The following is a 57,671-nucleotide window of genomic DNA, read 5'->3' as shown; positions in this document are numbered from 1 at the left end:
ACGCCTTGTCGTGCATATGCTTGTCTTGCGCCCATTGCAGCAGCACCGAATTGATATGCACCGCCCATGCCGCTGGTCAACGCAGGCATGACAATGTTGCCTGAAATTGCCCGAACGATGAAAGGCGTGGCTATGATGAAGCCTTTAGCCATCAAAATCATCATAAAGAACGGAATCAATGCGCCAATGTTCGATGCACCAGCGGGATCGCCAAGTTCAGTGATCAATGCACCAGCGACGCCCGTGATCGTTGCGAAAACACCGGCTACAACAATCGGGTACATCGCAAAAGAAACGAGTGCGGATAGCCAACGAGCAAAGTAATCCTTGGTCACTTCAAACAGTGTGAGGAAGATCATTATAGGTGCCATGCCAATCAGCAGAGCAATCATTAGACGTGACGCAACGAGAATGAATGCCGCTAAACCACCGAGGATCGACAACATGAGAACGCCAAGAATGTCTAACATCGCGCCAGCCATCCAGTTAAGTTCCGAACCTGCGGCATTGAGATAAGAACCGAGTTCAGCGATCAGAACATCAAATTCCTCTGCAAAGGTCCCCGAAGGGCCAGGCGCACCCCCTCCTACCGAGGCGATTAGGGAACCTGCAATGCTATCAATGCCGTTCAGAATCCCAGACGAGAAGGCGTTGAATTGTATCCAGTTGGTCGCAAATAACCCGACTAGGGTTATCTTAACGGCCAACCAAAAGGCCGTCCGACCATCCATCGACCTAACCTGATAGACCATATTGATAAAGACGAAAGCTACCAGCAGCGTTGCGGCCAGCACAATCAAGGTTCCGACCGTGGCTGCAACCGACCCAAATTGTGTCTCAGCAGCAGAGTTGAGATACCCTTCGGACGTTTCTACAAAATATGTGACGACACTCATTTAGCTCACCTCACCAGTTGTTTTCGAGTTCACAAATCGGTTGAGCGATTTTTCGAGCATCGTTTGCTGCACGTCTGTATTCAGACGTTCGTTGCTGCACTTCAAAGCGTTCGAGTGCGGAATAATGTTCGAAGTAGTATTCTTGCGCTTTGTCCCATGACGGAAACCTCGTTTCGCATGAACATGAACCCGCTTCAGCTACCGCCTGTAAGCCTTGAGCGCGGTACATCATCTGAACCAAATGACCAGTATGTGCCTCGCGGGGTTCAATGTTTTCAATCCACTCGGGCTGCGCAGGTTGATCTGGACAAACACGGGGCGTGTCCGAACCCAAAGTGGGAATGAATTGCGCCGCCGCTCCACTGGCGACGGCGCTAACAAGTGTTGCGATGATCAAAGTTGGTCTAATCATGCGGCTTTTCCCTCGTCTTTGTTGTCAACTAAGACTTCACGCTTGAGAAAAGCCGTTACATGACTGCCGTTCATAGACGTAGATACAACGCTGACGACTTCATAACCGGCAGCGCCCCATTCAGTGAGCGTATCGGCCATCTTCTTCATTTCTTTTGCGTTGCTTGTCCCGAAGGTCAAAACTTCATGTTCAAAATAGATCATTTTCCGTCTCCTTCCTGATCTGTTTCGCCCGGTAGATAGAATTGAGTAATGCCCCGGTTACCTTCATGGCGACCGGCTTGAATAATAACATCAATCGAGCTTTCGATGTATCTTATCATATCTTGGTAAGTCATCGGCACATCTGTTTTCAGTGCCGCGATAGCAAGGCGTTGAACCGCCAACTGGGGCGTTTCAGCGTGGAGCGTTGTCATCGAGCCACCATGCCCCGTGTTGATCGCTTCAAGGAAGGTTAAAGCTTCTTTCCCACGCACCTCGCCAAGAATGATCCGGTCAGGCCGCATTCGAAGGGTGGAGGTCAAAAGAACGTCAGCCATTTGAACCGGCACGTCTCTGTTCGAGATAAGCGTGACCGTGTTTGGCTGCGTTGGGACCAGTTCCGCCGCTTCTTCAATCGTGATCAGCCGTTCGGCCTCGTCAATGTAATTGATGATCTTGCGGCAAGCGACGGTTTTACCAGTCGATGTGCCACCCGAGACAATGACGTTCAGCCGCTTATCGACACAGAATTTAATCGCAGCATCAATGTCACCGGCGAGAACAATCTTGCGAAGTTCAAGATTCCGTTCCTTGCGGTTATTTTCCAGACTGATCTCCTCACCAAAGAGGAATTTCAGCTTAATGTCATCGAGCGACATGGTTGAGAAGAACCGCAAGGCGATGGAATACCCGCCGCGCACGACAGGATCTTGGATCACTTGCGCACGGACAGCCCGCCCATGGTAATCGACGCTGCACGACACAATAGGCTTATCACGGCTGATCTTGGTTTCCGCCGCTGCCGCAATCTGCGTTGCCAGATCACCGATTTGCCGAGTGTCCCAGACGGTCTCGAGACGGCTCATAAAGTGATCGCCCTGAAACTCGCCCCAGATCGAGCCATCGGGGTTGATGCAAATTTCGATAGCATCAGCCCTTTTTGCTTCTGGCAGCTTGTCCAGCGTGACTTGGAAATAGTTGCCTGCCACTTAGAAAATCTCCACGTCACGGTCGACCATGACCGTGATGCGCGACCCTTGATCGACATAGATCACAGGACCAATCGCAAGGTAGTCGCTGAGAACAGAGTCTGTGCTATCCGCCAGATCATCCCCAACATCTTCTAGGACTTCTGCGGAAGTATCATTTTCGACCTGCGCTGCGGCTGCACCGGGCAAGGCCGTGATCAAGGAAATCAACGCCGCCGACCCGAAGCGTTCATCGAAGCGGGTATCGACAACGCCGGTCACACCGGAACGGCCGAGTTCATCCCCACCGAAAGAGCTGATGACAACCGTTTGGTTATTAGGAAGGATAATCCGGTCCCAAGCCACAGTTACACGTTGCTGCGCTATTTCCACACCGGACTGATACCGGCCAATGAGACGTGATCCACGCGGGATCAGCACACGCGACCCGTCAAAGGAATGCACGTCCTCAGAGATAATGGCACGGATCGGGCCGGGCAGGGTGCTGTCTAGCGCCGTTTCGGTGACGGCTTGGATCATTGTGCCTTGAACGACCGTGTTTGCGGGGTTTGCAATCACTTCTGCCTGCGTAACCTGCGTAGGCAGCGCACCATTGGCAACGAAATCCTGAACAGCGCCCAATGTCCGTTCGCTCAATTCGGTATCACCAGCCCCCGAACCACCACCGAAAGCGATAGTCGGGGAAAGAATGCGAGCCTCTTGAAATGCCAGTTCTGCTGCACGACGTTGTTCGAGTTCCGCCATCCGCCGCGCTTCTTCTTCGCGGGCGAGACGTTGGCGTTCAGCTTCCAAGAGTTCGTCTTGAGACGGGCCAAGCGGAGCGGGTGTAGGCGATTGAAGCTGTGCCAATTCGAGGTCCATGCGCAGCCGTTCAAGATCGCGGTCGCGGGCTTCCAGTTCATCTTGGAATTGCTGTTGTGCTGCCTCAGACGATGCTTGCAAAGCTGAGATTTGCTCTGTCAAAGCGTTGATAGCGTCAGCCGCCGCCGTGTCTTCTTCAACAACGGGTTCGGGCGCATTTTGTATGGCCTCGATTTGGGCCTGCAAAGCTGCGAGTTGCGCGAGAAGTTCCGCGTTCGGTTCGGCCTGTGTTTCCACAATTTGAACCTCTGGCTCTGGTGGGGCAGGGGGGACGAACGGCGCAATCTCACCAAAGCCGTCGCCCTGGGACTGAAATTCCTCGGGCTGTGCGACGGGCATTGGCGCTTCGGTTTCGGGCTGCAAGGCAACATAAGCAAGCCCGCCAAGGGCTGCGATGCCGCCGATGCCAGCAATTGCGACTATGGGTGACGGTTTTTTTCTACCGCCAGTGCCGCCGCCCGAACTTTCTAATGCAGCAAGCCGCGCTTTGAGGTCATCTGCTTCACTCATAATTATGTCCCTCCATTGGTGACTTGGATGCAGACAACTTCATCGCCGAGGCGAAGAACCCATTGACCGCTGACACCTGACACGCGCAGGACGCCATCTTCGATTTGCTGAGAATTGACCGTCCGTTCACGTCCGTTGGTAGACCGGAAAATCGCGGGGATTGGTGCGTTTCGTGCGAAACGGAAGTAGGTAAACGTGCCATCGTCCCATACCGATGTTGGGGTGAAAGCTGTCTGACTGCTTGCAGCGTAGTTGTAGTTCGGGGCTTGCTGCGCGACCGCGTTGACACGTTGCACGTTATCTTCAGGGTAACGGAATTGAACGACATAGTATGTCGGTGACGATGCTTCTGTGACGTTGAAGTAATAGCTGCGACGGTTGGTGTAGACCGTGATGTTCGTATGGACACCACGCGCATTGGGTTTCACTGCGAACGCCCGTCCACCAGGAACACCGTCAAGCTGGAAACCTTCCGTATCACCAGCGATGATCGACCGGATTGTCTCACCTTCGCCAAATTCTACCGTGGTAACGTGCGTCAGGCTTACACTGAGACGGTAAACTTGGCCTTCCTGATAGGTGGCCAGCCGAACCCGGCTATCGTTCGGGCCGGATCGTGGTGTGTATTCCGCAAGTGCCGGACCGGCTACAAGAGCCAGCGCCAGCGACAGAATGGTTGGCTTCAATACATTCATCCTAGTTCTCCAATCTGTCTGAGCGGATAGAATATTCTGTGACCGTGAACCCGAATGGGTTGCTCCAAACGTCATCAATGGATCGACGTTCTTCGGGTCTAAATTCGAAGAGCATTGTGGCGGTGAACAAACCGGCTTGGACGCCTTGATTTGAAGTCAGGCGTTTGCGAAGCCGGACCTGCGCACGGTTGACGCCAATGCGGTTGATGCTCAAAACCTCAACTTCGAGACGCGCATTGTCTCCGTAAAGTTCGGGCGGATAGTTCGGGTTGGCGCTGTCCCAAAGCGCCCGCATAGAAGCGAGCGCCGCGCCGTCTGACCTTTCAAGGATGCTCCGAACCCGCACGTCATTGTCGAGCTGGTTGTATGTTTCGCGGTCAGTCACATAACGGAAGGCGACACTTTCGATAATCGCCTGATTTTCCGTTATGCGCTGAGTCTGCACCTGAGCATTGGGCAAAGCCATGCCGGTTTCTGGGTTGAAGGGGACGACAACTGGCTCAGGGTCTACATCGAGAACAGCAACCGCCGCCGCTGACAAGCACCCAATAATTCCAAACGCCATGCCGCCCAGACCGAGCTTTTGCCACAACTGTTCACGACGCCGAGCGCCGTAAATCAGTTCTTCTTCGATGTGTTCCTGTTCAGTAGCCAATGTCTTTTTTCCTTAATCTGCGCTCAAAGTTGGCAGCGTGAAGTCCATGAATTGCTGTTCTTCGGCCAAGGTCGCGGCATCCAGTACGCCAGTCGAACCAGCGCCGACGGTTTGCACGGCTTCCAACTGCCATTGGGCAACCAGAGCGATTGCAAGTTCAGCCGTGACCCGTGTGTTGAGGTCTACGCTGTCCTTGAGTTCTTCCATGTCACCAATCATGCCGACGAGCCGATCCACGCGCTCAAGCGATTGTCCGGCGTCCTCATAGCTATTCTGCGCCGCCGCGGACATGACCGCGCCAGTCGTCGCCTGTTGGGCCGCACGTTCAGCACCGGCAACGCCGCTGTTTGCCATTTCTGACAATGTGTCTTCATCGAAACCGGCATCGGCCAACACGCGCGTCATTTGCGTCTGAATTTCACCGGATCCACTTCCGGCAAGCTGGGACCAGTCGCCGTTCTGGATCGCGTCGATGGTGCCCATAATGTCACCAAATTCTTGATCGAGCAGGCCGTTCAGTTCGTCTTCGAACTGCGTCGTGATGATTTCAGGAAGATCCATCAGGCCTGTCAGCGCGGCATAGGTATCCTGTAGTTGGGCGTATTGCTCGCGCAACGTCTCCAACTGTGCCACAGCTTGCCGCAACTGTTCGTTTTGCAGAACTTCGTCTTCAATCATCTGGCGAAGCTGTTGAATTTCTTGTGCGATGTTCTGTGTATCAACCGTTGGGACGCCCTGCGCATAGGCCGCGCCGCCCCCCATAAGGCTGGGCGCGGCAACGAATGCGGCTGTGCCGATCATGCTTGCAATGATTGTTTGACGCAGAAACGCACGGGGTTGGGTGAATTTTTCCATTAGTCGAGTTCCTCCAATGTGAAGTCCATAAATTGTTGCTCTCTGAGTTGAGCCGCAGCCATAGCCATTTCAGCATCACTCAGAGGACGTGTGCGGGCAGCTTTGAGACGGGTCAGCACGGACACCAACCTGACCAGTTCGGCCCGCGCATAGGTATTCAGAGCCATCGACTCTTGAATGTCCTCGGTCTGGCCGATCCGCTGCACGATGTTGCGAATGCGAAGGGCCGCAGCTTCTACGTTCTGCATCGAGCTATTAGCGTAGAAACTCGCACCACTGCCCGAAATGGACAGGTTGGAGTTCGCCAACAACGCAGGGTCGATGGTTCCCAAAGCATCAATCCCACCAACGCGGGTCAGATATTCGTTATATTTCTGGGGGATCACCTGCACATAATGCTGGGTTTCTTGGAAAGGCGGAACACCACCGTAGTTTTGGACGTTGCCCGGTCCAGCGTTATAGGCAGCAAGCGCGTGGATGATGTTGCCATCAAACATACGAAGCATCTGCGCGAGATACCGTGCGCCGCCTTCAACCTGCAAATACGGGCTGTCATAGTAAGCGGGGTAGATACCCAGATCACCCGCCGTAGGTGGCATAATCTGGGTTAGGCCGAACGCGCCCACTGGCGACCGCGCGCCGATGGTAAAGCGGCTTTCCTGCCAGATCAGAGCTTGCAAAAGACAACGCCATTGTACGACCGAAAGACCTGCCTGATTGACGCCGTTCAATCCGTGCGTTTCCTGTGCCACACGGATGATAAGCTGTTCGATGTTCAGGTTTGCGTCCCCAAACATTTGATTCCCAGCAGGGTTGGTGTCGGTCGGTGAGTAAAGGGCGTCAGCAGATTGTTCTGGTAATGCGCCGTCTTCGAGACCTTGAACCATTGCAGGAATATTCTGCCCACCAAAACTGGATTGTGCGTCGAGGATGTTCTGCAGCACTTCAAGCTGTTCGGCTTCAATTTCCGCGATGGCCTCGGCGGTCGAAAGACGTTCGGCCTGTGTCGCAAGATCAGCCTCACGCCGCAGGTTGGCGGCTTCGTTGCGAATGATCAGGCCCCCATCAACCGTTGGCACACCTTGAGCGAACGATGATGTTGCCCAGATTAGGCAAAGAGCCGTTGTTGATAGGGTAGGGCGCATCACTGGCCCCCCGGTCCACCCAGAGGGGTGAAGTTGCAATCGTCAACGGGTGCAGTCGAAGTAGACAAGCGCCCACCGGATTGCGGCAAAAAGCTCATTGAATTGGCCGAACGTGTGACCACATCAGAAGTGTTGTCGAAGCAATTTGCCGTTAAGCCTTGATACTCACCACACGCTGACAGCGATGCGAGGCCGAGAAGCAATAATACAGTTCTTGTCATTTGACTCTCCAAAAGTCTGGACGTTGGCGGTAATCGGCACCCACCAACTGTTCTCCTTTTTTCATCCCGCCGAGGATTGTTAGCAGCGGCCCAAGGGCGCTCAGATCAGCATTGACAACAACTGACCCTTGATCGTCTCTCACAAGCCCCAAGCGCGACGCGCTTGGAGTTGTGAGCATCACATCAAGTTCCTTGTCTTCGAGGCTCAGGAGGTCATAGTCAGCCGCCTTCGCTTTAGAATTGGGAAGCAAGATTTGCGTCGGCACCGCTTGCAAAATGGTCTCTGCAACGCCGGTCTTTTTGAGTTGGCTTGGGAATTGGGTCATCATCACAACGACCGCATTCTGTTTCCGCACGGAAAAGAGCCAGCTTTCCAGTTTTTCGCGAAAGTAATGGTTGTCGAGCGACTTCCATGTTTCATCCACGATGATCAGGGTTGGCTTGAGGTCTTTCATGGTCCGTTCCACACGGCGGAACAGATACGAAAGCACAGCCATGCGTTCGCGTTCACTGGAATCGTCCAAAATGCCTGTTAGGTCGAAGCCAACAAAATCGCCATCCAGCGAAAAGCTGTCTTCAAGGTTCTGGCCGAAAATCCAACCGTACCGTCCGTCAGCAGCCCATTCACGCGCCCGCTGTTGCAAGTCGCCATCATCATCGGTTGCCGCGAACAGAGACGCCAGATCATCCCAATTCCGCAAGGACGGATCGGCGGCTTCGGCGTTCTGGCGGATCACCTCTTGGATTTTGGTGCGCTGCAGGGGCGTGTATGACTTATCATCGCGGCTAAACAGCGACATAAGCCATTCGTTCATCCACGCCTGACCTTCAACATCTGTCTCGGTCCAGAGCGGGTTCAAACCTGTTGGTTCGCCCGCTTTGATCGAAGAATATGTGCCGCCGTTTGCGCGGACGGCCATTTCCATACCGAGGCGGTAGTCAAAGACGAAGACCCGTGCACCGGCCCGCCGCGCAAGCGTGGCAAGGAAAGCCGACAAGACCGACTTACCGGCACCCTGCCGCCCAAAGATCAGCGTGTGACCGCCCGTAGGTTCCGCGTCAGGTGAGCCCTTTTCGTGATAGTTGAACCAAAAGCCGGAGCGTTCGGGCGTGGGGAGCATTGTGATCGGGACGCCCCAAGGCACGTTATCGCCGGTTTTCCCCAACGGGGTGCGGTGAAACGCGGCAAAGGACGCGAAATTCTTACTCGTCACGATTGCCTTGCGGCTGCGCTTGACCGAGTTGCCGGGGTGCTGGGCAAAGTAGTGGGTCCGCAACGCGAAGCCTTCTTTGATGATTTTCATACCCTGCGTTAGCGCACTACTGCGTATCTCCGCCGTGAAGTCATCCAGTTCAGGAACAGAATTGGCAAAGAGCGTCACCGACATATGGTGATCGCCAAAGCTGAGACGGCCACTGAGAAGTTCATCACGCGCGGCGGCGAGTTGTTCATATTGCGTCACGGCGCCATCATCGGTGGTTTGCATCAAGCGCATCTGACGCTTGATACGATCATCCATCGTATTGCTGTTTACTGGCGTGAAAGAATGCGTGATCACCATGTCGATAGGCAGATTGAGTTCGTCGAACATCGTGCAAGGCGTTCTCTCGGAATAATCCTTGATCGCTAATGTTGTGCCGATTTTCTTACCGACCGAACCGCCAGTCAGTTCAAAGCTATCGCCCTTGAATGTGACCCGAGTATTGGCGACAGCATCCGCAACCACACCGTATTTTGTGCCGGGGTAGAGCGGGGTTTCTTCGCCGGTGTTGAGACTGCCAAGGAAGCCCAACAGTTCGCCGCTTTCCGCGTTCAGCAGACGCGGTTGCATGTCTACGAATGTGGTGCTGATAAAGCCAACAGCCTCGCGCAGCGCGCGCATACGTTTCGCAGTTTCTTCGCGCAAAACCTCAATGGATTTCTTTGGCGAGAACGGCACCTTTTTCGCAGTCGTGGGCCGGTGCATGATTGTCAGCGTGAGGGTCTTATCCCTCATGCCGGCATTTTCCAGAAAGTCACGCCACTGTTCATCGACCGCCGCCGCAAAGCTATCACCCTCGATAGGCTTCATTGTGGGATCAATGGGCTTGGAAACCTTGTGAACATAGTAGGCAAACTGGTGGCCGCTATCGGAAACGATTTGCGCAAACAGATCACGCACCTTGTCCAGTTCGTCGTCGTCTTTGGTGTAGCTGTTGATGCCATCGAGACGGATGCACTGAAACAGTTCATTGCCGCGTGTGCGAACCGTTTGATCGTCTACCAGACTGACATAGGGAAGCATCTGTGCGAGGTGTTTTTCCTTCGCAACCCAATGGGGCAACAGCGATGCAGCGTCAAAGCCATCTTCAAGGCGCATAGCTATCTCCATCGTGGATTTTGCGGTTGGTCGTGGGTGGCGTTTCCTGCAAGGTCGTCACAACCACGTCCAAGAAATTCGGGTCCCAATCTGCGGCTTTGCGCAGAGCGGGGTAGGCGGCCACGGCAAGAACCGCGACCACCCAATGTTGTGTCCACAGAAACACCAGAACGCCGCCGAACAACCACACCATCGCATACATAACGGGCAAGCCGAGTAGTTTCGGCTGTCTGAGCAGTCCTTTGAAAAGTGGCACTTGTGCAGCCATTTCTAGTGTTCCTTATGTGGTCCAGATTGCAGCGACGATTGTTGGTGCGGCTGCGATGCCTGCGATCCCGATGATCACCCAAAGGGCTTGACGGAAATCGAGGATGCCAAAGAGCCACGACAGGAACACACCGATCAGAGCCAGTGTGCCGATCACGATACCGAGCGGGCCGGTAATCGCATCTACGATGCCTTGCAGAACACTTTGGACAGGTGAGAGGTCGATGGATTGCGCTAATGCCGGTTGTGCCAGCATCAGGAATACACCGATCAGTGTCACCACGTTGGTCGTATTTGGCCTCATGAGTTTTCTCCTTCTAGCCGGTTAAACACAGCCAGCACCCTGCTGACGTGATTTTGGGTTTCCCGATAAGGCGGGATACCGTTGTTGCGCGTCACGGCATCGGGGCCAGCGTTGTATGCAGCCAATGCCAATCGCGCATCCCCGAATTGGACCAGCATCATGAGAAGATACCGGGCCGACCCGTCGAGATTCTGTTGCCAATTGTGGGGATCGACGTTCAGGTCACGCGCTGTCTCAGGCATGAGTTGCCCAAGGCCTATTGCGCCGACCTGACTCCGAGCGCCGACGTTGTAGGCACTCTCGATTTCAATGTTTGCTCGGAACAATAAACGCCATTCAGTCACCGAAAGCCCTGCACGACGCAGGGCAGGGTGGCTTGCGTAGCGCATAGCTGTTGCGTCGATTGCTTGAAGAATTTCAGGGCCTGGCACAGCGGTCGTTGGTGCAACAGAGGCAACGCGGAAGTCGCCATCTGCTGTCTCACTATCAACAGCGATGTCTTGACCGAAAAGTTGCAGCCCTTCGGCAGCTGAACCTTGGCCCACACCATCATTGTAATTTCGTGCAAAATTGTCTTGCGCAGTAGACTCACTCAGTGAGCCGTCGCCGTTCATTACAAGCACCATGCCCTGCGCAAGAGCAGGGGTGCTGGCGAGTGTTAAAGCAGCAAGACTAGCTGTCGCTACTCTCGATAGGCGTTTCTGGCAGGGCGTGCAGCGTGCGACCACCTTCAAGCATCGGAATGTTGACTTGTGTGAAGCCCATGCTTTCGAGGAACGAGATAAGGCCGTTGGCTGTCTTGAAGGTACGGACTGCAATTTCGTCGTCGTCGCCGAGCTTTTTGCGGGCTGGGACGAGCAGCTTTTCGTAAGTGCGTTCCTTGTTGACGACGCGGATAATCCAGATGCCGTACCAAACCGCAGCTTTCTTTGTAGCTTTGGTTTTGCACACAACCTCTGCTTGATAACCGCTGTCAACAAGGGTCTTGAAATGTGTTTCTGTGACCACATTAGGGGCTTCTTTGTTTATGTTTGTCGCCACGATCTGCGTCACCTCCATGGTCAGCAGCAGTGGCACCCTTCTCAGGTACCACCGCAATACAATCTTATAAGATCCTCATCAAGTTATAATATTGTCACTCGATGAAAGTCTCTCTATAAACTACCTTTAAGCAGCAGGATGAATTTTTCCAAGTATCTTAGGGGCACAAGCATCATGTCTAAGTCGAAGAAAAAGACATACACTGTTATAATGTGGTTTGTTTTTATGGCCCATTCGGCCCAAGCCGAGACGTGTTTGGCACCGTCCAGACCATTTGTACCGAGCGATCCGGCCTCCGCGCGTGAATATGAAGACCTTATCCGACAAGATTTCGAGCACTACATCACAAATATTCAAGACTACTTTCGATGCATGGAGGGTGAACGGGCGAGGGCATTCACGGAAGCGCAGGAGGTCAGTCAGGAATATGGGCGCTTCATTCAGCAAGTGGCGAATTGAAGCGATACCTACCAGTTGACTTGATTTGCACCTGCATTGCGGTACGTTAGTAAATGACCGGGCGTCTTGTGACAGTCGTATGTCATCAAGAAATGCCGCAAAAATCTCTTCAATGTCGGAGTGCTTTAATGGTGAGTTTCGGCTTCCAATCAGGTCAAAGGTTTAGCGATTACTAATCCTGGGACTCTGAAATGCGACGATTTCCAGTTAACGGAAGGCAGATATCGGACGTTGGATCACGATGCGGCGAATGCCTCGAAAGAGCCCCTCAGGCAGTCTCGAAGAAGCTGACATTCAACTAGACAAACTTGCTTGGAAGACGGTTGGCAATCGTTGTTTTGAGTTTCTGAGACATTCGGGGCTGTGCATCACTCACATAGGAAGCTAGCTTTGATGTCAGATCAGCGTTTTAAGGTTTGCACTTGAAAATTATTGACAATATTTCTGTCCTCTTGGGAGATGAACTGAAAGCAGGGGCTGAAGCCGGTGCAAAAATCCGGGTTGCGGCCAGTTGCTTCTCAATCTTTGCTTATGAAGCGCTGCGAGATGAATTGGAAAGCGTCAAAGAACTCGAGTTCATCCTGACTGATCCAACGTTCATTCCGAACGAGGCTCTTGGGCGTTCGAAGAAAGAGAAACGCGAGTTTTTTATCCCGAAACAGCTCAGAGAAACCGCGCTCTACGGCACAGAGTTCGAGATTCATCTTCGCAATAAGTTGACCCAAAAAGCCATTGCACGACAATGCGCAGATTGGATCCGGAAAAAAGCCACCTTCAAATCTAACGCAACAGATGCGCCTATGCAGCAGTTTGCGCATATCGAAGCACGAAAAGGTAACCGAGTTTTTTCGCCAATCAGCGGGTTTTCAGCGGTCGACTTGGGCTACCAGCCAGGCAACGCTGTGTCGAACTTCACCCATGCTTTCGAAGACGACCTGTCTGCAAAGACATATCTTTCCCTGTTTGATCAGGTTTGGGCCAATCCTGCTAACGTCCAAGATGTGACAGAACAGGTGCTTCAACACATTGAGGCCGTGTACCAAGAGAATTCACCGCAGAGAATTTACTTCCTGATCCTGTACAACCTCTTCAAGGAATTCCTGGAAGAGGTTGATGACGATGTGCTGCCCAATGACCAAACGGGATATCTGGATAGCCTCGTTTGGAACAAGTTGTTCAACTACCAAAGAGACGCAGCTACGGGGGTCATCAATAAGCTGGAGACGTACAATGGCTGCATCCTCGCAGACAGTGTCGGCTTGGGAAAAACTTTCACCGCGCTCGCGGTAGTCAAGTATTATGAACTGCGGAACAAATCTGTTCTGGTTCTTTGCCCCAAAAAGCTCGCCGACAATTGGCGCAACTACAACACGAATCTAAAAACGAACCTGTTCGCGGCTGATCGCTTCAACTACGACGTGCTTTGTCACACTGACCTGTCGAGAACGTCGGGTGAGTCCTTGGGCATACCGCTGGATAGGGTGAATTGGGGCAACTATGATCTCATTGTAATTGATGAATCACATAATTTTCGGAATAACGACGTCTACAAAGACCGGGAAACACGATATCAAAAGCTGATGAATAAGGTCATCAGGGCCGGTGTGAAGACGAAAGTCCTGATGCTTTCCGCGACCCCGGTGAACAACAGGTTCACTGACCTTCGCAACCAGCTTGCACTGGCATATGAAGGCCACTCGGACACGTTGAGCCGCAACCTCAAAACCAAATCCAGTGTTGAAGAGATTTTCCGTAAGGCCCAGACGGCCTTCAACACTTGGGCTGAGCTTCCTCCAGCGGAACGCACAGCACAATCCATTCTCAGAGCGCTGGATCTAGATTTCTTTGAGCTGCTGGACTCAGTGACGATTGCGCGTTCTCGGAAGCACATCGAACAGTTCTACGATACTGCCGACATTGGCCCGTTTCCAGAACGTAAGAAGCCGATTTCCCATCACCTGCCGATCACGTTCCGCGAAGACGTTGTGGGGTTTGACGAGATTTATAGCGATTTGTCACTGCTCAAAATGGCCGTCTACGCACCGGTGAACTACATCCAACCTAGCCGCCTCACAAAATACGAAGAGCTCTACGACACCAAGACGGAGGGCTCCAAAGGAACGTTGCGCCAGGCCGACCGAGAGCGAAGCCTACAAGCGCTGATGACGACGAACCTCCTGAAACGCCTTGAAAGCTCAGTCGAGGCATTCCGACTTACACTGGGTGCGCTCGACCGAAACATCGCCACTATGCTGCATGCCATCGATCGCTTCGAGGCGAGTGGTGGCAACGGCAGGATTGAAGACGTTTTCAATGATATGGACAACTTGGAAACGGACGATGATGATCTGTCGGGACTTGGCGAATTCACCATCGGCAAGAAGATCCAGATCGACCTTGCTGATATGGACATTCCTACATGGAAGGCCGACTTGGGCGGCGACCGCGAGATCATCCAAGGCTTATTGACCGAGATGGAAAAGGTTGGCGTCGAAGAGGACGCCAAACTTCAGCACCTGATTGACGTCATCAAGCAGAAGATGGCCGTCCCTTTGAACCCTGGCAATCGCAAGGTTCTGATCTTCACAGCCTACGCAGATACGGCGGAATACCTTTATCGACATGTCGCGCCAGCCCTGAAGGCTGCGATGGATTCTGAAACGGGTATCGTCACGGGCTCGGGCAACCCTAAAACGACCTTGAAGCCTCACTACGACTTCCAGTCTGTTCTGACGCTCTTCGCCCCCAAGGCGAAAGAGAAGGCGCTGATAATGCCGGAAGTGCCAGAACAGCTGGACATTCTGATTGGCACCGATTGCATCTCCGAAGGACAAAACCTGCAGGATTGCGACTACCTGATCAATTACGACATCCACTGGAACCCAGTTCGCATCGTCCAGAGGTTTGGCCGGGTCGACCGGATTGGTTCACCCAACTCAGCCATTCAGCTGGTGAACTACTGGCCGGACATCTCGCTCGACGAGTACATCAACCTCAAGGAACGTGTCGAAAATCGGATGCACATTGTTGACCTCGCAGGCACCGGCGAAGACAACGTATTGACGGCCAAAAGCAGCGATACCGCCTATCGCAAGGACCAGCTACAACGCCTTCAGGACGAGGTGATCGAGCTGGAAGATGTCAAGACGGGTGTCTCAATCACGGATCTTGGCCTGAACGACTTCCGCATGGACCTGCTCAACTACACCAAGGAACATGGCGACCTATCCGGCCAGCCCAAAGGCCTGCACGCCATCGTCCCATCCAACCCCGCCAAGGGGCTGCAGCCCGGTGTGATCTTTGCCCTGCGCAACATCCACCCCGATGTGAACGTCAACCAACAGAACCGGCTGCACCCCTACTATCTGGTCTATCTCGACAACGACGCAAACGTCATTGCCGACCATACCGAGGTAAAACGCCTGCTCGACCTGATCCGCGCAAGCTGCAAGGGGCTGGATAAACCGCTCAAGACCCTTTGTGACGCCTTTAACACTGAAACCCGCGACGGGCGCGAGATGGGCAAGTATTCCGAACTACTCAGAGACGCGATCAAATCAATGATCGAGGTGAAGGAAGAACGCGACCTCGATAGCCTGTTTTCGGGCGGGCACACCACGGCTCTGACCCACACCATCGCAGGGCTAGATGATTTTGAGCTTCTGGCCTTCATCGTCGTGCGAGATCCCGCATGACGGCGCTCTTCGACTATCCCAAAGCCACGCTTCTGAAACGCGTTGTGCCCAAGACGCGGATATATGACCGCGTGCGGGCCAGCACCGCGCTCAAGGACAAATTCGTCGCGCAAGTCGACCAAATCACATGGCGGGCCAAACTGGCCCCCGAGACGATCAATCTGCCTGCCACCAAATCTGTGCCAGAAATTCAGGTGTTCCGCGTCACGCTCAAATCGGGCGCGGTGCACGACGACGTGCTGAAGGCCATCGACCGCGCCATCCCCTTCCCGATCCTGTTCGAGCTGGAACAGGACGGCCAAATCCAAATCGCGGCGGCCCACAAACGCCCGTCAGCGGCGGAAGCGGATAAGTGGGTGCTTTCCGACCACCTTCGATCAGACTGGTTGTCAGCGGACACGCCGCGCAGCGCATTGCCAGTGGCGCTAAACCTGAGCGTGCTTTATGAACAGATCCTGACGGCGCTCATGCCGATTGTGCCACAAACGGCGGAATCCTTGAGCGCGCGGATGGACCGAACGCACGCCCTCAAGACCAAAGAGCGTGAGATCAGCCAGCTAAAATCCAAGTTGAAACGCGAGACGCAATTCAACATCAGAATGACACTGCACGGTCAGCTGCGTGAGGCGCAGGCGGACTTAGAGCATCTGAAAAAGCCGGAATAGGCAGAGGGAAGACCATGAGTGACGAGATTGACAAGCTGAAGATGCATAGCCCTGACCTGACGCAGGACAATATCGCCAAGATCCGTGCGCTCTTCCCCGGCTGCGTGACCGAGGCGGCGGATGAGAATGGCAAGCTGCGATTGGCGGTGGATTTTGACCAGCTGCGTCAGGAACTATCGGACAGCATCGTCAAGGGGCCGCAGGAACGCTATCACCTGAACTGGCCAGGCAAGCGCGAGGCGCTGATCACCGCCAACGCCCCCATCGCCAAAACCCTGCGCCCCGCGCGGGAGGAAAGCGTGGATTTCGACACCACCCAGAACCTGTTCATCGAAGGCGACAACCTTGAGGCGCTGAAGCTGCTGCAAGAGACCTATCTGGGCAAGGTCAAGATGATCTACATCGACCCACCGTATAACACGGGGCATGACTTTGTTTACGACGATGATTTCGCGGAGAGTTCGGCAGAATTTCTGGAGCGGTCGAATCAAAGGGATGACGAAGGCAATCGAATGGTTGCGAATACAATCGCAAACGGACGTTTCCACTCAGATTGGATATCGTTCATTTTTTCTCGACTAGTTCGGGCTCGTGATCTCCTGAGTGGAGACGGGGCAGTCTTCATCAGCATCAACGATGTTGAGATGGTAAACCTTCGCAAAGTTTGTGACGAGGTGTTTGGCGCTGATAACTTCGTCACGTCTCTAATTTGGAAGTCCCGCCAGATTATCGACAGTCGAAACAAAACGAACTCCTCTAGCGACCATGAGTACATCGTTGTTTATGCCCGCAGCATTTCAGAGTTTTCCCTGCGAGGAAAAGCGATCGACGCAGCAAAATACACCAACCCCGACGAAGACGAGCGTGGGCCTTGGATGAGCAACAGTATCCTCGGCCTTGCAAATGCTCAGCAACGTCCAAATTTGCACTACGCCATCACAGATCCTGAGACCGGCAGAGATTTTATGTGCCCTCCTGACAGTGGTTGGCGATACTCTAAAGAGACTATGAAGCAGAAAATTGAGGAAGAACGAATTGTTTTTCCAAAGAAGGACGACGGCCGTCCAAGAGAGAAGAAATTCAAATCGGAGCTCAACAATGAGTTCACTGGGTTTTCGTCTGTCCTCTCAACTGAGGTCGGTTTCACTCTCAATGGGTCCCGAGAAGTCCGGGATCTATTTGGCAACAAGTTCTTTGATTTTCCAAAACCTGTTAGCTTAATTCAGGCACTCTTGGAGCAAGGAGCGCCCAACCCTGATGATATAGTTGTCGACTTCTTTGCTGGCTCCGGCACAACGGCTCATGCTGTCGCAAAGCTGAACTCCGAAGATGGCGGCAACAGGCCATTTGTTACCGTTCAAATCCCTGAGGAAATCGCGGACGGTTCCGAAGCTCATGCGCAGGGGTTTCATTCAATTGCCGAGTTGACGAAAGAGCGCATCCGCCGGGCAGGTCAGAAAATCCTCGAAGGGGAGTGTCACCCCGATTGGAACAAGGATGTCGGCTTCCGCGTGCTTAAGATCGACAGCTCCAACATGGCCGATGTGTTCTACACGCCGGATCAGACCTCTCAGGCGGACCTGCTGTCCCGCGTGGACAACGTCAAACCCGACCGCACGGCCGAGGATCTGTTGTTCCAAGTCCTGCTCGACTGGGGCGTTGACCTGACCCTGCCCATCCGCCGCGAGACCGTGCAGGGCAAAACCGTCTTCTTCGTCGACGACACTGCCCTGATGGCCTGTTTCGACGATGGCATCTCCGAAGATTTGGTCAAAGAGCTGGCAGGCCACGCCCCCATGCGGATCGTGTTCAAGGACACAGGTTTTGCCGACGACCAGACCAAGATCAACGTGCGCCAGATTTTCAAAGCCATGTCGCCCGAGACCGAAGTGAAGGCGATTTGACCCCATGAAGATCAAGTTCAAGTCGCAAGACTACCAAACAGCGGCGGTCGAGGCCGTGGTCGATTGTTTCGAGGGCCAGCCCAACACATCCGGCCAAATCTACCGTATCGACCCGGGCCGCCGCGCGCAGATGCGGGCGGACGAAGACGGGTTCAGTAACGCTGGCATCCACCCAGCCGTCTCTGTTCTTGAAAACATCCGCAAGGTGCAGCAACGCCAGAACCTGCCTTTGTCCGAGAGCCTCAGCACCTTCGTTGATGACAAGGGCAAGCCCAAGAAGGGAAGCTATAAACCCGGCGCGGCCATCAACCTCGACATCGAGATGGAGACCGGCACGGGCAAAACCTATTGCTACATCAAATCCATCTTCGAGATGAACAAGCGCTATGGCTGGTCCAAGTTCATCATCATGGTCCCGTCGATCGCGATCCGCGAAGGCGTGGCCAAGTCGCTGGAGATGACGGCAGAGCATTTCGTTGAAAGCTACGGCAAGAAGGCGCGGTTCTTCATCTACAATTCCAAGCGGTTGCATGAGCTGGAAAGCTTTTCCTCGGACGCGGGCATCAACGTGATGGTAATCAACGTGCAGGCGTTCAATGCGAGCGGCGCTGACAACCGGCGGATCTATGAAGAGCTGGATGATTTCCAGTCCCGCAAGCCAATCGACGTGATCGCCAAGAACCGCCCCATCCTGATCCTCGACGAGCCGCAAAAGATGGAAGGCACGGCAACCCAGAACGCCCTGCCCAAGTTCAACCCGCTGTTCATCCTGCGCTATTCCGCGACCCATAAGACGATCCACAACAAGGTGCATCGTCTGGATGCGGTCGATGCGTTCAGCCAGAAGCTGGTCAAGAAGATCGAAGTGCGCGGCATTCAGGCCAAGGGTCTGACGGGCACGAATGCGTATCTGTACCTTGAGGGCATTCAGATCTCCAAAAGCGACCCCGTTGCGCGGGTCGAGATGGAGGTGAGGACCAACTCGGGCATCAAGCGGGTGCTGCGGAAGGTCGAGAAGGGTCGTAACCTGTTTGATCTGTCCAAGGGGCTCGATCAATATCGGGACTTTGTCGTCTCCGACATCGACGCTCGTGTGGATGAGGTCCATTTCACAAACGGGGAGGTTCTGAGGGCCGGTGAAGCCAGCGGCGACATCACCGAACGTGACATCCGCCGCATTCAGATCCGCGAGACCATCGCGGCCCATCTGGAGCGTGAAAAGCAGCTGTTCGCCAAGGGTATCAAAGTGCTGTCCCTGTTCTTCATCGACGAGGTTGCAAAGTATCGGGACTATGACGCTGACGATGAAAAAGGCGAATATGCCCGTGTCTTCGAAGTGGAATACGAAGCGCTGAAAGCCGAATATCTCGGCGAGTTGCCCTTGGAAGATGAGGCCTACCGAAAGCATCTGGACAGCATCGACGTCGGAGCAACCCACAACGGCTATTTCTCGATCGACAAGAAAGGGCGGCAAGTCGACCCGCAAGTTGTAGCTCGAGGAGAACTAGCGGGACAAACGAATGACGTTTCGGCCTACGATCTGATCCTAAAGGACAAGGAGCGGCTGCTTTCTTTCGAGGAGCCGACGCGGTTCATCTTCTCCCACTCCGCGTTGCGCGAGGGCTGGGACAACCCGAATGTCTTTGTGATGTGCATGCTCAAGCACAGCGACAACACCATCTCTCGCCGTCAGGAAGTTGGCCGGGGGCTGCGCATTTCTGTCAATAAGAACGGGGACCGCATGGATCATGCAGCGACCGTACATGACATCAACGTCCTGACCGTGGTGGCCAGTGAAAGCTATAAAGACTTTGTTGGCGGTCTTCAGAAAGAAATCGCCGAAAATCTGTCGGAGCGGCCACGCCAGGCCAACGCGGAATACTTTGAGGGCAAGTCGATCACGGTCAACGGGAGTGAAACCACTGTGTCCAGGGACATGGCCAAACGCATCGAGCGGTATCTCGTCAAGAACGACTACATCGATGATAATGATGGCATCACTCAAGCCTATCATGACGCGCGTGAGGCAGGAACGCTAGCCGAGTTGCCCGAGGAGCTATCAGGCCAACAGGAACAGATCCTGCAGCTCATCGATACCGTCTTCAACGGAAGCCAGCTTGAGAACATGATGGGCGATGGCCGCAAGGGCAAACCTAACCTGCGAAACAAGAACTTCGAAAAGAAGGAGTTTCAGGAACTTTGGCAGCGCATCAACCGGAAGGCAGTTTATCAGGTCGAATTTGACTCCAATGACCTGGTCAGACGCTGCATCGATGCTTTGGACCGGGATCTCGTTGTCTCACCTCTGCAATACGTCGTCACCGAAGGCAAACTTTCGGATGAGCTGACTGAGGCTCAGATTCGAACCGGAGCTGCGTTTAAACAATCAGGTATACGCAGTGAGGAAAGTAGTTCCGCCCATTCCCTCGTTTCATATGACGTTATCGGCAAACTCGCCGAAGGCGCGGATCTCACACGCGGGACAATTGGGAAAATCTTGACTGGAATGAGCGCCGCAAAGTTCTCGACATTTCAGGCCAATCCGGAACAGTTCATCTCCGAAGCCTCACGCATAATCAAAGAGCAGAAAGCCACGACTGTCATCGAGCATCTGACCTATGATGCAACTGCCGACAGATACGACACCGATATTTTCCCCGCGACCCAGAGTGGCACTGATTTGACGCAGGCCGTTGGAAAATTGCGCAACCACATTTACGACTATGCCATAGTTGACTCTGGGGTCGAACGAAGATTTGTCGAAGACCTGGACACAAGCGATGAAATTGTCGTCTATTCCAAGCTACCGCAAGGGTTTCTCATCCCTACACCTGTCGGCGATTACAACCCCGACTGGGCGATAGCTTTCAAAGAGCAATCGGTGCAACACATCTATTTTGTTGCCGAAACAAAGGGTTCACAGCCGTCTCTGAAGTTCCGCGAGTTGGAGCGGGAGAAAATCAAGTGTGCCAGAAAGTTCTTTGAGGAGATTGCAAACAGCGTTCCAAATGACCGCGTGAAGTATGATGTCGTGTCCGATTTTTCTGAACTAATGTCCGCTGTTCGCGGTCAGGCCAATCATCCGCCAGCTTGAGCGCAAAAACCGTCGGCCTCCATGGATGCACAGCTGAACATAGAATACCCACCTGCCCCCGGGCTTACTTAAGAGCGGTTTCACGTGAGCAGATCAAGTTTTAGACTTAATCAAGATACGCTTAGAGAGCTGTCGCTTTTCGTTTTGAACAGCTTGGCAGACCAACCGAAGGAATGGATTGCTGTCGGAAAGGCGTATCAGGAACTTCATGGTGTTGGCGTAGACCCGGTTTTTTACCAGGTTTTTGTGCGTCTCTTCACTGTCATGCGAGAGGAAATGTGGGTCGGGTCTCCGCACGAAGGGCCAAATTCCAAGGTCGGCCTGACCTTCAAGGGGCAAACCGTCATCCGCCACCAAGCGGAAATAGAAGTAATTTACCAGCGACACTTTCATTCATGGGTAAAGACAATCGAAACAGCTGCTAGAAAGCAGCGGCATCTCGATCAAAAGAGGGAAACCAAAAAGCAAAAAACCCAAGCGAAGCTGGAAAAGCGGCAATCAAACGAAGCGCGCAGAGAAGAAGGCGCGAAGCGTCAAGCAAATGCTCGTCAGAAGCGAGAGATGTCATCACTCGTTGCGAGCGGAAAAAGAATTCGCTCTTCCCTGTCCAAGTCCAATAATGAGCAACTCCTGAATTTGTGGAAGGCAAATACATCACGTGCAGCCAATTCGACGGGTCAAAAGAAAGATGAACACCTTTTGATTGTTATCTCTGTCGAAAAGGAGTGGCGGCGCAGGATCCGAAATCTGCCCGAGGTGGAAGCCTTTAAATGGCCCTCTACAGATGTTGGAAGTGGTCATGGTGGTGGCGACTTTGAGAGGGCTGAAGAAAGCTTTCTAAAAGTGCTCGGATATACCGTCGGGAAAACAAATGGCTTGCCCGCGTCAACACGACAGTTGATTCTTGATCGCTGTTTCTCGGGACAGCTTCCGCCAATCGATGGAATTTCAACGCTTCGAATGTGGGGCGAACCAAAGTCCGCCTTGAGACTGCGAAAAATCGCCTACCACCTTGCCGGTTTAGCAAAAAATTTCAAAAAGATGCAGTCACGCGGATATGAGGATGCGATTTCGGATTGGGAAGACGACCTGAAGTACATGCATGATGAGTATTACGTCCGTCATTTTGGGTTTAGCTGGCCAAGCCGTGGACACTAGGTCTGGTTCCAAAAGCGCCGCGAAAAGGACCCTTTTTGCGGCACTTTTTTGCCTTCCGCCAAGTCATTGATTTCTTTTGAGGTGGACTGCCGCAAAAACCTGATGCACAAAGCTGTCATGAAAATCGGCTATGCACGCGTGTCTACAGACGAACAGAACCTTGATCTACAGATCGAGGCGCTGACTGAAGCCGGGTGCGGTCGCATCGTCACTGACAAGGCGCAGAGCGGAGCGACGGTGGCAGAGACCCGGACAGGTTTTTCCGAGGCGATGGATCTGTTGGGCGAAGGCGATACTTTGGTTGTCTGGAAGCTGGACAGGGTAGGGCGGTCTATTGCGGACCTGATTCATCTTCTGAAGCTTTTTGGAGACCGTGGCATCGAGTTCCGCAGTTTGACGGACGGGATCGACACGACAACCGCAGGCGGAAGGTTGGTGTTCCACATCATGGGCGCGCTTGCCGAATTCGAGCGTGACCTCATCAGAGAGCGGACCACAGCGGGGCTAAAAGCCGCAAAGAAGCGCGGCAAGCGTCTGGGTCGGCCGCCAGCCCTTACGCCAACACAAATCGCACACGCCAAACGGGCCATCCAGACGAAACGTGAAACAGTCTCAGGCATGGCGGAAATACTGGGGGTCAACAGAAGCACGATCCAGCGCGCCTTGGCGGCGACTGCGTGATGGACGAGCTTCAGCGCTTCATTTTCCAGATCAAATTTGAGAATGCCTTCCTGAAGAACGAAGGGCAGGCATTCGAAGACATGTTCGCCGCGATCATGGGACATGCCTTTCCCGGCGATTTTCAGCCTGTACGTGCATACGGAAACAAGGGCGACCGGAAGAGCGATGGCTACCGGGCAAGCGACAAAACCATCTTCCAGTGCTACGGACCCCGCAGCACTAAGCTCGATGCCATGCAGGCAAAGGTCGATGCTGATTTCAACGGCGCACTCGGCCATTGGGGTGCGCGGATGGCGAGATGGATCTTTGTCCATAATGATATGGACGGCCTTCCGGCCGATGTCGTGCAGCAACTTGTCGATTTGGAAGCTGCAAACCCCACCGTGAAACTTGGGTCGATGGGTTATGCCGAGTTGTTCGATGTCGTGATGTCGCTAACGCCAACGCAGCTTACGGACCTTTTCGGTGCGGCTCCGACGCAGACGACGCTTTCGCAGTTGGAGTTCATGGAGCTTCAACCCGTGATCCTCGCGATCCCGCGCATGGAGCCTGACGATAATCCTCCGCTCACGGCGCCCTCAGCCACGAAATTGCAAGCAAACGACCTTTCTGAAGCCGCCGCCGGCCTGCTTCGTGTAGGGCGTCGCCAAGAGCGTCTGGTCGAACGCTTCTTCGAACAGTATCCAGTTCCAAACTTTGGCGAGGAGATCGCACAAGGTTTCAGAGACCGTTATCAAGCTCTCCGGGACGAAGGCGCGAGTCCCGATGCCGTTTTCGCAGAGCTCCAACAGTTTGCGGGGGGCATGTCGGGTAGCCCCGAACATCAGGCCGCTGTTCTCGCTGTTATGTCGTATTTCTTCGAGCGCTGCGACATTTTCGAGGATCATATTGAGGAGGGTGCAGCAATATGATTCTTCCGACCAAACATATCCGGCCTGAACGCGCTCTGCTTACGGTTGGAGCAGAAGTCCTCGCCTGCCTCAATCGTCCGATGACGGTTTCGAAGGTATGGGACGAAGTGCGCGAGCAACGCGGCGAGTCTGTCGGCACTGCGCCCATAAACTATGATTGGTTCGTTCTGGCCCTCAATCTGCTTTTCATGGTGAACGCCGTCACGTTCGAGAACGGCCTTCTACGGAAAGCGGCGACATGATCCATTCTATCACCAGCGACTTAGATAGCTTCAAGTCCCTTACGTTCGGGCAGGGGCTCAATATCGTCCTTGCCGAAAAGGGGGCCGAAGCAACCGATCGTCAGACCCGCAACGGTGCTGGCAAGTCGAGCTTTGTCGAGCTGGTTCACTTCATATTTGGCAGCAACGCGGACAAGAAAAGCATTTTCCGCTCTGACACCCTGACCCCCCATACGTTCGAAATCCAAGCGGACATCGGCGGGCATGTGATGACTGTTGCACGCTCAGGCTCCAAACCCTCCAGGATTCGGATACAGGGCGAGACTGACCATTGGCCGATCAAGCCCGACCTTGATGAGAAGACCGGTGATCTTGTTCTTTCCCAAGCCAACTGGAAACTTGTCTTGGGGTCTCTCTTCTTCACTCTGCCAACGAATGAGGACGCAAAGGCTCGGTTCGGCCCGACATTCCGTTCCCTGTTTTCTTACTTTGTGAGGCGACAGGGGAGTGGCGCATTTGTTCAGCCGACACAACAGTCAGGGCAACAACAGAACTGGGACCAGCAGGTTGCGATCTCTTACCTTCTTGGCCTGGACGCGAGTATTTCGCAACAATTTCAGGAAACCCGCGATCAAGAGAAGGCCATGAAAGAGCTGCGCAAGGCGGCAAAACAAGGCAGCCTTGGGGACTTTTATGGAAGCTCCGCACAGTTTCGAACTCGTCTGACGGTTGCTCAGGGAAAGGCTGACCGGCTACGCCAGCTGATCGCAACCTTTAACGTGGTCCCGGAGTATACCGCCCTCGAAAAAGAGGCATCGGAGATCACCCGAGCGATCTCGACGATGAACAATGATAATCTCATTGATCGGGACCTGATCCTGCAACTGACAAAAGCGCTTGAGAGTGAAGAACCACCGGCCATCTCGAATGTCGAAAAGGTTTATAAAGAGGCCGGGGTCGTCTTGCCGGGGACTGTGGGTAAGCGTTTCGAGGAGGTGTCTGCGTTTCACGAAGCTATCGTCAGAAACCGGAAGGCGCACCTGATGGGCGAAATATCATCTGCGGAGAAGCGGATTGAAGAGCGAAATGAAGAACGGGCAGAGTTGGATCGCCGCCGACAGGAGATTATGGGCATCCTCAAGTCAGGCGGTGCGCTGGATCACTACACCAAATTGCAGGAAGAACTGGGCCGGTCTGAGGCTGATGTAGAGGCTTTGCGCCAGCAGCTGGAAATCGCTGAGCGGATCGAAAGCACTCAGGTTCAACTCGACATCGAGCGCGCCCGCCTACAGCAAGCGCTGCAATCCGACTTGCACGAGAGAAGCGGGATCGTTGAGGAAGCGATCCTCGTATTCGAAGACCTCTCAAACGCTCTTTATGAGCAGGCGGGTAACCTCGAAATCGGTGCCACCGACAACGGACCCACGTTCGACGTGACGATTGATGCACAGCGCAGCAAAGGCATCAACAACATGCAGATTTTCTGCTTCGATCTGATGCTGTCAGAACTGGCGACGAAAAGAGGGCTGGGTCCGGGTTTTCTGATCCATGATAGCCACCTCTTTGATGGTGTTGATGAGCGACAGGTCGCGAAAGCACTTCAGCTCGGAGCCGAACATGCCGAACGTGTCGGGTTCCAGTACATCGTTACGATGAACTCTGATGCTTTGCCGCAAGACGGCTTTCAGGATGACTTCGACGTGTGGAAGCATGTAAACCCCACGCGACTTTTCGACGAGGAAGAGACGGGTGGCCTCTTCGGTGTTCGGTTTTGACGAGGTGATTTAATGTATAGCGGTCGAGAAGATGCGCCAGGATACTTCTACATTGTCCGCAACCCGGGCGATGACTGGGAAGTTTGGATGTGGACCGGACACACCTGGTATGAGCCAGGTGAAGCCGAAGATCGCGAGCCACCTTATTGGTGCGCACGAGTGCCGCAGGCTCCACAGCCGTCTCGTTGACTACATTCCCGCGTCATTGGGGTCCTTTGCGGGACGGGGCGAAATGACTCTCTCAGCGTTTTCGGTAAAGCGGCCGTTCGCGCATAGCGCGGCGGATTCAACGAAAGAGCCCACAGCAGAAGTCTTGATTCCTCGCTGCGCGCGCTCGCAGCACGGAAATTGCTGCAGGCGCTTAGATTTCAGCGCGGCAAGGCGGCGGTGAACCCGGCCATTCATTCGGGCTGCTTGTAGGTTTGGAGCAAAAACATACGGGTGGCAGGTCAGATGCAATCAGGTTTGCGAGTAGCATTCCAACGTCAGCGCGGTGCTGATGCTTGGGTTCGGAGGGCGGCAAGGAGGGCAAATCATGCCTCGTGTCCTACTTCCTGCGGTCACCCCGAAACGTAAAGCCTGGAACAAGGGGCGGATCATCGGCCAAAACGACCGCTGCTACCAAAACAGGTTTGGGCCATCCGAGCGCGACTGGAACTGGCGAACAACCTTCGCGATCTGGCGCTATTTAACGTTGCCATCGACAGCAAGCTACGTGGATGTGATCTGGTCAGGCTCTCTGTGGTCGATCTGGTCAAAGAAGATCGCGTCCGAGAATGTGTTTCGGTCATTCAGAGCAAAACCAAGCGGCCTGTTCAGTTTGAACTGACGGAAAACACAAGGGAAACTGTCTTGGCTTGGGTCAAGTCACCCGAGATGTTGGCCTGCTCGTTCATGTTTCCCAGCCGCTTCCACGATCGACCGCATACCTCAATCCGTCAATATGGCCGGTTGGTGCACGATTGGGTGTCGTCGATTGGTCTGGACCCAAGCGGATACGGAACGCATTCGCTTCGCCGAAACAAAGCTGCTGAGATCTATCGAAAAACAGGTAACCTGCGCGCAGTTCAGCTCTTGCTAGGACACACAAAGGTCGACAGCACGGTGCGCTACTTGGGAGTTGAACTCGAAGATGCGCTGAGCATCGCCGAGAATATTGACCTTTAGGCATTGGGTGAGCGGCTGATGCCGCTCGCCTTTGCCATACCGGACAAGATCAGTTCGGTTGAAGTGGCTACCAACTCTAAGTGGGCAATCACTCTGACGGCTAACCCTATTGGCTTAAGTTGCGATACGGATGGCGACGCAAAGTTCGGAGTGCATTATCCAGTTCCCTAGCTTCTGTTCGGGTCCGGGATCACCGCGAAACCCAATCAGTGCAACTCCATCCAAACTCGTTAAAGGTACCTTGGAACCTGCCTCTAAAGACAGAAATCCAGCAATCATTCGACCCGCGCTTGCTAGCGCTTTTTTGGCTGAGGCAGTGGATTTGTAGCTGCCCGCATTCGCGACCCTCTCCTCTGTCAGCCCGTCTGCTTCCGCCTGCGATAACGCCATCATCATGGCCCGCTGTGGTGTTGTCAGATTTATTGTGTTGAGGGCTTCAACGTATTCGTCGGATGTTGGTACCTGTCTCCCAGTGTTGGGATCTGTCCTGCGGTCATCGCTTCTGCGGGTTTCACGCGCATCTATGGCAGAATGCAACGCGGCGATTGCGGCCTCTTCGGACTCACCCGTTGCCTCGGCAATCAAACCACGGGACTTTGTCGGTGGCTGTGGGAAGGCCCGGGCCGTGTATACGCCCGCGACATAACCGGACTTGATCTGATATCTGCCATAGGTGCCCACGCGGATCGGCATAGAGGCCTTTTTCCCGGTGTCCTTTACCTTCGGTTTTTTTGACATCTTCTTGAAGAGGTCACGTCCCGCGCCTGATCTGTTTGGCGTTGTGTAATCTGACATCGGCTGGTCTCCTGAGGATAACAATTCTCACATCCAGAACGACGATTGCCTATCCGGGCAATAGAACTGCTGTTTTAGGCAGAGGTAGAATCTGAAAAGTGGCCGTCTGGCGAAGGGGCGCCCCCAAGGAGCGCCCACTAAAAAAATCAGGCAAGCGCGATATTGATTGCGCTTTCGCGGCCGTCGCGGCCGGCCTCGACGTCGAAGGTCACTTTCTGATTGTCATTCAGGGAAGTCATTCCAGACTTCTCGAGTGCAGAGATGTGTAAAAACACATCTTTGCCACCTGTTTCAGGGGCAATGAAGCCGAAGCCTTTTGTGGTAAATACCTGGCTAATAATTTATCTTAAACTTCACTTTGCTTTTTGTCGTATTTTGATGACTATTGGTCCCGATGGGAAACAACTCAAGAATACACTTGGTGCGCGAGTTTTTGTTGATTTTAACCCTTCAGTAAAACAGCTAAGGGCGTGTTGAAGTGGATTTGAAAAACGAACCTCAAAAAACCGATCAACTCTCCGGCAGCAGTCGTTTTGGGCTAACCTTCTGGACTCAGATTATCGTGATCACTTTCCTTTTGATTGCCGGTCTCGCGTATGCTGCCAGTATTTTGATACCGCTTGCACTGGCGCTTCTCCTTTTCGTCCTCATTACTGCAATTGTCGACAGAGTGAGCCTTCTGAAGATCGGCTCGATCAGAATGCCCAGCTGGCTTGCCCACATCATTTCCTTGGGTATCGTCAGCCTAGGCCTTCTTGGAGTGCTCTCCATTCTTTCAAATCAAGCCGGTGACGTCGCTGAAGCATTTCCCAGATACGAGCAGCGTTTCTCTCAAATTCTGAGCCGTGTTGTTGCCCTGGTCGGGGACAAAAATTACGCGGCCGCCGAAAGCGCCCTGTCCGACCTTGATATCTCTGCCTTGGCTAGTGGCGCTATTTCTTCAGCAGGGGCCTTTCTAAGCGCGCTGTTTCTGGTGTTGCTCTACCTTCCCTTCATGATGGTCGAGCGTGCCCCAATGAACAAAAAGCTGGAGCTTGTGGCACGAGATGCCGAGTTTCGGGAAAAGTTGCGCAAAATTCTGAGCAGCGTGTCAGTCAGCCTCCAGCGCTACGTCGGTATCAAATCGCTCGTGAGCCTGATTACGGGCCTTGGCAGCTATGCCTTTATGAAACCGGTTGGATTGGATTTTGCAGAAACCTGGGCTGTTTTGGCCTTTATGTTGAATTTCATACCGACAATTGGCTCCATTCTCGGTGTTGCAGTGCCGGCTTTGGTCGCTTTGGTACAGTTCGATACAGTCACACCGTTTTTGATTATTCTTTGTGGATGTGGCGGGGTTCAATTTGTGGTCGGCAACATTCTTGAACCTGCCTTGACTGGGCGCTCTTTGAATTTATCGCCCCTGATGGTCATCCTGGCTTTGACGTTTTGGACGGCCATTTGGGGCATGGCAGGAGCGCTCTTGAGTGTGCCTATAACAGTTTGTTTTTTAATAGTGATGTCTCATATCCCGGCAACACGAACCATTGCCATTCTCATGTCAGGCGACGGTAATTTGTTGGATGATGTGCCGAGTGACACAGACCGCGAAGCAAGCAGATAAGAATGCCGGACTTTATGTATTAAGGCTTAGAAAGAGGGGATTTATGGCGACCAAAGCGGAACTGGAAGCAGAGCTTCTGGACCTCAGGAGAAAGCTTGCGGAACGCTCTTCGCAACAGGAAGAAGCACGCGAAGATGAAGACGTCGAAGCGCTGCCAGACAAGGATAAGGCGGAAACGCCTAGTAACCAAATGGATTGGGATAAAGAAGTTTCTGAAATCATGGCTGAACTTCATGACCTGCCCCACAAACAGCAGCTGCTCATCGCGCTCGGCGCTTTCGCTATTGGCTTTTTAGCTGGCCGCGCAAGATAGGAACCAAATTATGAACCGTATTTCTAGAAACATCTCTATCGTGCTGCGCGCAGAGCGCCTGATCGCCCAGCGTCATCTTGCAGTTCTTCGGCGCCAAACCGGGTTGATGGCGGCCGCCGGAATTGCCGCAGGTGTCGGCCTGATTATGCTAAACGTATCAGCCTATCTGGCTTTGTCACAAACCATGCCCCAACCCTCGGCGGCTTTGATTGTAGCGCTCGTCAATATGGCGCTGGCGGTACTGTTGGTGTCATTGGCGAACAAATCCAATGTTGAACAGGAAACCGCCCCCGTCACAGAAGTGCGCGACATGGCACTGGAAGATATTGAAGCCGAAATGCGCGGATTTGCTGGTGAGGCGAAGGCAACGGCCGACGCTGTCAAGAAAATGGCGAGCGATCCGTTTGGCGCGATTGCTCCTGGAGTTGCCGGGACTGTTGCCAAGGCCGTGATCAAGAACCTGAAGAGCTGATCTGAAGACCAGAGTTACAGGTCGGATGTACTGTCCGGCATGTTCAGCGTTTGCGTCGGGTAGGCGAGTGCAGTATCGCAAGCACTCGCCAGCTCCATAATCTTCAGGGTCAGACGCTCGGTTACTTCCAGAAAGTTTGCGTAATCGGGATCGTTTGTCCAAGCATAGAACATCACGAGGACTGCACTGTCCGACAGGCCTTCGACGTGCACATACTGCGGCGCATCCTCAGAAACGTCAAAGTCACCGCTTTCTTTCAAGTGCTTTCTCAAGGTGTCGCAGAACTCCAAAATCTGAGCTTGGGTCGTCGCTAAAACCAAAGGTATGCTCAGTTTTACACGACGATTGCGTCGCTGCGAGTAATTCAGCACCACCGCGTTGGCGAGTTCCGAGTTGGGAATGTATCTTGGAATTTGGTCAAAGCCCCGAAGCAATGTCGACCTCAGGTCAATTTGTTCAACGGTGCCGACAAAAACCCCTTCGATCTGAACCACATCCCCAACAGAAAACCTCTTTTCACTGATGTTGTTCATACCGGCGACCAGATTTCGGATAAGATCCTGTGTCGCAATTGCCAGCCCTGCGCCCAAAACACCGACGCCCGTCAAAGCAGATGAAATGTCCACTTCCCAGACGGTCAACAGTGCTGTGATCCCGAACAAAACGACCCCAAAACGGGCTACCCGCTCCATCCAACCACTTTCCATTTTCACGCCTAAGCGTGTTTCGCCGCTCAGAAGAGAAACAAAGGGGCCGCATAGATTATACCAGCCAGCAAACACGGCCAAAACGGCGATGGATGTCAGGACGCGACGCACGAGACCATCTGCAAACTCAGGAAGTTGCAAAACATCCAACGCCAGAAAGATTGATAAAGTCGCGATCAAGATCGACGTTGGTACCGTTAACTCGGCTTTCGTTTCATCCGATAGGCCTACGGCAAGGCGGGTCATTAAACTATCCAACGCCCCAACAACCATTTTGGCCAACGGCTTGCGTAGCCAGATAACAATCGCAACAAAAACAATCGCGATGAGAACCCCAATCTGGTCCGCGGATGAAAGCCAACCTTGCACTCTCGCAACAAGGTCAGAAACTGCTTCCTTAAAGGGCATTTGGTTTTACCGTTCGCTGTTAATCTTTTTCTGGCAACCAACTATCGCCAGCGGTTATGTGGATCTGACTGGGATGCGCTTTACTTTACAGCGCCAGAGTAAAAGAAAATGCAGCTTTTTCAATTTTTTGCAGTGGCTGCCTCCGCAATGGATCTTATGTGTATCCTAAATGCAAATTTTGAAATATCTTTGTTTTGTATTGCGGGTTCACTCTGAACAAAATTGATAATTGTGGTGTCATGCTCTTGAAATAATTCAGTTCTCCTTAGGAGGTTTTGCCAAGATGATAGCGTCATTCGCCGTAGCGGCCCTAATCGTTCTCGAGATTATTGCAATCTGGTTTGCGTGGCGCGCTGTGTCGTCATCAAGGACGTCGCAAGGCGCCGTCGGTTGGGTCGTTTTCTTGATAACTGCCCCCTATCTTGGGGTTCCTTTGTATCTCTTTCTGGGGCATCACAAGTTCAAGGATTACCTGATTGCGCGTCGTGACAGTGAAGAAATCATCGAAGGTGTTCAGAATTACAAACTGGCCAACGCCCCTGTTTCAAACCCGGATTTCCCTGTAGAGCCGTTTGAGGCAATTTCAGAATTGCCCGCTGTTCGAGGAAACAACATGCGGATCTTGATCGATGGGGCGCAAACATTTGCGGCTATCTTCGATGCGCTCGACGCCGCTAAAGACTACATTCTGCTACAGTTTTACATCATCCATGACGACGAGATTGGACGTGAGTTAAAGACGCATCTGATAGCGGCAGCCAAACGAGGTGTCACTGTCCGGGTCATGTTCGATGCTGTTGGCTGCGTTGGGTTACCTAGAGAATATCACGAGGAGCTTCGATCCTCTGGCGTTTTGGCCATTGATCCCAAAAGCACTCGAGGCCCGAAAAACAGGTTTCAGCTTAATTTTCGAAATCACCGAAAGACTGTTGTTGTTGACGGAACCGTAGCCTTCACAGGTGGGCTGAATGTCGGTGACGAATACATGGGCAAAAGCGCCAAATTCGGAGCTTGGAGAGACACGCATGTAGAGCTAAAGGGCCCAGTCGTTTCTCAGCTTCAGCTCATATTTGCAGAAGACTGGCACTGGGCTACAGGTGAGTTGATGGTAGACCCTCTAAACTGGGAAGCCCCTCATGCATCCGAGGATATGACCGGCATGATCGTCCCGACCGGGCCGGGCGATGAAATGGAAACCGGTGCGCTTTTCTTCTTCTCGGCCATTTGTGCTGCCAAAGAACGCGTGTGGATCGCGTCGCCTTACTTTGTGCCTGACACAGATGTTTTGACAGCCTTGAAACATGCCTCGCTTAGAGGTGTTGATGTTCGTATTTTAGTACCCGAAGTTATCGACCACAAAATCCCTTGGCTTGCGGCTTTTGCCTACTTTGACGAAATCCGGCAAGCGGGCGTAAAAGTATGGCGCTATGACGAAGGCTTTATGCATCAAAAAGTGGTTCTCGTGGATGAGAGTCTGGCGGCAATTGGGACGACCAATATGGACAACCGCTCCTTCCGCCTGAATTTTGAAGCCATGGCCGTCATGTTTGATTCCGAGGCCGCAAAGCAAACTGCCGCCTTCCTGGAAAAGGATTTCGCGCGGGCCGTCAAGTTAGACAAAGAGCTCTCGGAGCAACCTCGGCATATCCGGCTGGGCGCGCCCGTTGCGCGGTTGTTCTCTCCGGTGCTGTGAGGCCAATCTGCCGCGCAAAACGGTGAGTTTGTTTTCTGAAACAACGAGAGATTTCACGCGTTAAGTGTCGTCTCTCGCCAGTTCGCGTTTCAAGGCCTCTACCTCTTTTTCCAAGTCGACCTTTGATGCCGTAAACCTGCGTACCTGCCCACTGGCTGAAGTTGCGTCGACGGAATGCTGCTCATCTGGCTCAACCAACTGCTGAATCTCCGAGGCAGTTTGGTCATCGCCTTGGCTCTCAACTGGCGGCTGCAAAAACCTGGGTGCTTCCTGCCAAACCGCAACGAACACACCGGCAATAACCGGGCCAAAAACCAGCCCTGATGCACCAAACAACGCAAGCCCGCCCAATGTGCTGACAAAGATCATCAGATCCGACATTTGTGCGTCTTTTCCTACGAGTGATGGCCGCAGAACATTGTCTATTGTCCCGACCACCAAGCCAGCCCAAAGCGCCAGCCCAATTGCGGCCGGAAATTCGCTCTGAAACGCCAGATAGGCTGCCCCACCAAATACCACGCCAGTTGCGCCAATACCTGGAATAGCTGCTGCAATCGCCATTACAACTGCCCAAAAAGCAGGGCCCTCGATCCCTGCCGCCCAAAAACCAAGGCCTCCGAGTGCACCCTGTATCACGCCGATCAACAAAGTTCCCTTTATCGTCGCTCGGCTAACGGACACAATTCTTTCGTGCAGTTTGTCCTGAAGATCGACGCTTAGCCCGGAGTTCTCGAGAATTGGGCGAAATGCAGTGTCTTTAAGCGGTAAGAAAAAGAACATCGCATACAAGAAGGTGAAAAGGCTTAGGAAGAATTTTGCTGTACCATTGGTTAAGTGAGATAGTTCAGCCGTTAGGAACGAAGCCGCCGAACCTAGCAGCCCTTCTGCTTTTTCAAAAACCAGAGGGCCCGCTTCTGTCAGCTCCTTGGCAACCGGAACCCAGCTTGGAAACTCAAACGTTCCGCCTTTCAGGGCGGCGGCATCTTCGGATAGCGTTTCAATGACCTGATCCGCGCCTGCCACCAACCCGGAAGCCTGAACCGTCGCAAGATATCCCACTCCAATGAGCGGCCCCACGACAAGCAGCACGCCAACCAATACGGTAATGGTACTGGCTAGGCCTTCTCGTTTTCCGGTTCGGATCAGAACCCAAGTATAAAACGGTTGCACAAGCGCCGCAAAAATCGCGGCCAGTGCCAGCGCTGCAAGAAATGGACGAACGAGCTCCACAAAGGCAACACTGATCAAAAGTGCCAGGACTACGAAAGACGCCAAAGCAGTTGTCTGACGTGAGACGGCAACTGCGGGCTCTTTGACTTCAGTTGCGGTGTCATCTGCATCAACAGTCATTCGCCTTGGCCCCTTGCATCTTGGGAAGTGGTATAATTTCAAAAACGGAACCCGCAAAGCGGTACAAATTGGCTCTAGGGGCACCCGTTTCTAATAGCGACTAACATACTTAGATTTCGAAGTAGAGGTAAGCTCGTGAATCGAGCTACCCATTACCGAAGGTCGTGTCATATTTTGGTCGCCTGTAATAATGCCCGACGTTTGCCTAAGCCCAAACGACCCTCAAACAATAAAGCTGATTTTGGAGCATTCCGGCCCGCCCTTTAACCAACGACCTTTTTGGCGTTGTCATAAGCAGCCTTCATTTTGAGCCCAAGTTCACGGGCTGCTTCACCAACCTCGTCAGCAGTTTGGTCAAACTGGGATTTTGAAAGGAATTTGTCCCATTCAGATACAAGTGAATCCCACTCGTCCTCTGCTTCCATTGATCCGAGGTGCAACTGAAGTTTGATTTCATCTCGTTTTTGTTGAAGTTCAGCCATCATGCTTTTTAAATCTGCCATTTCTTTTCCTTTCTCTAGATTTGATCAGCGCAACGCCTTTTGCGACTAATCTGCGTCAGTCATTTTTGACGACGCTAAGTGCTTTTATTCAGCGGTTTTAACAAATTGGTTCAGGTGAGAGCTTCTTTTGCCAGAACCATTGATGCATCTAGCTTGCCTTTACGTTCTTTGTAGTCAGCCTGAATTTCAGCTTTGCGCGTTTCAAATTTTTGGCGGGTGTTTTCTTTGGCCGCTGCAATTTGCTCATCAATCGCTTCGAGCCTCGCTTCTGTTTGGCTGTCTAGCTCATCCATACGAAGCGAAATTTTTTCCTTGGCTGCAGTAGCTTTCGCCTTGGCACTATCGATCTTATCGTGGATTGCCTGTTTGGTCTCATCGCTTGATTGCTTCCACTCATCCTTGAGCTCTGCGATCTCCCGATCAAGCTCTGCCATGTCAGCTGCGTATTGTTCATCAATTGCATCGATGCGCGGCTTTCGGAACACCACCCCACCAGCTTCACCCATTTTGACATCCAAGGGTGAGGTCCAGACTTCATCAACCGACGCCACCACGCAAGACTTCCCTGGAAGCAGTTCGACACTGACTTCATCAAGCATCGCAGAGTCAATTCCGGCCACCCAAAGGTCACGGTAAACACCGAACAGGCCGCCTGTCATTGATCCGACAGCCATTCCTGACGCCGCGGCAGACGCAGCGGCCGCAGAACCGGCGATTGCAGCACCGGACGCAACAGCCAGAGGGCCAGCCAAAACACCTACCATGCCGCCAATGACAAGGCCCAATGCGGTTCCCAATGGCCCTTCGTCTTCGACCTTCTTGACCTCGACTTTTCCGTCGAGATCTTTCCCGATCACAGCAGCCGCATACACTGCCAGTTCTCCTGTTGCATGCAGCCCTCGCAAGGCTGTCTCGCCTTTGAAAGCAGCGTCATCATTTTCAAAAACGACAGCGATAAATTTTTCCATAATAGCATTCCTGATTGTTGGGTTAGATTGATTGATGTGTTTCAAAACTAGGGCCGGCATGAGCCACGTGCCCCACGGGTCATTGGAACTGCATGTTGAGCGCCATGTAGATTTGCCACTTTGGCTGGCCAGCGCCCTTAGTGAAAACCGAGTACTGTGGCTCAACAAAAAAGTTGTAGACGGTGTTGCCGCGCTTGGTGACTTTCCCGAGCCTAAGACCCAGTGGAACCGCATAACTGTCAGTGGCAAAATCGTACGTCCAGATCGGCGCACCACCTGTGTAATACCCACCACCAAGCTGATAAAAGGCAAATGGCTGAATGGCGCCAAGACTTGCACGTTGACGACCGTTCGTATCCCCGACACCCGTGCGATACGTCAAAAGATAGCCATACTGAAACACAGGCGAAGTCGCATTGAAGTAGACGTTTGCCAGCCCAAGCTGCCACTGATCCGCTCCTAGGCGGTCATCAGAGGCCGTTGGGGCCACCACTTGCGGGCCAAGTGCAAAACTAACTCCAGGATTGCCTGTGTCGAATTGGTAGGCTGCAAAAACGTCGAAGTCTCCGATCCCGCTCACCTCTTGACCACCTGCACCTACAGGCAAAGTATTAAACGGCAAAGAGGCCCGGATCAGCCAGTTTGAATCACCGATTGTGACCGGCTTTGCGTATCGCAGAACAAATTGATTTCCGGTGGCATCACCAGGACCTGTAAACTCTCCGAAGTAGTAGTTTTGGATGTTGAACGCAGTTATGTCCGCCAATGGATTGTTGGCTTGGGCGGCGTCTGACTGGGCCAGAACCGGCGCACCAATTGTGCATAAAACGGCTATTTGGGCGAAGCGCTTCATTAACGATCTCATGGTCAGTCCTTTGTCCTTGGCATCGCTTCAGGCAGGGGGTCACCCACTGCTCCGGAAGGCGGTTTGGTGCCCAAAATGGCCGCAATCGTGGGCGCGACATCTACGGTTTCGACGCGTCGCACGATTGTCTTGGTGGCAATATTTTTTCCGGAAAAAATCAAGGGAACATGGGTGTCATATGTCCACGGCGAGCCATGTGCGGATGCAACGTGCAACCCGTCGAAATCAGCTACAAACCAATGCGGTTCAAACACAACATAGATGTCTCCGGATCGATCCGGATTAAAGTTAGCCAAGACTGCATCGCTAATCTTGGTTTTGGCAAACGCCCCTCTTCGCAAGTCCGAGCTACTGACGGCATAGGCAATTCCTGGGAGCTTCTGAAGTTCATCAGAAACCGCCCGTTCAACAACCAATGGATCCAAATCGCGTTCGGAAATGAGGTCTTTGTTCAAATAGACGTAAGGGTTGGAGAAGTTTTGAACCAGTTCTTTGGACTCTCCAAAATCCATTTGCAGCCGCACAAATCCTGGTTCCGTGTCGACGCGTTCAAAATCGAACAAACCCGCCTCAATGCCCAGTGTTGCAAGGTAGTCTGGGTGTTCAGGAGCACCGTGGTCTGCCGATAACACGACCAATGTGTGTTCCAGCCCCACAACGGATTCTACATATTGCAACAGGCCGGCAATTTGCCTGTCGAGATGGGCAAAGTTGTCTTCGGCTTCCAGGCTGGATGGGCCGAATATGTGGCCAACATAATCCGTCGATGACAAGCTGACGGACAGGTAGTCAGTCACCACGTCTTGCCCGAGCTGTTCTGCGTCCAGCAGGGCCTTGGCAAAGTCGACAGTAATTTCATCCCCTGCTGGGCTAAGGGTTAGAAAGGTCGTGAAGTATTTTCCGTCGGCCGGGCCCCAGTTATGTGGAAATGTGCGGCCAAATCCCGGCAATGCTGTTTCCCATGGCTGATCATCCCGGTCGGCAAAGGCATAATCCGAGGCGTCCCCCAAAAGCGTCCAGTCGCGGTTGGCATAAGACGCGACCAGGCCCTTGGCATCCCATTCCCCGATCCAACTTGGGTAGGCATCATTGTAAAATGTACTTGTAACAAACCGGCCTTCTGACTTTGAGAACCAGTACGCTTCACCAGCGTGGCCCGCCATCGCAATTGCCCCGCGATCTTTGACTGACACCCCAAACACCTTGGACGTCGGGCCAAAATGTAAGGCGATTTCATCGGAGATCGTTGAACTTATGATATTGCGTGGCGACCGCCCATCCGTTGTAGCGGCGCGTTGGGTTGGATCAATTTCATTGTCGGCGTCAATTCCAGAAGCCCCAACCAGCGGATAGTCTGGATCTTGCACGTTGTAAAACGGCGTACCTGTCTTGCGATCAAACCAAAGGTTGGCAACCATTCCATGAATGGCAGGATCCGTGCCAGTTGCCAGTGTTGTGTGACCCACAATTGTTTCTGTGTTGGCATGGCGGTGATGGGTGTTGGTAAAGTTAACGCCATTTTCCAGTAGGTATCGGAAACCACCCTCGCCCAAGTGAGCACCGTATCTATCAATCAAATCTCCACGCAACTGATCTACGGTGATCTGAAGTACCAGTCGGGGCTTTTCCTGAGCATTCAAAACAGATGGAACTGCGAAGCCCAGACAAATGGCGGCAAGTTTCAACACCGAAGGAAAAAGACTAGAGCTGGGCATCATTTCGTCCCTTCAAGAGCGCGTACATTGATGGCTGAACTATGTGGATCACAGTCGCCCGCTGTTGTTCAGACAGCGACTGACACGCCATTTTTCAAACCATATGCAAAGCGGATGTAGCCAGCGCCTTCACCAATCAGAGATACGCCTGCCACAATCCCCAACAGCATGACGCTCACTTCGGGGTACATCGCCAACAGATATCCCGAAGCCAGTACGGACACGCAGCCAACAAAAATGACCCAGCCAGAGCCTTCATCCGGTCGCGCCATCACGCCCACAGCGATACGGACCAAGCCGTTCACGAAAATGGCGACGATCAGGACCAGCGTCAGCGCCACAAGCCCTTCGAGCGGGCGGAACATGAGCATAAGCCCTGCAAACAGGTTGAAGCCGCCAAGGATCGAATAGATGAGCCGTGCATTCCAACCGTCTTTGGTTGTGAAAACTTGAACAAGCATCACAACGCCACCGACGGCGAAGACAATTCCGACCACATATTCAATGGCCAATGATACCAAAAAGGGTGCAAAAAGTGCGGATGCGCCACCAATCATCAAAACGATCCCGAGCGCAAGAAACCATCCCCAGTTTTCTTGTAGGTTGTTTTCCGAGTTTCCCATGCCGAATGTATCTTTCTCTTGGTAGATTGCGGTTCCAAACTTTGTGGACCGAATTTGCGTTCTGGCGCCTCAAGCAAGTCAACCCTGTTGAGTACGCCAGTCTGTTTAGTTGCGTGCGTAGAAGAACCGCGGCAGGCTTTTCAGATTGTCCTTGGATGCATTGGGCAGCACCAGATCACCATTCGCGTTGATCTCGAAGGCACCTGCTGGCAACCCGATCAGCTTTTCACCAATGTTCAGGAAGCCCGCGACGTTGACAATTACAAAGGTCGTATCACCGTCCGGCAAGACAAGCGCATCATGGACATAGCCTACGAAGTCACCGCGATCATTGTACACGTCGCCGCGCAGAAGCTCGACAACACTCCAGCCGGAAGCGACCAAAGCGATGTCAAGATTGTTGTATTCCACAACAACTCCGCCAGCCACGTGTGGGACAGACTCTGCGGATGCTGTCATTGGGGCTCCGAAAGAAAATGCGGTCAGAGCGACAGCGGCGGTCAAAAATCTTTTCATTTACCTGTTTCCAGTCTGGATGATGTGAATATTGCGTTCCGGTGGCCTGGCGCTCAGGCCACCGGGTTTTTAAGAAGACTTGGTCAGCTTCCGGCCAAAGCTGCACGAAGCTCTTTTTCATCGCTGACAGACAAAGACGTCTCGATAACTTCGCCCTTCATGCCTTCCAGTTCGCTTAACAATTTCGTGGGACGACTGGACCATCCAATCACAGCCAATGCCGAAGAGTCGGGGCCCATTTTTGATCCCACACGCGCCGCCAGGGCGTCTTCTTCGTCGGCCTGATCCAGCATTCCAGCCAAGGTTCCAGACCCCGCTCCAAGAGCCGATCCCGCAACAAAACCAGCGGCCGGGTTACCAGCCATGGCGCCAATCAGCGTTCCGGTCAGCGCGCCAATGGACGTCCCTCCAAGGAACCCTGCCGCAGTCAGCGTGTCAGAGTTGCGCGTTCGTACGACACCGTTTTTGTCACGGGTCATCACGACGGCCTCGTCCAGATCAACTTCCCAGTCCATGCTCATCTTCTGCAAGCGAAGCAACGCTTCGTCTGCGGTGTGACGGCCTTCAAAAACAATTACGACTAAGTCAGTCATGGTCTCTCCCTAATGATTTTCTAGAGTGCAATTCAGCGATGCAAATCCGCATACACTGCCAGCTAAACGGTGAATGTGTTTCAGTCCTGAGGCTCATGCGCCGCGAAATTTTCGTGTCGCGGCGCATGGCTAAGAGTTCTGCAAACTCGGGGTTACTTGCTCCCGTTGTTTGCCTCCATCAGCTCCATGACCTGATCGATGGAAAAGCTGGCTGGTTTCTGACGTGGTGGGAATTCCTGGAATGTCCCCAGGAACTGCCCCACATACTTCTGCGCTGGCACCAGGAAATAAATCCGGTCAATCATCCAGTCGTAGTAGGTATTGGATGTCAGATGTGCCTGCTCATAGGGATCGCGTCGCAGGTTGGTGATCAAAGGAACCCGAAGTGGAGTCCAAGGCTCGATCCATGCCCGCAATGTCGAGACCGCTTTTTGCTCAAGGAAAATCAATTTCCAATCGTCATAACGCAGAGCTGTCAGCTCTCCGGTATCCGCAAAATAGAAAATCTCGTGACGTGGGCCTTCTTTTGTTTCGCCTGTCAGAATAGGCAGGAAGTTGTAACCATCCAAGTGAACCTTGTACTCACGACCAAGAGCTTGAACCCCGCCCGCTTTCAGATCTTCCTTGATGGTTTCATTGCCCGCAGCGGCCAAGAATGTTGGCAACCAGTCCATGTGGTGCATGATTTCGTTTGAAACCGAGTCAGGTTCGATTTTGCCAGGCCAACGCACGAGCGAGGGCACACGCCATCCACCTTCCCAGTTAGTGTTCTTTTCACTGTAGAACGGGTTGGAACCCGCATCTGGCCACGTGTTCTTGTGGGGGCCATTGTCCGTGGAATAGTGAACGATAGTGTTATCTGCGATGCCGAGTTCATCAAGCACATCCAAGAGTTGGCCCACATGCATGTCGTGTTCGACCATGCCATCGCCATACTCGTCTTGTCCCGAGATGCCAGTAAGAGAATCTTTTACGTGGGTGCGAAAGTGCATCCGTGTACCATTCCACCAAACGTAGAAAGGTTTACCTTGCTCGTTGGCGCGTTTGATAAAGTCGATGGCGGCGGCAACGGTCTCATCGTCGACGGTCTCCATCCGTTTTTTGGTCAGAGGGCCCGTATCTTCGATGGCTCCATCAGCCGAAGATTTGATCACACCTCGTGGACCAAAGGCTTCGCGGAAAGTTTGTCCATCAGCCAGCACAGCATCGCCGGGATAATCGCGGTTTTCAGGCTCTTCTTCTGCGTTCAGGTGGTAAAGATTTCCGAAAAACTCGTCAAAGCCGTGGTTGGTAGGCAGCATCCGATCCTGATCGCCCAAGTGGTTCTTGCCGAACTGGCCGGTCATGTACCCCAGTGGTTTCAGAAGGCCCGCAATCGTTGGATCTTCTTCTTGCATGCCAAGATCCGCCCCAGGAAGGCCAACCTTGGACAAGCCTGTCCGATAGACAGATTGCCCCATAATATAGGACGACCGACCAGCGGTGCAGGACTGTTCGCCGTAGTAGTCGGTAAACATCATGCCTTCGTCAGCCACTCGGTCAATGTTGGGCGTTTCATAGCCCATCAGACCACGTGTGTAGGCAGAGATATTGGATTGCCCGATATCGTCCCCCCAAATCACGAGGATGTTTGGCTTGTCTTGCGCCGAAACTGGCGCACCAACCAAAAGGACAGCGGCGGATATAGCACCCAACATCGCTGTTCTTGTTATGCTAAATTTGTGTTTCATGTGTTCTCCCGCAATTCTCAAAATTATCACGCCGATCCCTCGGCTGGCGGCAACGCGGTCAGAAACAATTCGCCGCGGCGCATTGCGAACGTACTGGGGATTTCAGAGGCTTTGTCGGCAAATACGAATCAAAAGAACATTTCTGTTGTATCTTTCCCAAAGAAAATGTGTGCTAGACATGTGAATGCTAAAAATTTTTCGAAGAGACCGCCCATGACAAGGACAAGCGCACACATTGGCGCACATCAGATTCCGAAGAGTGATTGCGACGCATGAGTGTTGCGATCGAAGACTTTAAGATCCGAGCGGGCGCATTCCACGGGCCTGCTCTTTTGCTTTCCAGTGGCTCTCGACAGTTTCAAACAACGATTCAAAGTCTCGGTCTCCCAACGGATCCCGAAGAGATTGTCGATGTTTCGGCCTATTTAAAGGGTATGACGAGTTTGACACGTCTCGCGGACAATAATGATTTCTTCGTCTGGGCTGGGTATTCTCAGAAGGTAGAAGACTTGGGCTTTTTCGGCCGTGCCATCATTTCTGCTGAAACTTTGTGGGATGCCTTGCAAATCGCACGGTCTGCGCTGTTGTACTATCAAAGTGACTCAGAATTGGTGATAAGAGTTTACAACGGACGTTGCCACATTTGGTATTTCAATCCTTTTGACGCGAGACAAGCTGTTCATGATGTTCAGTACACGATGAGTTTGTTAGCCAATGTGATCTGTCTTTCTAGATTTCAGAACGATCCTGACATTCTGATAACTTACCCGAATGGATCGCCGTCTCATTTTCCAAACAGTGCGCCTATAGGTCAGGTTCGAAACTCCTCACAAGGCTATATTTCTTTCGACGATAGATTGCTTAAATCGCGGATGTCCGGAAGAGATGGGCTACAAGCTGAAATCTTATCGCGCTACTTGGCTGACAAATCACTATTGGTGGAAAAAAAACCAAATTTGAAAGACCTCGTCGGCGGTCTCGTTCGTGCTTCTTTCGGGGTTGCACCATGGAGTTTGGTAAACACGTCTCAGGCGTTGCAGATCCATGAAAGGATGCTTCAACTTCGCTTGAAGTCTGAAGGGACTTCTTTTCGGGAAATCGTCCAGACTGAGCGGCATCAAACGTCCAAGCGCCTTCTGAGGGCTGGTAAAAGCATTGAGGAAACCGCCGAAGCACTTGGTTTTGACCATCGGCAGAGTTTTTCCGAAGCTTTCTCTGGATGGGAGGGCATGTCTCCATCCATATTCATAAAAATGCAGGAACCGCAAAGTGCCAATTAGGCAAGTGGATAAGAAGGCTTCGCTTTTTTCAGCTATCGATCACTTCGCACGGGTTCTAGGTGACAGGATACTTCCGAAGGTTTCTACGCGTCGTCGATCTCATCACCACCGATTGCAATGAGGCGTCCATTAACCTCCGCTCCGATAACAAATATCGTGGCCATCAGATATAGAAACACCAGGGCCGCCATGACGCCGGCCAATCCAGCATAGGTAACGCTATAAGAAGAAAAGCTGGTGACGTAGAGAGCGAAAATTCGCCCCGAGGCAACCCAAAGAACCACCGTAAAAACCACGCCAGGAGTGACCTGTTTTAAGGTGTGATGGGTGCCCGGCAACCAAAGGTGGCACGCAAACACAGAAAAAATTAGCAAAACAAATGAAACCCCGAGCCGTAGGGTTTCGTGGCCGTACCATGTCGCGGTATGCGTTTCATCACTCGTCTCCAACAAGTCAAAAAACAGCGGGACGGCAAAGGTCAAAAGGGCGGCAACTGTCAGAATTGCAGATCCGCACAGGACAAACACAACACATAGCACTCGCGACTTCCAAAGCGGCCGGGGATCATTTTCACGATAGGCATCGGTCAATGCTTGCCGGATTGCATCCACGCCATTTGAGGCAAAAAACACGGCTAAAAGGCCCCCAACGGTCATTGCCTTAACACCGCTGTCTCGCAAGACAGCCTTCACTTCTATGACGATGGGCTCCGCTATACTATCCGGCCAAGTTCCATAGATGAATTCGACGACATCCAAGCTTGAGAATTCGGACGACACGGCTTGGGTCAATGACAATGCAAATACCGTAAAGGGAAACAAGGCCAGCATCATGGACATGGCAATATGACTGCTTTTGCTCCAGCCATGGTTTCCGTCAAACCGCACCAAGGCCGCCCAGAGGGCTTGTAAAATGGGCCTAAAACTCATTTGCGTTAATTTGGAGCAGGCGCAACAAACAACAGGCGTCCTGGCAAAACATCTATTTCGAATTTTGTTTCAACCATAGGCTCGCCGTCGAGGTTCAGATGGAACGGCTTCTCGGTTTTCAGAACCGCGGATTTTACCTGCGACCTGTTTACGATTGTCGACGCGGGATCCTTACTCTCCAGAAATCCCGCAAACCCGGTTGAAACGGTTTGCAGGCTTTCTGTCGAAAGCAGGCCAAGGTCTAACAAGCCGTCTGAAACAGACGCCGCTGGAGCCACATCAAATCCACCACCGGCATAGCGACTGTTCGCAATGACCAAGGCGGTGACGGCCGTTGGAACAGCTGGCCTTCCATCAATGCTGATCGACGCGTGTGCAGGTTGCAATTCGGAGATCCGCACCAGACCCGAAAGCGTATAGGCCAAGCCTCCCAATCTGCGTTTTACTTCTTGCGGCGTTGTCGCCGTTATCATGGCACCGAACCCGCCGCTGGCGACATTCACAAAATGCGTGCCGTTGATTCTGCCCACATCAATGGGACTAGCTTCTCCTGTGGCGGCTATTCGGATTGAATGGCCCAATTTTCGCCCAAAATCGCCATAAGCACGCGCAAAATCATTGGCTGTTCCGAGCGGCACCAATCCCAGAGAGACTTCGACGCCAGCAGAACAAGAAAGCAATGCATTTGTGACTTTGTTTAACGTGCCATCACCACCAGCTGCGATCACGCGTTTCGTTCCGCCCTTAACCGCGCGGCGCAATATCTTGCGGAGTTGCTTGCGCGACCATGGCACCCAAACTTCGATATCCAGATCTTTTTGAATGGACTTCAAGACTTCGCGCACGTCCGGACGGGCGGCGGATTTTCTGTTTAGAAGAAGCAAGGTTTTCTGGCTCATCAATTGTCCGCATATTTCTTGAGTTGGAAGGCAGTCAGGGTGTTCTCAGATTGATTGGAGTGTCAATTAAAAACTGACTGGCTTTGACCGCAATCAAGTAAGCACCACTAATTGATTTGCCTTTGGAAGTTTGCAAAACAACGCCAAAGGTGGCAATCAAACGTTTCTATTCTGGAAAAGAATGGCTTTGACAAGGGTAGCATATGACATCCAGTGATCCAAACAGAGCAACACTATCGACGTGGTTCTTTGCTTTGGCGCTGTGACCGCCCCGCGATGATCTATTCAGGTCACGGCAAAAGGGCGAATTGAATCCCAACCCTCAGAGTAACTTTCAATGTCTGCTTTGACGACATCGGCAGCAACGCAGCGATGTGTCTGCAGCGCCTGTGAGAAGATGCTGCGCCAGCAAACACCCGGAAGGGCAACGGCGGAAAAGTCCCGCGTTGTGTCAGTTCGTGCGAGCCGCAGCGAACGGCTGCGCTGCTCCGATTGCCATCAAATGGGGATGTGCTTCACATCTCTGCAACGGGGAATATATGTCAGCACTACTGACTTATCGCATAAGAACAGTTATGTTAAATAAGTCAGTAGTACTGACCTTAGTTTATCATTTTCGATGCTCTGCATTCGTAAAGATTATTCGTAGATGACATTCTCACACTTGCCATCTTTCCACATCGGAACGAGTGCGCCGGTGTTCCATTTGTAAAGCCACCCAACGACGTCCCGAGTCTCCTGATCAAGAATGAACTTGATCGGTTCGGCGGTTTTACGCGCCTCAGACTCGCTTCGTGTCGTCTTCGAAACTTTTGGCATTACTTTTAGTTTTGTCGTGGTTGCTGTGTCAGCAGAATTTGTCACGTTAAGTTCCCCGCAGATTTTGGCTGAAAAGCGCCGAATAAGGTTCGCGCGTCAGTTGTGCTTACTATCTCCGCGGACGCACGATAAAGAATGCAAAATAACGAAAGAGAACGAAAAAAAGAGTTGCAACGTTTTGAATATGAACGGGAAATATTTTGTCGCACCGCAGCGAAGTCGGGACAACTTTAAGCGACTTTTTGCTCGTCTTGCGGCGGAGGGTGCAGGACGGCCATTGGACCTGCATGGCTTCCCAGATGGCCCGTGGACGCCTGAAACGCTAACCCAAGCCATTTGCGATCTTAGCGGCAACAACAAAGGTATCGACCTGCGCACTGTTCAACTTTGGTTCCAAGCAAACGACAATGGTATAGGTGCAGATAACATACGTTGGCTTGCACAGATTTTTGGGTGTCGCGATCCCGAAGCCACTAGTCTCTGGCAAGCTGAACTTACGGCAGCCAAAGAACGACTGAAAAGCCAAAGAAGAGCCGCGAAGAAAAAGCAGGCAACCGATCCGCCGGAAGAAAAGAGCGCAAAAACCATTGTTCTTCCAGAAAAAATACGAGGCTTTAGTCTCGCAAGGCGTTCCGAAGCGATTTTCTCTGGTTCACCACTAGACCTACCCTCCTGCATCTTTGCGGGCGCTGTAGCGCTTGGGCTATCGTCGTATTTCTTAGGTATCCATAGTGTTACCTATGGCGATACAGGTGCGTCTTTGAAGCAAGTCGGTTTCATCTGGGCACCAAATTGGACGATCTTATTTATGGTCTTACTACCGCTGTTTTGTGCATTCGTTATTGAGTTGATCCATTTCTGGAAAAATGAAGGACGTTTGACGTTTTTGCCGGAGGGTGATCGAGAGAGAAGTGTGATTGATTGGTCTCGTAGGATTAAGGGCTCATCCTTAACGTACTGGTCTGTTTTTGTCATGTGCGTCGGCTTTGCGGGTCTTTTTCAATGGATAGGTGTTCGCTTTACCTCGTTGACCAGCGGAGGGGGCGATTACGCTATAGACTGGGGGACTTTGGCGCTCGTGCGTCCAGACGTCATATCGGTGCCGCAAGCTCTTGGATTCACAGGGTTGGCCTACCTGTACATGTGTCTCTGTTTCTATCTTTTCTTTGTCGGGCTCATATTGCTCTATACGCTGGCCTACGACCTCTGGGACATTGCCCGTCACTCAGAACATGCCTCAGAAAAGGACACTCATGATGTGAGCTTGCGAGTGATGCGTGGGATATTCCGCTGCACTCTTTTGGGGATCATGGTCGCAACATGCATGAAGTTACAAAGCTTCTATTTGACATCGAGCGGAACAAGTTTTCCACGTTGGCTGGTGGACGACATACTTTCAGCGTTGGGCGGATCAGAGGTAACAAACCCTGAGAATACACTAAGTCGGCCGACACACTACACTAGTCTGTTGGTTACATTGGCATCCTGCATCCCATTTTTGTATGGATCCATAAGAATCGGTTTTGATAGCTCGTTTCATCGTGCCTGGGTGAAAATGACTTCAATCATTTCTCTCTTAACAATTAGCTATCTAATGATCGGGGCTTTTACTGGCTTTTCGATCCTACTGTTTTTCGGAATTATGATCGCTGTGTATGGCCTCTTTGATCCCGATTTAGGTAAACGAACAGCGGGCGGACGGAAGGGTGATCAGATTGTATCATAAATGGTTGGATAATTGGGACGAACAGCGGGCGCAGCGCGGCGATGAAGTAAAGAAAATTGCCGAATTTGAACTTGACGCTAAGGTTGCGTTTCCGCGCGCAGGGGAAACGTCCAGCCTCGCCGATTTTTGTGAACTTGCAGGAGAAGCCGTAGACGATAGCACGTTCTTTGATGATCCTAGTTCAAGCATTTCCGGTTTGGAAATATTCAATGGGTGGATCAAATTTCCCTCAAGTATTTCTACAGAAATCGAGGAAAACAACCTAGTTTGGGCGAAAGTGACAGAAAGCGGATCATTCGATCATGCTCTAGTGGTTTTCCATCACTGGAATGCAAGCAAGCGTAACCGTCAGATCGCGAGCTTTTTCTCAAAACGGGGCATCACGGTTGTTGAGATTGCCATGCCTTACCATTTTGAGCGCAGTCGCCCAGGTTCAAATCATGCCGACTACATTCTTAGTTCAAACCTCGGTCGAACAATGCAGTCTATGCGGCAGGCAGTGCTTGATGGGCGTAGATTGATAGGCTGGTTAAAGTCTGAAGGATATGGCGATGTCTCGGTTCTAGGTATGAGCCTAGGATCATGGGTTGCGGGACTGGTAGCAGCGCACGAACCATCTGTAAAAAAGGCATCGTTGTTTTTGACTGCGGGTAGTCTCGCGGACATGGTTTGGACAGGTCGTGCTACGCAAAAGATACGCCAAAGTCTTGAACCAGAGATTGATCTTCCTACTCTCAGATCGGCTTGGGGCCCACTCAACTTGGAAAACTACGTTGATAGATTGGCACGGCCTGACTTAGACCTCCATGTCGTTTTGGCAAAGAGGGATACGGTTGTACTGCCAAACATATCGAAGCCGTTCATTGAGAAGTTGCTAGAAGCTGGAGCCAAACCGAGCTTATCGGAGCTAAATTGTGGTCACTATTCTTTGGCACTACCACCCCACATCCTTGTGGCGGGATGGGGCTTGAAGCGGTTACTTAAGCGACCCAGCTTGTAACCTAGGGTCCATTGCGGGAGAGTGTGGCATCCTACGCTAAGCAAAAGCCTACGTTCATTGGCGTCCATTGCTGAACAGGGTGAAATGACACATTAGCCGCGAACTGACCCACGACAATCACTTGATTTAAGTCCCTTCTTTCGATTAAACAATATTATAACAGCTCCGCGACGTTATAATATCTTACTTCGAAAGGGGAACATCATGAAGAACATTCTCCGCACAAGCGCACTGGCACTGGCAACCGCCGTAGTCGGCATCGCAGCGGCATCGGAACGCGCGCAAGCCCAGACCTATCAGATTGATTGCGCAATTTTGTTATGCTTATCGGGAGGCTGGCCCGCATCTGTCCCATGCGCTCGGGCCCGCGCCGAGTTCATCCGCAGGATCACACCTTGGCCTGTTGAACCCCCGTTGCAAATCTGGCGCTGTCCGATGGGCGCGGCCTACACTGTTGATCCTGGAAACCTGACTGCCGACCGGATCTACGACATTCTCCTAGAGTTGGACGATGTGGCACCACAGCAGTCGTACCCAAGCGCACCACTCACGGATTTCGCGCTTGAGCCACAGCCCGCCGTTGTTCGACGCAGCGGCGGGACTGCGGCCCCTCTCCCAGAAGGCTACGCATTGCAACTTGTTCAAGACGGGGGCGGCGCTGACATCGACATTAGCGGGCAAGAGTTCAACTTTGTGAGGTCCATCCGGGTCTACAACGTCACTTATGCAAGCCAGCGCGAAAGCGGGCGCGACGACGATTGCAACAGATCATTCTCCATGCGCGTCGGGACCTATGGGACACAGGGCGATTTTCGCTGGACCGGATCAAGCGACTATCGCTCACTTCCTGCAGCGCACACGGGGCTTGAGAACTATCCAAGCAACTGCCCGTCAATTTTCCATCGCTCTGTTTTCGTGGAATGGCGGGATTATGAAGGCAACTACGGCTTCGAGCAGGTCAACTACTAGGCGTAGTATGACGCCGAACGAACAATACTATAATTGCGACAGGCATCCAGACGTTGTATGCCTGTCTTCACAAATAATAAGAATCAACAGGCAGAGGAGCAGTTCCCGCCGTACAACGAGAAACCCCCGCAGAGGGGTTAACCTGTACGGGGGGTTTAGAACCAAGGGATTGGCGTCCCAAGCGGCTACAAGAATTTTCAAGTCCGGTTCTAACACCCCACCCACATGGCAAGCAAGAAAAAAACGCATTTGTGCGCTCGCTACATCTGCATCTTGGTCTGACCCTTCCAAACGCCACAAGAGTTAGACCAAGGCGCATCATACAGTAGGTACTATAGCCGAACGGCCAATACCCTGTATTCTGAGAGCGTCGGAAAAAAGAGAATCGAAAGGAGAGAACAGCCCTAGAAAGTAGAAACCCCCGCAAGGCGGAAACCTAACGGGGGGGTTCTGAAACCAAAGAACGCCAATTCTTTAGCAGATCAAAAAAGCTGTTGATCTCGGTTTTATCACCCCCTTCCAAAGCTGGCAACAAAAAACGCATTTGTGCGAACCATAAAGAATTGCCTGCTTCCGCCCTGCTTAAACCGAGCAAGGACAGAGACATGCACAGCATTGCAGCTCGTATTGAGCAATACGATCACCACACCAAAGGGTTTCCCACCCTACCAGACGGCATGGAGCGTGACGGCTTCATCCGTTTGTTTGAGAACGTCGCACCGACGATGTTCAATCTAACTGACGCGGAAATTTCCACTTTCGTCCGCATGGCCGAAGATCCCCGGCCAAGCGACTGGAAGTCGCCGGACCGCGAACCCTGTTGCTACCGTAGGCAGGGCGAGATTGCCGCGAGACGCAGCAAATCCCGTTACAGTATCGCCCGACACGAAAAGCGGCTTGCCGACGTGGGCCTGATCGACAAACGCACAATGGCGCATGGCGGCAGGTCAGGGTTTGATGGGTGCGGTGTGTTCTTCTCGTGCGCAATCGCACTGGTCCCCGCCATGCTGACGCACCAGCACCAACAGGCCGCGCTAAACAAAGAGCGCAACCTCCTGTGCAACACACGCAGCATCCACAAGGGCCACCTAAAGGCCGCGATCAATGACCTGGCCGACCTTGGGGCCGACACGTCGCAGATCGAAGCTGAATACGAAGCGTGGCCGGATGCACGGCAACTGAGGCGGATTGACATGGACGATCTTCGTCAGCACGTCGCAGAGGCCGACTTACTCACACAGCAGACCATCATTTTGCTTGATGAAACACAAAATATGCAACACGGGTGCAGCACAAGTGCTACCCCCTATATACAAGATACAACCCAAGACTTTAATCCTGTCTGTAACGCAGGCGTGGATAAAAGGAGCGCGGGCAAGCCCGCGCACACTGAGTTTATTAGTTCAGAGCCTAACGGCCCTGAACATTGCAGAGAAAAAGATAATGAAAAGTCGTGCGAGACAAGCAAGGGCGAAATTCGATTAAAGCTGTCAGGACCGATCCTTTACGGGCTCGCATCACCGGACATGCAGCTCTACATCGACGCGAGGACCTGCGGACGACAACCCACCGAGCATGACGTTTCTGCCGCAGCCGTGCAGATGCTTCCCGAATTGGGCATTAATCAAACGGCGTGGCGTGACGCTTGCGAAGTGATGGGTCACAATGATGCCCTTCTCGCCTTGATCATCACGGATGCGAACAGGTTTACACCGGAAATCCGTGTTCAAAACCCCGGCGGATACCTTCGGGGCATGACCAATGCAGCCCGCAACGGTACTCTGAATCTCGTCGGCAGCTTGAAAGCATTGGCCGAGCGCAAAGATCAGCAGAACAGATGATTGTTTTGCTATCCAGCGTCAGATTTGAGCGCTTCCCCGCGCTTGTGGATCGTCATTTGTTCGGATGGAAAAGGTGCAATCAACGGAAAGGCATCTTCGGGCGAACCGTGAAGCCAAACTTCGAGATTTTCAGGCGACAGGATCACGGGCATTCGGTCTGGATGCACGTCGCGCACCAGTTCATTCGGCTTTGTCGTAATGATCGAGGATGTCACCAGCGACCGTTTTTCTTGTCCGTATTGGCCTTTGAAAAACCGCCAAACCCCGGCAAATACAAACGGCGGTCGCGCGTCTTCACCTTTCAGCCCAAACCAGTAATACGTCGCCGGTTTTTTTCCCTTGGCCTCACAAAAACTGGTCGCAGGAACGAGACAACGCCGCGTTTCAAAGCTGGTTTTCCAAAATCTCGAAGTCAGCAGCTTGTCGTCACGCGCATTGTTCACGGCCTTGGGCTGGATTGGTTCTCCCGTCACTTTGGATTTTTGCGGCAGCACGAAACCCCAGTGAGACACTTCCAAGCGTCGCTCACCATCAGCGTCGAGAGTGATAATTGGAGCGTCCCCTTTTGGAAAAATTGCTGTCAGAGGTTGCGCATTTCCGAGCTGATCATTCTCGGGTTTTACGTCGAATAGCCTTCGCATCGTTTCTTGCGGGATGGTGTTGGAGTAAAGATTGCACATTGTTTGGGCCCCGTTTTTCACCCTTATAGTGAAATTTTTGGGGCGTCGCACTCAAGCGTGCGACCAGCTCTAGGTTTCAGCCGGCATAGGACGGCTTACACCCAGAACAGCCCCACCCTGCGCCCAGTGCTGCGATAGTCATTCAACGTCTCTTACAGAGCCGCGCCATTTCCTTCGCTGCATTCCTGCCCAGGGCAGGCCCGATCTGCCCAGAGGGTAACGATCTTCGCCCAAGCCCACTTCAGTTCTTCCAGCATTCTATTCTCCCAAAGTTGTCGAGCGTGATGGGCTGCAACTATACATTCCCGTTTCCGCACCATCAGCATTATAGGCTATCATCGTGCCATCCAGCACGGTTGCACCCTCGACAGGCACCAGCGCCCGCAACTCGACAGCAGCGTCCACGCCCTGAAACGTGCGCAGCGCAGCGTCTTCGCAGGCTTGCATGTCGTCAAATTCCGCTGTGATCACCTCTGACCCCGACTGCAAATTGAACAGCACCAATATCAAAACGAATTTCATTTGCGTCCTCTCAAAGAAAAAGGACCGAAACCTTGCGGTCCCGGCCCTTTCGGTAAATCCAACCGGAGTTTTTTTCACCTTCCACGCACCGTCGCATCCCTGCTAGGTCCGCAGCTCTCTGCAATATTACAATATTGTCTATAATACAACAATATTATGTACCCATCCCGCACACCGATAGGGTGTTGTCCGCCAATCTACCCTTAAATTCGTTTCATTCATCTTCCCCTAAAAATCCTCGGGGGAGCGGCCCGCAGGGCGCGGGGGCAGACAGCCCCTTCTATCTCTGTTTTGAGGGATTTCTTCAGGACACATACGGCGGATCGCCGCGATCAACTCCTCTTTTGGAGCAATACCTAGAGATGTTGGACACATTATGACCTTCCTTACTCTTGGCAACATCCTGTGGAGTAACCACTTAAACAAAATGCGATTTGCGCTTTTGAATGATCAACGAGTTGAAGCGACGCCCGGTGTCAAAGGCGTTTGTCCAGGCTGTAATGCTGAAATGTTTGCCCGATGCGGCACAAAGAAGGTTTGGCATTGGGCGCACAAAGGTCGCCGTCATTGCGATCATTGGTGGGAAAACGAAACCGAGTGGCACCGCGACTGGAAAAACCAGTTTATGACCGACTGGCAAGAGGTGCCAGCTCGCGACGAAACAGGTGAGCTTCATATAGCTGACGTAAAGACCCCCTATGGCCTTGTGATCGAGTTCCAGCACTCTGCTATCAAGCCGGACGAAGTGGAAAAGCGCACAAATTTCTATGGACAAGTGATTTGGATTATTGATGGACGCCGCCGCCCAACTGATCTGATTCAATATGAAAGGATGCTTTCGGAAAATTTACCGGAACGGTTCGACGGCGTACACATATATACCGTCTACTGCGAGGAAACCCGACTTCTCAAAGAATGGGGATCATTGGGCAAGATCATCGGATTTGACTTTGGCGGCGATAATCTGTGTTTGCTTACAGCCGCACAAGGCAGACGACGCTATCTCTTCGAATTTCCAAAAGTGGAGTTCGCTAGACTGATCAGTGAGGCCAGCCCGTTGCCAGTTGTCCAGTTTGCAAAACCTGTCCGACGTGGCTACCGTCGCCGCGGAAGGTTCTAGTAACTATCCAAAGTGACAAAAGGCTTAACCCAAAGAAAACAAGTGACAATGATTATCGACAGTCTGTTATATGACCTGTTGGGAGAAGCATGTTTCAATTCACTGAATTTCTGAGAAAGATTGATTTGGACCCGACGAGAGTCAGACTACTTCGTCACGATGCACGGGGTGTTGCCGCGTGGCGTCGGGGAGGCCCAGATGCATTCGGCTGTTTTGCCAGTTTTCAAAGGCGAAACCCCCCGCCTTATGGTGGAGCTGAAGTCGCGTGCCACTTCCTTCCTGCTTCTAGCCTGCCGGATGGGACGTTGACCGCGCTTTATGTTGGAACCACACGCATCGCCGATCATTGGGCATGGGATGGAGCCCGACTGCCGCAAATCCAAGACATGCAGATAATTGAAGGGGAAATTGGCCGTGAGAATGTTGATGCATTTGATTTGGAGTGGATCGAACGGGGCGGTGAATATGCAGAACGCCTACTCATTAACTGGGGTCCTGGAGGAAGAGCCTGGTCCCAACGGGCGCATGTAATGCAGAAGGCTATTCTAGAAATCCGCCTACAGGCAGAGGAGCCACCTTTCCCAGGTTTTTCGAATTTCCTGTCGCGGATCAGTGAGATTCCAAGGTTTCCGCAAGCGTGGACAGGTTCTCTTGAAGGGGTTCGAGGGGTTTACTTATTGATTGCGGGCAACGGTGATCAATATGTGGGTTCGGCGACGGGGGTAGATGGCTTTATGGGGCGCTGGCGCCAATATTTGCTGAATGGTCACGGTGGTAATGTGCGGCTTCGCGAGGCAGACCACCAAGATTATGAAGTAGCAATCTTGGAGGTTGCTTCGCCCGACATGTCGCTAGGAGATATCCTGGCGCGAGAGGCATTCTGGAAAGCCAAACTCGGTGTTCGAGCGCATGGCTTGAATGCAAATTAGGGTACTATCAGACAGTTGAGTTAGGCTGTTTCGACCTTCTACGGGGATCATATGGAAAAGACGTTTGCCCGAGATGAAGAGATTTTTGGGTCTCACACCGCGGAAAGTATAGCCTCGATTTTTGAGCTTTTTGTCGGCATTACTGGCGGCACTGCGCGAAATCCTAGGGACCCTACACTGCTGTTTCTAAACTACTTTGCGGGCGATGATACGGAGCGCGGCTATGGTCGAGGATTATGTAGGTCAGCCGATGAGAATTTTGGATTTTCGCCACCGATTTGGGTGATAAGCTTCAAGTACAAACTAGTGCATGGCGACAAACCTTGGGATATTGAGGCCTCGTACCGAACTTTCAAAAAGAACGGCAGGTCGAATGGAAGCAGGCGCGGACGGTTCTACCTTACTGAAATTTACGTTGCCGACAATTCGGGCATTTCAAACCACGTTGAACAGGACTTCTTAAAAGTTGTAGAGCGTCTCTATGAAATACAAAACGAAGATGAAACTGACGCTTGGCTGACGACAATGTCGGCCAAGGGATATGTAAAAGGGCCTCAATTTTCTTCCTATGAAGATCTCTTGAATTGGGACCTTTCCAATACACGCCCGCACGTTCGGCGTAGGAGTGATCAAGGCTATCAAATATTTTTTGCCGACAGAACTTCATGAAGTAGGTCGACATAATCTTAGAACCCAAAGACATCTGCTAAGAGCGGTCCTATCTATGGCGCTTCAAGCCATATGTACAGCGTGCAGAATGCCCCACTGGCCACAGGCAGGGGATCGCGGCATTACTGATCAGCAGCGAGTGCGGAAGGATCCTATCGCATCGTAAATACAGTAGAGCGTTATTTTTGCTAGATAATAAGTTGCACCAATCCGGCAACGCTTGCAGCCACCACACCGTCCTGAATGATTTTTTGTTTCGCTTGAGTTGAAAGAGCATCACCCTTCAACATGGACTTGGCATTGGCCGCAAGTGTCACCATCGCAGCAACGCCCATACTGTTTACAATGTCCGCGTCGGCTCCGTGCCCGAGCTTGTGTAACGTCGAGGACGTATCAGCTGTAAGGTCAGCATTGCTGAACTCAGAGGAAGACCAATCTGGCGAAGAGCCGGCGACCTCACTAGTCACGAGCACGTCGATGTTTTCGTATTTTTCGTTGTGTTCACGTACATACGACGCGTAATTTGTCGCCTTGAGTTGAACCTCGGAAACGTCGCCGGTCTCGACATTGATAATCCGGACATCTGCGCCGGCATGGTTCGTGTCGCCGAAAAGCTCGACGATGTACTCGTCGCCGTCAAGGTTCTCTTGCCGCTGAAACGCGAGTTCGTGGTAGATTCCCTTTACGTTATTCTTGAGCCCTGAAATTTGCTCAACGGATAGGGCTTGCACATATTCAGACAGCTCAAGTTCACTGGCATGAGCAAGGCTGTTGTTCGATCGACGTAGCGCCTGAAGGACCAGTTCTTCATCTTCCGTAAACGAAGGCAAGGTGTCCGACATCAATTTCAAGATCGTGGCGGATACGACACCTGTAACCACAGGGGCAGCAGCTGTGGATTTTCTTCTGACTGACGGATTTTGAACGTGAGCCGTTGGTAAGGCGTCGAATAACTCGACCAGATCTACCTTGCGATCTTCAAGCCGCATCAGCGGAAGTTCTGGCCAATCGCTGACTTTGGCAATGCAGTCATCCAACTGTTCGAGGAGGTCATGTTTTACGCTCTGCTGCAGGGCTTCAGCAGTGAGAGGGTCCAAAACGGCGTTTTGTTTGGCCCGTTCACGAAAAGCCGTTGCCAACATCAAACACGTCTCGACGAACCGCATTTCTTGCGGGTCCAAGGATTTTTTCTTGCGCCTTACTCCGGTCCATTTCCCAACAAGCTTGCGAGACCCGAAATATGCGACCGCTCCTCCAACGGCGGCTACGCCCAAGACGATCCACCCGCCAGTTACAACGCTTCCACCGATCCACGCCAACGCGGCACTATTGAAAGCCGCGCCTGAAAGTGAAGAGATGGCCGTTCCCGTACTTGCCGTTCCAAGAATGGATGCGATGGAAAACAGACTTGCTGTCGTACCGGCCGCAGCCAGTTTCCCAGAAAGCGCTGTAACAATCCTTGCCGACGTGCCGCGTTTTTCAATCAAAAGCGCATCGACGAGGTCTTCTAGCGAGATCGCACCTTTTTCGAAGAAGTTGTCCGGTGTGTACTTGGTATGTCTCAGCTCAAATTCTGCGAACTTTTCAGCCGCGTGATCTTTGACCGCTTTACCCCCTTTTGCGGCGAGCTTACCTGTCTGCCGCCCCACAGGCTTGGCGATTGCCCAACCAGCTTTCCCAGCGGCCTTAGCCAAAAACAGCGCCGAACGCCCGGTCGCGCTCGCCGCCCGAGCTGATAACGGAGGCCTTTTCTGGTTTCCATGATCCAATTTTACGCGCTCCAAGTGGTCTTTTCAGTCGGGTACGAGATAACCTATCGCAGATGGCTAGTCTGGTGAAGCGGCATCGCGACCACCAACACTTTTGCAGGGTTTCGCATAAGGCCGCCCCTTGAACGATTTAAGGTGGCAAGGCGGGCTTGTTACCTGTTTAGCCAGACCGCAGCATCGGGAACTCTTGGATTTTTTGCGCTCTGTGCCGCGATTTGCGCGATGGTCGGCTTTACCAATTTTCTGAATTTGTGTCAGTTTGTGACGTGAAGGTCAAAGATATCAGACGTTCAACACCCTGAGTCTTTGTTGGCCGTTTGGGGTTCGGGCAAGCCGAACGCCGCTGCACGACGATCAGGGGACCGCCGGTCCCCCAATGCAACCCCGAAATACTGCGCCCAAAGGGGTGTCCCCACCAACGGTCCCTGCGGGCTGCGTTGCCGGGTGATCCCCCTCCCCTTTGGGCTGGATTTCAGCATTGCATCGGTTCCCCCCCTGCTCTCGGCGAGGGCCAAGGTTTCAGG

The 57,671-nt window shown here is 52.6% G+C and carries 55 protein-coding genes and 1 pseudogene (1 of these 56 running past the window's edge); 23 read left to right on the top strand and 33 right to left on the bottom strand.

Features of this window, described 5'->3' with window-relative positions; genetic code table 11:
- The 15 genes in view from N9C89_RS15525 to N9C89_RS15455 are tightly spaced (at most 53 nt apart) and all read right to left on the bottom strand, a layout consistent with a single transcriptional unit that may run on beyond the window.
- Nucleotides 1–896: the 5' portion of a type IV secretion system protein gene (locus N9C89_RS15525; protein WP_092841502.1), read on the bottom strand. 184 nt of this gene lie to the left of the window's left edge; 896 of the gene's 1,080 nt are visible here — the first part of the coding sequence; its start codon is at nucleotides 894–896; its stop codon lies off the left edge, out of view.
- Nucleotides 897–906: 10 nt separating this feature from the next.
- Nucleotides 907–1,308 (bottom strand): hypothetical protein, encoded by a 402-nt coding sequence (locus tag N9C89_RS15520; RefSeq protein ID WP_143076376.1) that lies wholly within the window; start codon nucleotides 1,306–1,308, stop codon nucleotides 907–909.
- Complete coding sequence (locus N9C89_RS15515) at nucleotides 1,305–1,511, bottom strand: hypothetical protein (RefSeq protein ID WP_092841499.1); 207 nt, start codon at nucleotides 1,509–1,511, stop codon at nucleotides 1,305–1,307. Before N9C89_RS15515 ends, N9C89_RS15520 begins: the two co-directional genes overlap by 4 nt.
- A complete protein-coding gene (locus N9C89_RS15510; protein ID WP_263954940.1) occupies nucleotides 1,508–2,497 on the bottom strand; it encodes an ATPase, T2SS/T4P/T4SS family in 990 nt (329 codons plus the stop codon). Before N9C89_RS15510 ends, N9C89_RS15515 begins: the two co-directional genes overlap by 4 nt.
- Nucleotides 2,498–3,868 (bottom strand): TrbI/VirB10 family protein, encoded by a 1,371-nt coding sequence (locus N9C89_RS15505; RefSeq protein WP_263954938.1) that lies wholly within the window; start codon nucleotides 3,866–3,868, stop codon nucleotides 2,498–2,500.
- 2 nt (nucleotides 3,869–3,870) lie between these two features.
- Entirely contained in the window at nucleotides 3,871–4,563 is a 693-nt protein-coding gene (locus tag N9C89_RS15500; protein WP_092841492.1) for a TrbG/VirB9 family P-type conjugative transfer protein, read from the bottom strand.
- 1 nt (nucleotide 4,564) lies between these two features.
- Nucleotides 4,565–5,218, bottom strand: a complete 654-nt coding sequence (locus tag N9C89_RS15495) for a virB8 family protein (RefSeq protein ID WP_263954936.1) — start codon at nucleotides 5,216–5,218, stop codon at nucleotides 4,565–4,567.
- 12 nt (nucleotides 5,219–5,230) lie between these two features.
- On the bottom strand, nucleotides 5,231–6,019 hold the full coding sequence (locus N9C89_RS15490; RefSeq protein WP_263954958.1) for a type IV secretion system protein: 789 nt from the start codon (nucleotides 6,017–6,019) through the stop codon (nucleotides 5,231–5,233).
- 53 nt (nucleotides 6,020–6,072) lie between these two features.
- Entirely contained in the window at nucleotides 6,073–7,218 is a 1,146-nt protein-coding gene (locus tag N9C89_RS15485) for a lytic transglycosylase domain-containing protein (protein ID WP_263954935.1), read from the bottom strand.
- Entirely contained in the window at nucleotides 7,218–7,439 is a 222-nt protein-coding gene (locus tag N9C89_RS15480; protein WP_123619138.1) for a hypothetical protein, read from the bottom strand. Before N9C89_RS15480 ends, N9C89_RS15485 begins: the two co-directional genes overlap by 1 nt.
- Entirely contained in the window at nucleotides 7,436–9,799 is a 2,364-nt protein-coding gene (locus tag N9C89_RS15475) for a type IV secretion system protein B4 (protein WP_092841488.1), read from the bottom strand. Before N9C89_RS15475 ends, N9C89_RS15480 begins: the two co-directional genes overlap by 4 nt.
- Entirely contained in the window at nucleotides 9,789–10,067 is a 279-nt protein-coding gene (locus tag N9C89_RS15470; protein WP_092841487.1) for a type IV secretion system protein VirB3, read from the bottom strand. Before N9C89_RS15470 ends, N9C89_RS15475 begins: the two co-directional genes overlap by 11 nt.
- Before the next feature lie 12 nt (nucleotides 10,068–10,079).
- Nucleotides 10,080–10,370, bottom strand: coding sequence for a TrbC/VirB2 family protein (locus tag N9C89_RS15465; protein WP_092841485.1), 291 nt, complete (start codon nucleotides 10,368–10,370; stop codon nucleotides 10,080–10,082).
- Complete coding sequence (locus tag N9C89_RS15460) at nucleotides 10,367–10,996, bottom strand: lytic transglycosylase domain-containing protein (protein WP_263954931.1); 630 nt, start codon at nucleotides 10,994–10,996, stop codon at nucleotides 10,367–10,369. The genes N9C89_RS15465 and N9C89_RS15460 overlap by 4 nt, the downstream gene beginning before the upstream one ends.
- A 46-nt stretch (nucleotides 10,997–11,042) precedes the next feature.
- Nucleotides 11,043–11,411 (bottom strand): hypothetical protein, encoded by a 369-nt coding sequence (locus N9C89_RS15455; RefSeq protein ID WP_263954930.1) that lies wholly within the window; start codon nucleotides 11,409–11,411, stop codon nucleotides 11,043–11,045.
- A 174-nt stretch (nucleotides 11,412–11,585) separates the two neighbouring features.
- Between N9C89_RS15455 and N9C89_RS15450 the strand changes: the two genes are divergently transcribed.
- The 11 genes and pseudogenes from N9C89_RS15450 to N9C89_RS15400 all read left to right on the top strand — a co-directional run bounded on the left by N9C89_RS15450 (nucleotide 11,586) and on the right by N9C89_RS15400 (nucleotide 27,141).
- The gene (locus N9C89_RS15450; RefSeq protein ID WP_394358522.1) at nucleotides 11,586–11,870 is read left to right on the top strand and encodes a hypothetical protein; all 285 of its coding nucleotides are present in this window, start codon (nucleotides 11,586–11,588) and stop codon (nucleotides 11,868–11,870) included.
- 422 nt (nucleotides 11,871–12,292) lie between these two features.
- Nucleotides 12,293–15,565: a helicase-related protein gene (locus N9C89_RS15445; protein ID WP_263954928.1), complete on the top strand. Its 3,273-nt coding sequence runs from the start codon at nucleotides 12,293–12,295 to the stop codon at nucleotides 15,563–15,565.
- Nucleotides 15,562–16,230: a DUF4391 domain-containing protein gene (locus N9C89_RS15440; protein ID WP_263954926.1), complete on the top strand. Its 669-nt coding sequence runs from the start codon at nucleotides 15,562–15,564 to the stop codon at nucleotides 16,228–16,230. Before N9C89_RS15445 ends, N9C89_RS15440 begins: the two co-directional genes overlap by 4 nt.
- 14 nt (nucleotides 16,231–16,244) lie before the next feature.
- A complete protein-coding gene (locus tag N9C89_RS15435) occupies nucleotides 16,245–18,134 on the top strand; it encodes a site-specific DNA-methyltransferase (RefSeq protein WP_263954925.1) in 1,890 nt (629 codons plus the stop codon).
- A 130-nt stretch (nucleotides 18,135–18,264) separates the two neighbouring features.
- Complete coding sequence (locus N9C89_RS15430) at nucleotides 18,265–21,228, top strand: type III restriction-modification system endonuclease (protein WP_394358521.1); 2,964 nt, start codon at nucleotides 18,265–18,267, stop codon at nucleotides 21,226–21,228.
- An 84-nt stretch (nucleotides 21,229–21,312) separates the two neighbouring features.
- On the top strand, nucleotides 21,313–22,386 hold the full coding sequence (locus tag N9C89_RS15425; RefSeq protein WP_263954923.1) for a hypothetical protein: 1,074 nt from the start codon (nucleotides 21,313–21,315) through the stop codon (nucleotides 22,384–22,386).
- Between the two features lie 117 nt (nucleotides 22,387–22,503).
- Nucleotides 22,504–23,067 carry a recombinase family protein gene (locus N9C89_RS15420; RefSeq protein WP_102877913.1) on the top strand — a complete coding sequence of 188 codons (564 nt, stop codon included), beginning with the start codon at nucleotides 22,504–22,506 and terminating at the stop codon, nucleotides 23,065–23,067.
- The gene (locus N9C89_RS15415; RefSeq protein ID WP_102877871.1) at nucleotides 23,067–23,978 is read left to right on the top strand and encodes an ABC-three component system protein; all 912 of its coding nucleotides are present in this window, start codon (nucleotides 23,067–23,069) and stop codon (nucleotides 23,976–23,978) included. The genes N9C89_RS15420 and N9C89_RS15415 overlap by 1 nt, the downstream gene beginning before the upstream one ends.
- A complete protein-coding gene (locus N9C89_RS15410) occupies nucleotides 23,975–24,220 on the top strand; it encodes an ABC-three component system middle component 6 (RefSeq protein ID WP_102877870.1) in 246 nt (81 codons plus the stop codon). The genes N9C89_RS15415 and N9C89_RS15410 overlap by 4 nt, the downstream gene beginning before the upstream one ends.
- Nucleotides 24,217–25,974, top strand: coding sequence for an ABC-three component system protein (locus N9C89_RS15405; protein WP_102877869.1), 1,758 nt, complete (start codon nucleotides 24,217–24,219; stop codon nucleotides 25,972–25,974). Before N9C89_RS15410 ends, N9C89_RS15405 begins: the two co-directional genes overlap by 4 nt.
- A 535-nt stretch (nucleotides 25,975–26,509) precedes the next feature.
- Nucleotides 26,510–27,141 (top strand): annotated as a pseudogene (locus N9C89_RS15400) (tyrosine-type recombinase/integrase).
- Between the two features lie 114 nt (nucleotides 27,142–27,255).
- Here the strand turns inward: N9C89_RS15400 and N9C89_RS15395 are convergent.
- Nucleotides 27,256–27,936, bottom strand: a complete 681-nt coding sequence (locus N9C89_RS15395) for a hypothetical protein (protein WP_263954921.1) — start codon at nucleotides 27,934–27,936, stop codon at nucleotides 27,256–27,258.
- Between the two features lie 146 nt (nucleotides 27,937–28,082).
- Complete coding sequence (locus N9C89_RS15390) at nucleotides 28,083–28,277, bottom strand: cold-shock protein (protein ID WP_263954956.1); 195 nt, start codon at nucleotides 28,275–28,277, stop codon at nucleotides 28,083–28,085.
- A gap of 137 nt (nucleotides 28,278–28,414) precedes the next feature.
- Here N9C89_RS15390 and N9C89_RS15385 point away from each other — a divergent pair, with 137 nt between their 5' ends.
- Genes N9C89_RS15385 through N9C89_RS15375 form a run of 3 tightly spaced genes read left to right on the top strand, consistent with a single transcriptional unit; the run spans nucleotide 28,415 to nucleotide 30,324 of the window.
- The gene (locus N9C89_RS15385; RefSeq protein WP_263954920.1) at nucleotides 28,415–29,539 is read left to right on the top strand and encodes an AI-2E family transporter; all 1,125 of its coding nucleotides are present in this window, start codon (nucleotides 28,415–28,417) and stop codon (nucleotides 29,537–29,539) included.
- 43 nt (nucleotides 29,540–29,582) lie between these two features.
- A complete protein-coding gene (locus N9C89_RS15380) occupies nucleotides 29,583–29,852 on the top strand; it encodes a hypothetical protein (RefSeq protein WP_263954919.1) in 270 nt (89 codons plus the stop codon).
- Nucleotides 29,853–29,862: 10 nt separating this feature from the next.
- Nucleotides 29,863–30,324 (top strand): phage holin family protein, encoded by a 462-nt coding sequence (locus N9C89_RS15375; protein ID WP_263954918.1) that lies wholly within the window; start codon nucleotides 29,863–29,865, stop codon nucleotides 30,322–30,324.
- A gap of 14 nt (nucleotides 30,325–30,338) precedes the next feature.
- On the opposite strand, the gene N9C89_RS15370 is transcribed toward N9C89_RS15375, so the two are convergent.
- The gene (locus N9C89_RS15370; protein ID WP_263954917.1) at nucleotides 30,339–31,439 is read right to left on the bottom strand and encodes a mechanosensitive ion channel family protein; all 1,101 of its coding nucleotides are present in this window, start codon (nucleotides 31,437–31,439) and stop codon (nucleotides 30,339–30,341) included.
- A 283-nt stretch (nucleotides 31,440–31,722) separates the two neighbouring features.
- Here N9C89_RS15370 and cls point away from each other — a divergent pair, with 283 nt between their 5' ends.
- On the top strand, nucleotides 31,723–33,132 hold the full coding sequence (gene cls / locus N9C89_RS15365) for a cardiolipin synthase (protein ID WP_263954916.1): 1,410 nt from the start codon (nucleotides 31,723–31,725) through the stop codon (nucleotides 33,130–33,132).
- Nucleotides 33,133–33,192: 60 nt separating this feature from the next.
- Here cls and N9C89_RS15360 read toward each other — a convergent pair whose 3' ends face one another.
- The 9 genes from N9C89_RS15360 to N9C89_RS15320 form a co-directional block, all read right to left on the bottom strand.
- Nucleotides 33,193–34,482, bottom strand: coding sequence for an AI-2E family transporter (locus N9C89_RS15360; RefSeq protein ID WP_263954915.1), 1,290 nt, complete (start codon nucleotides 34,480–34,482; stop codon nucleotides 33,193–33,195).
- Between the two features lie 263 nt (nucleotides 34,483–34,745).
- On the bottom strand, nucleotides 34,746–34,985 hold the full coding sequence (locus N9C89_RS15355; RefSeq protein WP_263954914.1) for a hypothetical protein: 240 nt from the start codon (nucleotides 34,983–34,985) through the stop codon (nucleotides 34,746–34,748).
- Between the two features lie 110 nt (nucleotides 34,986–35,095).
- Entirely contained in the window at nucleotides 35,096–35,953 is an 858-nt protein-coding gene (locus N9C89_RS15350) for a DUF1269 domain-containing protein (protein ID WP_263954913.1), read from the bottom strand.
- Between the two features lie 79 nt (nucleotides 35,954–36,032).
- Nucleotides 36,033–36,806, bottom strand: a complete 774-nt coding sequence (locus tag N9C89_RS15345) for a hypothetical protein (protein ID WP_263954912.1) — start codon at nucleotides 36,804–36,806, stop codon at nucleotides 36,033–36,035.
- A gap of 14 nt (nucleotides 36,807–36,820) precedes the next feature.
- Nucleotides 36,821–38,536, bottom strand: a complete 1,716-nt coding sequence (locus N9C89_RS15340; RefSeq protein ID WP_263954911.1) for an alkaline phosphatase family protein — start codon at nucleotides 38,534–38,536, stop codon at nucleotides 36,821–36,823.
- Nucleotides 38,537–38,601: 65 nt separating this feature from the next.
- Nucleotides 38,602–39,156 (bottom strand): HdeD family acid-resistance protein, encoded by a 555-nt coding sequence (locus tag N9C89_RS15335; RefSeq protein WP_263954909.1) that lies wholly within the window; start codon nucleotides 39,154–39,156, stop codon nucleotides 38,602–38,604.
- 105 nt (nucleotides 39,157–39,261) lie between these two features.
- Entirely contained in the window at nucleotides 39,262–39,615 is a 354-nt protein-coding gene (locus N9C89_RS15330) for a PRC-barrel domain-containing protein (RefSeq protein ID WP_263954908.1), read from the bottom strand.
- A gap of 140 nt (nucleotides 39,616–39,755) precedes the next feature.
- Nucleotides 39,756–40,265, bottom strand: coding sequence for a DUF1269 domain-containing protein (locus N9C89_RS15325; RefSeq protein WP_263954907.1), 510 nt, complete (start codon nucleotides 40,263–40,265; stop codon nucleotides 39,756–39,758).
- A 152-nt stretch (nucleotides 40,266–40,417) separates the two neighbouring features.
- Nucleotides 40,418–41,962, bottom strand: coding sequence for an arylsulfatase (locus tag N9C89_RS15320; protein WP_263954955.1), 1,545 nt, complete (start codon nucleotides 41,960–41,962; stop codon nucleotides 40,418–40,420).
- 305 nt (nucleotides 41,963–42,267) lie between these two features.
- On the opposite strand from N9C89_RS15320, the gene N9C89_RS15315 reads away from it, so the two are divergent.
- A complete protein-coding gene (locus N9C89_RS15315) occupies nucleotides 42,268–43,275 on the top strand; it encodes a helix-turn-helix transcriptional regulator (protein WP_263954906.1) in 1,008 nt (335 codons plus the stop codon).
- An 83-nt stretch (nucleotides 43,276–43,358) separates the two neighbouring features.
- On the opposite strand, the gene N9C89_RS15310 is transcribed toward N9C89_RS15315, so the two are convergent.
- Nucleotides 43,359–44,162: a YihY/virulence factor BrkB family protein gene (locus N9C89_RS15310; RefSeq protein WP_263954905.1), complete on the bottom strand. Its 804-nt coding sequence runs from the start codon at nucleotides 44,160–44,162 to the stop codon at nucleotides 43,359–43,361.
- 47 nt (nucleotides 44,163–44,209) lie between these two features.
- On the bottom strand, nucleotides 44,210–45,103 hold the full coding sequence (locus N9C89_RS15305; protein WP_263954904.1) for a YegS/Rv2252/BmrU family lipid kinase: 894 nt from the start codon (nucleotides 45,101–45,103) through the stop codon (nucleotides 44,210–44,212).
- 748 nt (nucleotides 45,104–45,851) lie between these two features.
- Between N9C89_RS15305 and N9C89_RS15300 the strand changes: the two genes are divergently transcribed.
- From N9C89_RS15300 to repC, 4 genes are all read left to right on the top strand, one after another.
- Nucleotides 45,852–47,648 (top strand): RcgA family putative transporter, encoded by a 1,797-nt coding sequence (locus tag N9C89_RS15300; RefSeq protein WP_263954903.1) that lies wholly within the window; start codon nucleotides 45,852–45,854, stop codon nucleotides 47,646–47,648.
- The gene (locus tag N9C89_RS15295) at nucleotides 47,629–48,648 is read left to right on the top strand and encodes an alpha/beta fold hydrolase (RefSeq protein WP_263954902.1); all 1,020 of its coding nucleotides are present in this window, start codon (nucleotides 47,629–47,631) and stop codon (nucleotides 48,646–48,648) included. The genes N9C89_RS15300 and N9C89_RS15295 overlap by 20 nt, the downstream gene beginning before the upstream one ends.
- Before the next feature lie 204 nt (nucleotides 48,649–48,852).
- Nucleotides 48,853–49,617 carry a hypothetical protein gene (locus N9C89_RS15290; protein WP_102877862.1) on the top strand — a complete coding sequence of 255 codons (765 nt, stop codon included), beginning with the start codon at nucleotides 48,853–48,855 and terminating at the stop codon, nucleotides 49,615–49,617.
- A gap of 605 nt (nucleotides 49,618–50,222) precedes the next feature.
- Nucleotides 50,223–51,458, top strand: a complete 1,236-nt coding sequence (gene repC, locus N9C89_RS15285; protein ID WP_263954900.1) for a replication initiation protein RepC — start codon at nucleotides 50,223–50,225, stop codon at nucleotides 51,456–51,458.
- 8 nt (nucleotides 51,459–51,466) lie between these two features.
- Here repC and N9C89_RS15280 read toward each other — a convergent pair whose 3' ends face one another.
- Together N9C89_RS15280 and N9C89_RS15275 are read right to left on the bottom strand one after the other, a co-directional pair.
- Nucleotides 51,467–52,138, bottom strand: coding sequence for an SOS response-associated peptidase (locus N9C89_RS15280; RefSeq protein ID WP_263954899.1), 672 nt, complete (start codon nucleotides 52,136–52,138; stop codon nucleotides 51,467–51,469).
- A 258-nt stretch (nucleotides 52,139–52,396) separates the two neighbouring features.
- Nucleotides 52,397–52,660, bottom strand: a complete 264-nt coding sequence (locus tag N9C89_RS15275) for a hypothetical protein (RefSeq protein WP_263954898.1) — start codon at nucleotides 52,658–52,660, stop codon at nucleotides 52,397–52,399.
- A 376-nt stretch (nucleotides 52,661–53,036) separates the two neighbouring features.
- Here N9C89_RS15275 and N9C89_RS15270 point away from each other — a divergent pair, with 376 nt between their 5' ends.
- The 3 genes from N9C89_RS15270 to N9C89_RS15260 all read left to right on the top strand — a co-directional run bounded on the left by N9C89_RS15270 (nucleotide 53,037) and on the right by N9C89_RS15260 (nucleotide 55,378).
- Nucleotides 53,037–53,780: a competence protein CoiA gene (locus N9C89_RS15270; protein WP_263954896.1), complete on the top strand. Its 744-nt coding sequence runs from the start codon at nucleotides 53,037–53,039 to the stop codon at nucleotides 53,778–53,780.
- Between the two features lie 305 nt (nucleotides 53,781–54,085).
- Nucleotides 54,086–54,709 carry a GIY-YIG nuclease family protein gene (locus N9C89_RS15265; RefSeq protein ID WP_263954895.1) on the top strand — a complete coding sequence of 208 codons (624 nt, stop codon included), beginning with the start codon at nucleotides 54,086–54,088 and terminating at the stop codon, nucleotides 54,707–54,709.
- Between the two features lie 51 nt (nucleotides 54,710–54,760).
- Nucleotides 54,761–55,378 carry a hypothetical protein gene (locus tag N9C89_RS15260; RefSeq protein WP_263954894.1) on the top strand — a complete coding sequence of 206 codons (618 nt, stop codon included), beginning with the start codon at nucleotides 54,761–54,763 and terminating at the stop codon, nucleotides 55,376–55,378.
- 188 nt (nucleotides 55,379–55,566) lie between these two features.
- Here N9C89_RS15260 and N9C89_RS15255 read toward each other — a convergent pair whose 3' ends face one another.
- Nucleotides 55,567–57,072, bottom strand: coding sequence for a hypothetical protein (locus N9C89_RS15255; RefSeq protein WP_263954893.1), 1,506 nt, complete (start codon nucleotides 57,070–57,072; stop codon nucleotides 55,567–55,569).
- A 365-nt stretch (nucleotides 57,073–57,437) separates the two neighbouring features.
- The coding region (locus N9C89_RS15250) for a hypothetical protein (RefSeq protein ID WP_263954892.1) at nucleotides 57,438–57,671 on the bottom strand (234 nt) is incomplete at its 5' end.

It is taken from the genome of Halocynthiibacter sp. SDUM655004 (assembly GCF_026015885.1).
Lineage (GTDB): Bacteria > Pseudomonadota > Alphaproteobacteria > Rhodobacterales > Rhodobacteraceae > Falsihalocynthiibacter > Falsihalocynthiibacter halioticoli.
Note: the sequence above shows the minus strand (reverse complement) of the source record. Positions and strands in the feature narration are given on the sequence as shown.

What these genes read in the sequence shown, in the direction of transcription:
- N9C89_RS15345 (WP_263954912.1), bottom strand. Translation starts at nt 36,806, where the DNA reads ATGAAGCGCTTCGCCCAAATAGCCGTTTTATGCACAATTGGTGCGCCG.
- N9C89_RS15480 (WP_123619138.1), bottom strand. Translation starts at nt 7,439, where the DNA reads ATGACAAGAACTGTATTATTGCTTCTCGGCCTCGCATCGCTGTCAGCG.
- N9C89_RS15325 (WP_263954907.1), bottom strand. Translation starts at nt 40,265, where the DNA reads ATGACTGACTTAGTCGTAATTGTTTTTGAAGGCCGTCACACCGCAGAC.
- repC (WP_263954900.1), top strand. Translation starts at nt 50,223, where the DNA reads ATGCACAGCATTGCAGCTCGTATTGAGCAATACGATCACCACACCAAA.
- N9C89_RS15355 (WP_263954914.1), bottom strand. Translation starts at nt 34,985, where the DNA reads ATGGCAGATTTAAAAAGCATGATGGCTGAACTTCAACAAAAACGAGAT.
- N9C89_RS15405 (WP_102877869.1), top strand. Translation starts at nt 24,217, where the DNA reads ATGATCCATTCTATCACCAGCGACTTAGATAGCTTCAAGTCCCTTACG.
- N9C89_RS15270 (WP_263954896.1), top strand. Translation starts at nt 53,037, where the DNA reads ATGACCTTCCTTACTCTTGGCAACATCCTGTGGAGTAACCACTTAAAC.
- N9C89_RS15375 (WP_263954918.1), top strand. Translation starts at nt 29,863, where the DNA reads ATGAACCGTATTTCTAGAAACATCTCTATCGTGCTGCGCGCAGAGCGC.
- N9C89_RS15260 (WP_263954894.1), top strand. Translation starts at nt 54,761, where the DNA reads ATGGAAAAGACGTTTGCCCGAGATGAAGAGATTTTTGGGTCTCACACC.
- N9C89_RS15280 (WP_263954899.1), bottom strand. Translation starts at nt 52,138, where the DNA reads ATGTGCAATCTTTACTCCAACACCATCCCGCAAGAAACGATGCGAAGG.
- N9C89_RS15450 (WP_394358522.1), top strand. Translation starts at nt 11,586, where the DNA reads ATGTCTAAGTCGAAGAAAAAGACATACACTGTTATAATGTGGTTTGTT.
- N9C89_RS15340 (WP_263954911.1), bottom strand. Translation starts at nt 38,536, where the DNA reads ATGATGCCCAGCTCTAGTCTTTTTCCTTCGGTGTTGAAACTTGCCGCC.
- N9C89_RS15290 (WP_102877862.1), top strand. Translation starts at nt 48,853, where the DNA reads ATGAAGAACATTCTCCGCACAAGCGCACTGGCACTGGCAACCGCCGTA.
- N9C89_RS15490 (WP_263954958.1), bottom strand. Translation starts at nt 6,019, where the DNA reads ATGATCGGCACAGCCGCATTCGTTGCCGCGCCCAGCCTTATGGGGGGC.
- N9C89_RS15300 (WP_263954903.1), top strand. Translation starts at nt 45,852, where the DNA reads ATGAACTTGATCGGTTCGGCGGTTTTACGCGCCTCAGACTCGCTTCGT.
- N9C89_RS15305 (WP_263954904.1), bottom strand. Translation starts at nt 45,103, where the DNA reads ATGAGCCAGAAAACCTTGCTTCTTCTAAACAGAAAATCCGCCGCCCGT.
- N9C89_RS15330 (WP_263954908.1), bottom strand. Translation starts at nt 39,615, where the DNA reads ATGACAGCATCCGCAGAGTCTGTCCCACACGTGGCTGGCGGAGTTGTT.
- N9C89_RS15335 (WP_263954909.1), bottom strand. Translation starts at nt 39,156, where the DNA reads ATGGGAAACTCGGAAAACAACCTACAAGAAAACTGGGGATGGTTTCTT.
- N9C89_RS15440 (WP_263954926.1), top strand. Translation starts at nt 15,562, where the DNA reads ATGACGGCGCTCTTCGACTATCCCAAAGCCACGCTTCTGAAACGCGTT.
- cls (WP_263954916.1), top strand. Translation starts at nt 31,723, where the DNA reads ATGATAGCGTCATTCGCCGTAGCGGCCCTAATCGTTCTCGAGATTATT.
- N9C89_RS15380 (WP_263954919.1), top strand. Translation starts at nt 29,583, where the DNA reads ATGGCGACCAAAGCGGAACTGGAAGCAGAGCTTCTGGACCTCAGGAGA.
- N9C89_RS15500 (WP_092841492.1), bottom strand. Translation starts at nt 4,563, where the DNA reads ATGAATGTATTGAAGCCAACCATTCTGTCGCTGGCGCTGGCTCTTGTA.
- N9C89_RS15485 (WP_263954935.1), bottom strand. Translation starts at nt 7,218, where the DNA reads ATGCGCCCTACCCTATCAACAACGGCTCTTTGCCTAATCTGGGCAACA.
- N9C89_RS15505 (WP_263954938.1), bottom strand. Translation starts at nt 3,868, where the DNA reads ATGAGTGAAGCAGATGACCTCAAAGCGCGGCTTGCTGCATTAGAAAGT.
- N9C89_RS15350 (WP_263954913.1), bottom strand. Translation starts at nt 35,953, where the DNA reads ATGGAAAAATTTATCGCTGTCGTTTTTGAAAATGATGACGCTGCTTTC.
- N9C89_RS15315 (WP_263954906.1), top strand. Translation starts at nt 42,268, where the DNA reads ATGAGTGTTGCGATCGAAGACTTTAAGATCCGAGCGGGCGCATTCCAC.
- N9C89_RS15370 (WP_263954917.1), bottom strand. Translation starts at nt 31,439, where the DNA reads ATGCCCTTTAAGGAAGCAGTTTCTGACCTTGTTGCGAGAGTGCAAGGT.
- N9C89_RS15420 (WP_102877913.1), top strand. Translation starts at nt 22,504, where the DNA reads ATGAAAATCGGCTATGCACGCGTGTCTACAGACGAACAGAACCTTGAT.
- N9C89_RS15415 (WP_102877871.1), top strand. Translation starts at nt 23,067, where the DNA reads ATGGACGAGCTTCAGCGCTTCATTTTCCAGATCAAATTTGAGAATGCC.
- N9C89_RS15435 (WP_263954925.1), top strand. Translation starts at nt 16,245, where the DNA reads ATGAGTGACGAGATTGACAAGCTGAAGATGCATAGCCCTGACCTGACG.
- N9C89_RS15520 (WP_143076376.1), bottom strand. Translation starts at nt 1,308, where the DNA reads ATGATTAGACCAACTTTGATCATCGCAACACTTGTTAGCGCCGTCGCC.
- N9C89_RS15395 (WP_263954921.1), bottom strand. Translation starts at nt 27,936, where the DNA reads ATGTCAGATTACACAACGCCAAACAGATCAGGCGCGGGACGTGACCTC.
- N9C89_RS15465 (WP_092841485.1), bottom strand. Translation starts at nt 10,370, where the DNA reads ATGAGGCCAAATACGACCAACGTGGTGACACTGATCGGTGTATTCCTG.
- N9C89_RS15410 (WP_102877870.1), top strand. Translation starts at nt 23,975, where the DNA reads ATGATTCTTCCGACCAAACATATCCGGCCTGAACGCGCTCTGCTTACG.
- N9C89_RS15470 (WP_092841487.1), bottom strand. Translation starts at nt 10,067, where the DNA reads ATGGCTGCACAAGTGCCACTTTTCAAAGGACTGCTCAGACAGCCGAAA.
- N9C89_RS15515 (WP_092841499.1), bottom strand. Translation starts at nt 1,511, where the DNA reads ATGATCTATTTTGAACATGAAGTTTTGACCTTCGGGACAAGCAACGCA.
- N9C89_RS15460 (WP_263954931.1), bottom strand. Translation starts at nt 10,996, where the DNA reads ATGGTGCTTGTAATGAACGGCGACGGCTCACTGAGTGAGTCTACTGCG.
- N9C89_RS15430 (WP_394358521.1), top strand. Translation starts at nt 18,265, where the DNA reads ATGCGGGCGGACGAAGACGGGTTCAGTAACGCTGGCATCCACCCAGCC.
- N9C89_RS15360 (WP_263954915.1), bottom strand. Translation starts at nt 34,482, where the DNA reads ATGACTGTTGATGCAGATGACACCGCAACTGAAGTCAAAGAGCCCGCA.
- N9C89_RS15275 (WP_263954898.1), bottom strand. Translation starts at nt 52,660, where the DNA reads ATGAAATTCGTTTTGATATTGGTGCTGTTCAATTTGCAGTCGGGGTCA.
- N9C89_RS15320 (WP_263954955.1), bottom strand. Translation starts at nt 41,962, where the DNA reads ATGTTGGGTGCTATATCCGCCGCTGTCCTTTTGGTTGGTGCGCCAGTT.
- N9C89_RS15475 (WP_092841488.1), bottom strand. Translation starts at nt 9,799, where the DNA reads ATGCGCCTTGAAGATGGCTTTGACGCTGCATCGCTGTTGCCCCATTGG.